Origin of the sequence: Phenylobacterium sp. (assembly GCF_035309685.1) — a bacterium.
Taxonomy (GTDB): Bacteria; Pseudomonadota; Alphaproteobacteria; order Caulobacterales; family Caulobacteraceae; genus Phenylobacterium.
The window spans coordinates 1-48621 of record NZ_DATGEX010000051.1 but is presented as its reverse complement, the minus strand read 5'-3'; the positions used below and the strand labels follow the sequence as shown (position 1 = coordinate 48621).

Genomic DNA, 48621 nt, shown 5'->3' with positions numbered 1-48621 from the left:
TGCCGCAGCGGGGCCACAGCCCGCCCTACACCGACGGCGGCGGCATCGTGCTGGCGGTCCTGGGGCCCCTGGCGCGTTCGGCCGCGGACCTCGACCTGGCGCTGGACGTTCTGGCCGGGCCCGACGAGATCGAGGGCGTGGGCTACAGGCTCGCCTTGCCGCCGCCGCGCCACCAGACCCTGGCGGACCACCGGATCCTGCTGATCGACAGCCATCCGATGGCGCAGGCCGATGACGAGCTGCGCGCCGGCCTGGAAGGGCTCGCGGGCCGCCTGGAGGCCTTGGGCGCCAAGGTGGCGCGCTCAAGCGAGCTCCTGCCCGATCAAGCAGAGACCCAGGGCAATTACATGGCTCTGCTGCAGGCGGCGATGGCGCGGGGCAACCCCAGCGCGCCATCGATCACCGCGGCGGAGTGGATGAACCTGCTCGACGTGCAGGTGGCGTTCCGCCGCCGGCTGAAGACCCTGTTCGAAAGCTTCGACCTGGTGCTGACCTTCGTCCACGGGACGGCCGCCTTCCCCCATGACGACAATCCCGAGATGGGCGCGCGGACGATCGAGCTGAACGGCGAGCCTACGCCCTATTTCGCCCAGCTGGCCTGGATCGGCCTGGCGACGTTCGGCAATCTGCCGGCCACGGTGGCGCCCTTGGGTCAGACCCGGGCGGGCTTGCCGTTCGGCGTGCAGATCGTCGGGCCCTACCTGGAAGACCGCACCACAATTGGCTTCGCGCGCCTGCTGGAGCGGGAATTTGGCGGCTTCCGGCCGCCGCCCGGCTTTTGAGCACGACCTGGGGTAAGCAACCTTATCTGTCTGAATCCGTTAGGGTTGCATGCCCAGGATCATCATCAGCTGCCCGACCACCGGCGCGGACGTCCCCACCGGTCACCGCACCCAGGATTTCGATCTGGCCGCCGTCGTCGAGCCGCGCTCGTTTCGCTGCCCGGTCTGCCGCGAGGTCCATGCCTGGCGCGGCGCCGAGGCCCGCATCGAGGGCGGCCCGGCCCGCCTGGGCTTCGACGAGGCCGTCGCGCCCCACTAAGCCGGCGCCTTAGTCCCTGAGCGACTGCGCCAGGATTTCCAGCGTCAGCCGCGCCGCGGCCTTGGTGTCGTCAGGCTCCCCGCGCTCGAAGGTGACGATGCCGGCCTCGAACAGCTGATCGATTTCCTGCGCGGTCAGCAGACCCTTGCGCTTGAGTGTCGACAGCGTGCCGACGATGATGGCGTGCAGGGCCGCCAGCATGCCGGCCCGCTCCGCATCGGCCAAGATCGGGGTCTCCATGGGTCGCGTCCCTGTTGCAACAATCTGTCAGCTTCAGTTCATCCGCCGCCGATTGAATGTCCAGCGGCGGGTCCAAATCCCGCGTCATGCGTTGGAGGCGGCATGAACCGCACAGCCCTCATCATTCCCGCCCTCGCCCTGGCCGCCGCATCCTATGCCGCGACCGCCACCCACGCCGCCGAGCCGGACAAGGCCAAGACCGGCCAGGCCAACGTCGAAGCCACGTTCGGCAACACGGTCCTGTCGGTCTATCCCGACGGCCGCGCCCAGAAGATATGGCTGACGCCGGACCATAGCTGGACGGGGCTAAGCCGCCGCGGCAATCCGCTGGCCGGCACCTGGAGCGTTAAAGGCGAAAAGGTCTGCCTGAAACAGTCCAAGCCGCCGACCCTGCCGATCAGCGTCTGCCAGCCCTTCCCGGAAGATCCCGCCAAGGGGCTGGAGGCCAAGGACCTCACCGGCACGCCGATCCACCTGAAGCTGGTGAAGGGCCACGTCACCAAGGTCGAGGGTTAGGGACCGCTGACGGCCGGGGCGGCGTTGGCCGCCTGCTGCGTCTCGGCCGGGCGCCCCGCCACCGCCCAGTAGCTTTCCACCGCGCGCGCCACGCCGGCCATCAGCCGATGCCGTGCTGACGGCGGCTGGCTGGTCTGGCGGACCATCACGGCCACCGCGTAACTATGTCCATCTGGGGCGGTCATCAGGCCCACGTCATTGATGCCCACCGAGGCGCCGCGCCAGTCGGGGCCGGTGCCGGTCTTGTGGGCCAGGCTCCAACCTGGGGCCATGCCGGCGCGCAGGCGCAGCTGGCCGGTGCGCGCCTCGCCCATCAGGTCCAGCATGAAGTCGGTGGACGCGCGGCTGAGCAGCTCGCCGCGCTTCAGTTCGGCGAGCGCGGTGACGATGCCGAGCGGCGTCGCCCCATCCGGCGGATTGGCCAGGTAGTTGGCCAGGGCCTGATCGCGCACGTCGTCGGGCAGGCGCTCGCGGGCCTGTTTGAAGATCCAGGTGCGGCCGTATTCCGGCTTCCACTCCAGGCCCGCGGTCTTGGTCTGGACGTCGCGCTCGGTGCCCCCGACCGCCAGGCCCGCCAGATGCTTGTCGGCGATGTTCTGGGTCACGACGCCCGCGCCGCCGACCTCGCGGATCAGCCGGTCGTTGGCGGAATTGTCGCTCTCGATCAGCGCGTGGCGCAGCAGGTCGGCGAGCGTGATCGGAAAGCCGTTGGGGCCCCGGATGCGCGAGGCCAGGGGCTGGTAGAAGACGCTGCGGTCGTCATCGTGCAGCACCACGGTCTGGTCCAGCGACAGGCGCCGCTCGTCCACCGCCTGCATGACCGCCAGCGCCACCCAGAGCTTCGAGACGCTCTGCTGTGGGAAGGTTTCCTCGCCCAGCACCTGCGCCGTCCAGCCGGAGGTGACGTCGGCGACCGCGATGCCCACCGGTTCACGGTAGCCCGCGGCGATCCGTTCCAGAGTGGCCTGCAGCTCAGGCGGCGCGGGCGGGGCGTCGCGGCGGGCAAGCGGCGCGGCAGGGCCCTTGGTGTAGGCGATCTTCTGCGGCGCCAGGCGGCTCGCGCCCAGCCATCCCGCCGCCGCGCCCGCGGCCAGCAGCACCGCGGCGGCGCCGATCAGCAGCCTGGAACGCATCGGGCCACGCCGCGACCCTTGGGAAATCACACCAGTCATTGGGCCTACCCAGTAGCGCGCCCAGCTAAGAACGCCACTTTAGAAATCCGCCCGCCGGTCCTACATGGGGCGAATGAACGCGATCGCCAATCAAAAGACGCCCGTCACCGTGCTCACCGGCTACCTGGGCGCGGGCAAGACGACCCTGCTCAACCGCATACTCTCCGAGGATCACGGCAAGAAATACGCCGTCATCGTCAACGAGTTCGGAGAGGTCGGCATCGACAACGACCTGATCGTCGGCGCCGACGAAGAGGTCTTCGAGATGAACAACGGCTGCGTCTGCTGCACGGTGCGCGGCGACCTGATCCGCGTGGTGTCCGGCTTGATGAAGCGCAAAGGCGGCTTCGACGCGATCATCGTCGAGACCACCGGCCTGGCCGATCCCGGGCCGGTCGCCCAGACCTTCTTCGTGGACGACGACGTGCGGGCCAAGACGCAGCTCGACAGCGTCACCACCGTGGTCGACGCCAAGCACCTGCTGCTGCGGCTGGCGGATTCGAAGGAGGCGGCCGAGCAGGTGGCTTTCGCCGACCAGATCATCCTCAACAAGACCGACTTGGTCACCGAGGCCGAGCTGGCCGAGGTGGAGCGCGCGATTCGGCGGCTCAATCCGCTGGCCCCGATTCATCGGGCCCAGCGGTCCAACGTGCCGCTTGAGCTGGTGCTGGGACGCGGCTCCTTCGACTTGGCGCGGATCGAGCAGATCGAGCCCGACTTCCTGAACCCTGCCCACGGCGAGGCGGGGCACGTTCACGACGAACACTGCGACCACGACCATCATGATGACCACGGGCACGACCATCACGGCCACGATCATGGTCATGGGGGCCACGATATCGAGGCCAGCGGCATTCGTGGGATTTCGCTGACGGCGCACAAGCCGCTGAACGCCAACCGCGTCACGGCCTGGCTGAACGAGGTGCTGCAGGCCCAGGGCCCCGACATCCTGCGCGCCAAGGGCATCCTCGACGTGGCCGGCGAGGACCGGCGCCTGGTGTTCCAGGCGGTGCACATGATCCTGGAGGGTGACTTCCAGGGCCCGTGGCGCGATGGCGCGGACCGCTATTCGCGGCTGGTGTTCATCGGCCGCAACCTCGACGAAGCCAAGCTCCGCGAAGGGTTTGAGGCGACGATCGCCTAGCTAGGGATCGGCCTTAAGCGGCCATCGGGGCGCTCGCGACGTTGTGGCGGAGGATTTCCATCGCCACCACTTCCGGCTTCACGAGCCCGCAGCGGGCGGCTTCACGGCCTCCACGCCATTCGAGCACCAGCTGGTCGCCCTCCATCCGGTAACGGCCCCGGTGCGTCTTGTGGCCGACGGCCACCTGCACGGAATTCCACATCGTCTTCGCGCCTCGCGCTGTTATAGCGGCCGTTCTGGCCCCACCTAGACCTCCATGGTTAAGCCCAACGGGGTTACGGGCCGATTAATCGTGAACAGCGGGGTAGGCTTAACGTCGCCCGAGATATCCCCGCCACTCAGATTTCCTCGTTGATCAGGGCGACCTGGTAGAAGCCGTTGCCCTGCAGGGTGTTCATCACCGACATGAAGGCGCCGTAGCGGACGTGCTTGTCGGCGCGGATGTAGACGCGCTGCTGCGTGGGCGGCTGAGTCGGGTCCTGCGCCGTGAGGATCTTGCTGAGGTCGCCCGGCAGGGTGGCCAAGCGGCTCGCCGTCTCGCCGATGAAGACGCCGCCGTCGGCCTGCAGGTTGATTACCACCGGCGGCTTCGGGTGCTCATTCTCGGTGGGTTTCTTGGCCGGCGGCAGGTCGAGCTTGATGGCGGCGGTCGCGGGCGGCAGGGCGACCATGAAGATGATCAAGAGCACCAGCATGACGTCCACGAAGGGCGTGACGTTGATGTCGCTGTTCTGACCCAACTCGAAGCGCCCGCCGCCACTGCCGCCAAGCTTCGCGCCCATCTCCGTCTCCTCGAGTGCCCCGGCCCGCAGCCGCGTCCTGAAGGAAACGCTTGAATATTACATTCGTAAAGTCAGAAAATTACATTCGTCAAAATATGAGGCGCGAAAAAGCCCGCCGAGTCGCCCCGGCGGGCCCAATTTCTTCGCGAAGGATCCGACCGATCAGATCTCTTCGTTGATCAGGGCGACCTGATAGAAACCGTTGCCCTGCAGGGTGTTCATCACCGACATGAAGTCGGCGTAGCGCACCTGCTTGTCGGCGCGGATGTAGACGCGCTGCTGGGTGGGCGGAAGGGTCGGATCGTCCGCCGACAGCACCTTGGAGAGGTCCGCGGGCAGGGTGGGCAGGCTGGTCGGGCGCTCGCCGATGAACACGCCGCCGCCGGCCTGGATGTTGATCAGCACCGGTTCCTTCACCTTGGTCCCGGGCGGCGGCGGAATCGCCGGCGGCAGGTCGAGCTTGATCGCCGCCGTGGCCGGCGGGATCGCCACCATGAAGATGATGAGGAGCACGAGCATCACGTCCACGAACGGGGTGACGTTGATGTCGCTGTTCTGACCGAGGTCGAAGCGACCGCCGCCGCCACCGCCAAGCTTGGCGCCCATACGAAAATCCTTCCCTGAGGCGGTATGTCCGCCCTGTCCTTTACGAGTCCGCCGACCATTGGCAAGCCGCCGCGCCGTTGTAAAGCCCGAAGCCGCGATCTAGTTGGAGCCATGCAGTACGCCTTCGACGCCTACGTAACGGCGGTCTCGTTCGACAAGGCCGGCCGGGCGGTCTTCGCGCTCGGCGACGGCACGGTGCGCTTCGAGGGCGCGGACGCTGTCACGGCGCACGATGGGGCGGTCCTGGCCGCCTGCGCGCACCCCTCCGGCGAGGGGCTGATCACCGGGGGCGACGACGGCCGCTTGGTGTGGTCGCGGGGGTCAGGCGCCACAGAAATCGCCAACCTGCCCGGAAAATGGATCGATGCGGTGGCGGCCAGCGCCGCCTCCGGCCTGATCGCCTTCGCTTCCGGCCGCGAGGTCCAGGTGCGCGACACAGCCGACGCGGCGTTTTCGCGCAGCTTCGCGCATGAGAAGTCGGTGGCCGACCTGGCCTTCGAGCCGAAGGGCCGGCGCCTCGCCGCCGCCACCTACGGCGGGGTCTGGCTGTGGTACGCCCGCATCGAGGGCCAGAAGCCCGCCAAGCTCGCCTGGGCCGGCAGCCACGTGGCCTGCGCCTGGAGTCCGGACGGCAAGTTCCTGCTCAGCGCCATGCAGGAGAACCAGCTGCACGGCTGGCGCGTGGCCGACGAGAAGAACATGCGGATGGGCGGCTATCCGGCCAAGCCCAGGAGCCTGGCGTTCCTGAACAAGGGCAGCCTGCTCGCCACCTCCGGCGCCAATGGCGTGGTGGTCTGGCCCTTCGCGGGCGCCACAGGCCCGATGGGCAAGCAGGCCGCCGAGGTGGGCTACGACGAGGCCGCCATGGTGGTGGCCGTGGCTGGAACGCCGGCGCTGAACTGGGTGGCCGCCGGGCTCGACGACGGCCGCGTCTGGGCCTGCGACCTGGCCGGCCAGAAGATCACGCCGCTGAAGGCCGAGAAGGGCAGCCCGGTCACCGCGCTCGCCATCACCCCGGACGCACGGTGCGTGGCCTGGGGTTGCGAGGACGGCGCGGCCGGCGTGGCCGAGATCGAGCGCTAGCTATTTCTTGGCGGGCGGCGGGGCTTGGCCGATATCGGTCAGCAGGGCGGTGAACTTCTGCACATCGAGGTATTTCGCCATCCCTTGGATCTGGCCGGAGACGGCCGGGTCCTGCATCAGGCCGCCCATCGCTACCTGACCGAGGACGGTGAAGGACCCCTGGATGGCCCCCATGCCGTCGTTGCGGATCGCGTCCACCGTCTGCGAGCGACAATCCTGCGTCAGCAGGCGCTGCACCACGACGGCGATCTGCCTGTCGGCGTCGTCGCGCTGGGCCGGCGTGACGTTGGCCATCGCCTTGACCGACGGATGGGCGCTGATCGCCATGAACAGCCACGTCATGAGGCTGTCGCGGTCGCCGGGCGTGGTGGACTTCACCAGGCACTTGCCGAGGTCGTCGGTGGAGGGCCCGGCCCTGGCGACGCCGGAAAGGCCCAGGGCCAGAACCAATCCCATCGCCACCGCAGCCCGACGCATGACGTCCCCCTCATTTGCAACCGTTGGGGGAGGCTAACAGGGCCGCAGCGCGCGGCAAGCGGCTCCGCTCGCTTGGACTAGTGGCTGTTGGCGATGATCGAGGCGATCAGGCCGGTAGCGACGGCGGCCAGCACGTAGTTGCCGTCCACTTCGCGCCACTCATAGCCGCGCGGCGGCGCGCGCAGGTGGTTCTGACGATAGTCGATGCGCTGGCCGCGCGACCAGTCTTCCTGGGCGAGGCGGTGGCCCTTCTTCCAGTCGTCGTGACGGACGTAGGCGCTGTGGCCTTGACCCTGGTCATGACCCTGGTTGTGGCCGCGGCCTTGGTCCTGGCCGCCGCGGTCGTGGTTGTCGCCGGGCTGACCCATGGCGGCGCCGGCCGAGCCGGTGAGCGCGATCAGGGCCGCCGCGGCGGCGATCAGGGTGCGTTTCATTTTCGTGGAATCCTTCGGGCGGGAGAGGCGCACAGATTTGCGCCCTGTGTCCCGCGGCCGTTGGGTGAACGCGTTCAGCCCAGTTTCGTTGCGGCGCTGCTTCCTTAGGCGAGTTTGATCTCGCGCAGGCGCTCCAGGAGGTAGTCGTTGGCCGTGATCGGGGTCGGGTAGCGGTCGGGATGGGTCGCGTCGACGCAGTTCGGCAGGGTCTTGATCAGATAGTCCGAGTTGAAGTGCAGGAAGAACGGCGTCGAATAGCGGGCGAAGCCGCGGCGCTCCGGGGCCGGATTGACCACCCGGTGGGTCGTGGACGGCAGCTTGTGGTTGGTCAGCCGCTGCAGCATGTCGCCGATGTTGCAGACCAGCGCGCCCGGCGGCGGATTGACCGCCAGCCACTGGCCGTCGCGGTCCAAGACCTCGAGGCCGGCCTCTTCGGCCCCGAGCAGCAGCGTGATGACGTTGATGTCCTCGTGCGCCGCGGCGCGGATGTTCGGCCCATCGGCCGGCACTGGCGGATAGTGCAGCAGGCGCAGGATCGAATTGCCGAAGTCGACGGTGGGATCGAAGAAGTGGCGATCCAGGCCCAGGTAGGTGGCGATCGCCTCCAGCAACTTCAGCCCCATGGCGTCGAGCGCGCCAAAGAGCCAGCCCACCTTTTCGTGGAAGTCGGCGACATCGGCGTCCGGCCAGACATTGTCGGCCATGTGGTCGCGGTAGGGGTGGCCGGCCGGCAGGTCGCGTCCCACGTGCCAGAATTCCTTGAGGTCGTAGTTCACCTCGCCCTTGGCGGTCTCGACGCCGAACGGAGTGTAGCCGCGCTGGCCGCCGCCCCCCGCGCCTGGCGGCAGCTTGTATTTCAGCTTGTCGGCCTCGGGCAGGGCGAAGAACCGCTTGCCGGCTTCGACCGCGGCGTCGATGCGCGCCTGCGGGATGCCGTGGTCGGAGATCACCGCGAAGCCGAAACGGGCGAAGGACCCGCCCAGGGTGTCGGAGAACTTGGAAAACTCGCGGTCGAAGCCTTCGAAGGAGACCGGCGCGATGCGGGGCGGGAGAGTGTGGGCTTGGCTCATTTTCCGATCTCTACACCCGCTCCTTGTCCGCCTCCAGACGCTTGCGGTCCTCGCGCGGCGGTCCGTCCTTCTCGTTTTCCTCCTCCTCGCCGACCCGCGCCATCTCAGCCTGGATCAGCCGTTCGAAGGTCTCTCGGGAGGCGCGGACGGCGCTGACATACTGCTCCTCGCCCTGGCCGTAGCTCGCCTGCTGCTGACGGAACAGCTGGTTGTCCTGCTCGCGGAACACGATCGCGGCCTTGAGCGCGCGCCGGTCGGTGAAGCCCAAGCCTTCCAAGGCGTGGCGGCCGAAGTTGAGCGCGCTTTCGTAGGTCTCGCGTTCGGCCCAGTCGGCGCCGCGGGCCAGGAGTTCGAAGGCGTGCGGGCGGTCGAATGCGCGCGCGGCGACGTAAAGCTGAGGGAACGCCTGCTTCGCCGCCTCGGTGATCTCGAGAGCCTTGTCGCGGTCGTCGATGGCGATCAGCAGGACCTTGGCCTTCTCGGCGCCGGCTGTGCGCAGGAGGTCGATGCGGCTGGCGTCGCCGTAGTGCACGCGCCACCCGAAGCGGCGGATGGCGTCGATCGCCTCGACGGAGGAGTCGAGCAGCACGACCTTGAACTTGTTGGCGATCAGCAGGCGAGCGGCGATCTGGCCGAACCGGCCGAAGCCCGCGACGATCACGTCCGGATCGCCCTCGTCGAAGGGCAGGCGCTCGGGTTCGGCGCGCTTGTCCGGGCGGCTGAGGACCAGCCGGTCATAGGCCGCGGTGACCAGCGGGGTGGCGGCCATCGAGACCGCGACGACCGCGGTCAGCAGATGGGCGAGCTGGGCGTTCATCACCTGCGCGCCGAGCACGAAGCCAAACAGCACGAAGGCGAACTCACCGCCCTGGGCCAGGGCCACGGCGGTGGTAAGCGCCGTGCGGTGCGAGTGCCGGAAGAGGCGGCCTGCGCCATACATGGCGAGCGTCTTCAGCACCATCAGGCCCGCGACCAGACCCGCCACGGCGAGCGGGTGAGCGGCGACCAGGCCAAGATCGAGCCCCGCGCCCACGGTGATGAAAAACAGGCCGAGCAGCAGGCCGCGGAACGGCTCGATGTCGGTCTCCAGCTCGCGCCGGAACTCGCTCTCGGCCAGCACCACGCCGGCCAGGAAGGCGCCGAGCGCGGGGGAGAGGCCCACCAGCTCCATCAGGGCCGCGACCGCGATCACCAGCAGCAGGGCCGAGGCGGTGAAAATCTCCCGCAGGCGCGCCGAGGCGATGAAGCGGAACAGCGGCCGCGTGAGGTAGCGGCCGCCGACCACCACCACGGCCACCGCGGCCATCTGGGCCAGGGGCTGGGCCCAGGCCGGGAACCCTGAGAGCAGGTTCTCCGCCCGGCTGGCGGCGGGCGCGATGGCGCCCATGGGCGCCAGCAGCGGCAGGAGCGCGAACAGCGGGATGACGGCCAGGTCCTGGAACAGCAGCACGCCAAACGAGGCCTCGCCCACCGGTCCCTGGCGCAGGCCCTTCTCCTCCAGGCTCTGCAGGACGATGGCGGTGGAGGACATCGCCAGGATCAGGCCGACGGCGGCGCCCACCCGCCAGTCGAGCCCGAAGGCCAGCGACGCGCCGGCCAGCAGGGCGGCAGTCCCCAGAAGCTGCGCCAGGCCCAGGCCGAAGATCGCGGTGCGCATCTTCCAGAGCAGCGCCGGGCGCACTTCCAGCCCGATCAGGAACAGCAGGATCACCACCCCGAACTCGGCGAATTTCTGCACCTCGGCGGGCCGGCCCACGAGGTTCAGCAGGAAGGGGCCGATCAACACGCCGGCGAGCAGGTAGCCCAGCACCGAGCCCAGCCCCAGCCGCTTGGCGATCGGCACCGAGACCACGCCGGCGGCCAGATAGACCAGCACTTGGGTCAGCAGGGCGTGGGCGTTCATGCCGCCAGTGGACGGCGCCGGGGCGCGGCTTGCACGCGATTTTTCTGAGGTCCGCAGTTCTCAATTGCTGCATTGCGGCGTAACAGGTGGGCCATGGCCAGCAAGACAACAGACGGCGCCCGCGAGGCGCTCAGCGGCGTGCTCTTCGACGGCATGACCATCATGGCGGGAGGCTTCGGCCTCTGCGGCATCCCCGAGAACCTGATCGCCGCGATCCGCGACGCCGGCGTCAAGGACCTGACGGTGGTCTCCAACAACTGCGGCGTGGACGACTTCGGCCTCGGCATCCTTTTGGCCGGTGGCCAGATCCGCAAGATGATCTCCAGCTACGTCGGCGAGAACAAGCTGTTCGCCGAGCTCTACCTCTCCGGCAAGCTGGAGCTGGAGTTCAACCCGCAGGGCACGCTGGCCGAGCGCATCCGGGCCGGCGGCGCGGGCATCCCCGCCTTCTTCACCAAGACCGGCGTCGGCACCCTCGTCGCCGAGGGCAAGGAAGTCCGCGAGTTCGATGGCGAGACGTATGTGATGGAGCGCGGCCTCACCGCGGACCTCTCAATCGTCAAGGCCTGGAAGGGCGACCACGAAGGCAACCTCGTCTACCGGATGACCGCGCGGAACTTCAATCCGATGATGGCCACGGCCGGCAAGGTGACCCTTGCCGAGGTGGAGCAGCTGGTCCCGACCGGCGCGCTCGACAAGGACAAGATCCACACGCCGGGCATCTACGTCGACCGCATCTTCCAGGGCGCGACCTTCGAGAAGCGCATCGAGCAGCGCACCATCCGCGCCACGGAGACCGCCTGATGCCTCTTGAACTCAAGCAAGGGTGGACCCGCGACCAGATGGCGGCCCGCGCCGCTATGGAGCTGCGCGACGGCTTCTATGTGAACCTGGGCATCGGCATCCCGACCCTGGTGGCCAACTACATCCCGCCCGGCGTCTCGGTGACCCTGCAGAGCGAGAACGGCATGCTGGGCATGGGGCCGTTCCCCACCGAGAACGAGGTCGACGCCGATCTGATCAACGCCGGCAAGCAGACCATCACCGAGCTGGCGATGAGCAGCTATTTCTCCAGCGCCGACAGCTTCGCCATGATCCGTGGCGGCCATATCGACCTGTCGGTCCTGGGCGCCATGCAGGTGGCTGAGAACGGCGACCTGGCGAACTGGATGGTGCCCGGCAAGATGGTCAAGGGCATGGGCGGCGCCATGGACCTGGTGGCCGGCGTCAAGCGCGTGGTGGTGGTCATGGAGCACACCGAGAAGTCCGGCGCGCCCAAGCTGGTCAAGGCCTGCACGCTGCCGCTCACCGGCCAGGGCGTCGTCGACCTGGTGATCACCGAGCTGGGCGTCTTCGACGTCAGCCGGGGCAAGTCGCCGCTGACGCTTACCGAACTGGCGCCGGGCGTGACCGTGGACGAGGTGAAGGCCAAAACCGAGGCGGCGTTCGCGGTGAAGGTCTAGAACGCACCCTGTAACCATCCGGCGCGGGATGGCGTATACTGAAGCGACCGACACGCTTCACCCAAGGGTATCCCGACCCCATGAAACTCCGTCTTTTCGCCGCCGCCGCCCTCCTCATCGCCGTCGCCGCGCCCGTCGCCCAGGCCGCTTCGCCGGCCAATGCGCTGCCTGTGCCGAAGATCGACGTCTCCACCGCCGAGGCGGGTAAGACGGAGACCGCCGTGCTCGCCGGCGGCTGCTTCTGGGGCGTCCAGGGCGTGTTCGAGCACGTGAAGGGCGTGAAGAAGGTCTACTCCGGCTATGCCGGCGGTCCCGGCTCGCTGGCGCACTACGAACTGGTCAGCACAGGTACGACCGGCCATGCGGAGTCCGTGAAGATCATCTTCGATCCGGCCGAGATCAGCTATGGCGAGATCCTGCGCATCTTCTTCACGGTCGCCACCGACCCGACCCAGGTCAATATGCAGTTCCCGGACGAGGGGCCGCAGTACCGAGGCGAGATCTTCTATTCGACCCCCGACCAGCAGCGGGTGGCTGAGGCCTACATCAAGCAGCTGAACGACGCCCACGTGTATCGCAAGCCCATCGCCACCCGGGTCGACCCGCTGAAGGGCTTCTTCAACGCCGAGGATCACCACCAGGACTACCTCGTCCGGCACCCCGAAAATCCCTACATCCCCGCCTACGACATCCCCAAGGTCGTCGCGCTGCGTCAGGTGTTCCCCGACCGCTACGTCGCTCAGCCGACGCTGGTGTTCCCGACGGAACAGGAGGCGAAGGCCGCCCGGCCTGCGAAAGCCGCCAAGACGTCCTGATCAGGGCCTTTCCGGCGCGGGCGGCGGCGCGGGCGGAATGACGATCTCGGCGCGCGTCGCCTTGACGTTGTCCCCCGGCTTCCATTCCGGGCTGGGGTAGCCGGTCTTCGGGTCGCGGGGCTTCGGCGTAAAGCCGGTCCCGAGGAACAGGTCGAGCCGCCGCTGGTGTTTGCGGTCGAGGAAGATGTCGTCGATCTGCGGGTCCTCGACGTTGGTGAAGTCCGCGGCCATTTCGGTGTTAAACCAGCTCTCGTAGGCGACGTTGAGCACCCGGCCGCCGCGGGCGGCCGTCAACGGCGCGCTGGCCTCCGCCTGGTTGCCCGCCGTCGTGCCGCGCAACCAGATGGTCAGCGGCGCGGCCGTCGGCTCACGGAAGTAGTCGCGGCCATAGTAGGCGAGCGCATAGTAGAGAAAGCGGTTGTTGACCGCGATGGCCGTGAGGCCGCCGAGTTCCTCAGCCCGCGCGCGGCGCACCACCACCTGGGCCGTCTGGTCCCAGCCGCGGGCCCGCTTGAGGGCATTGGAGCCGCCGAGATTGTCGATCAGCCGGGGCGAGATCACCGCCGCCAGGAACGCCGCCGCCATGGCCGCCTGCATGCCGATGGCGGCGATCATGAGCTTGCGGGTCCGCCAGCGGATCAGCCAGGCCGCCACCAGGATCGCGCCCGGCAGATAGCTCGCGCCCGACCAGTTGGCGTTGGCGCGGCTGACGAAGGCCTGCACCGCGACGATGGCGATCGGCGGCAGGGTGAAGCAGAGCAGCAGGACGTCGGGCGCTTCCAGGCGCCGGCGCCACGCCAGGAGGCCCGCGCCGACGACAAGGACCGCGAACGGAATCGGTCCGAACACGGCGAACTGCTCGCCGAGGAATCGGCCCAGTTCGGCCAGGTTGAAGAGCTTGCGTCCGGCCCAGTGGGCGTCGGCGGCGGTGTGCTGCAGGGTGGCGAATCCGTGGGCGGCGTTCCAGGCGAGGTTGGGCGCCAGCACGAGCGCGAAGACCCCGAGCGCCAGGGCCGCCGGGGCCGCCGTCCAGCCGCGCCGCGCGGCCGGCGAGAGCGCCAGATGCAGGCCGATGCCGATCAGGGCGTAGACCGCCGCGTACTTGCTGAGGAACGCCAGGCCCAGCGCCGCCCCGAGGGTGGCGGCGAGCAGCAGGCGCGCCCGTCCTGCGGCCTCCTGCAGGGCTGTATAGGCGCTCAAGGTCAGGCCGATGAAGAACAGCAGCGGCGCGTCGGTCGCCACCACCGTGGCGGAGAGCTGGATCGCCGGCGCCAGCGCATAGAGGGCCGTGGCGACAAGCGCGACCTTGGGGCCATAGAGCCGGCGGCCGATGGCGAAGACCACGAAGGCGGCGCCCGCCTGGAACAGCGCGGCCGGCAGCCGCACCCAGGGCTCGGCGTCGCCGCCGAAGGCCGTTGAGGCCCAGATCGCCCAGGCGATCACCGGCGGTTTGGAATAATATCCAAACGCCAAGGCGCGCGACCAAAGCCAGTACTGGGCCTCGTCCGGATAGAGTTCCAGCGGTGTACGGAACAGCGCGATCATCCGGATCATGGTGAGTCCGGCCACAAGCCATAGGGCCATGCGGGTCTGCGCCTCACCATCCCTTGCGTCAGCGGCGTCAGACATCCGTAGGCCTACCATTTCCGTCGAACTTCGTTGCCGCCCGGCGCCCCAGGGAGGGCGCCGGCGCCACACCTTGTGGCTTCCATGCGCGACCTGATGTCACCGTAGCAAAAGCGTCACCATCGGATGCCATTTGCACGCTATACGGCTAAATCAAGACAGCGGAGTCGCCTGGGGTGGCGGCTTCGGGGTGCTCTAAGAGGGGATATCATGAAGCTGAAACTGAACCGCGCTCTCTGCGCGACCACCGCCTTGGCCTCTGGCCTGCTGATGGCCTCCGGCGCGTTTGCGCAGTCGACGGCGACCCAGGTCCAGGAACTGGTCGTCACCGGGGCCCGCGGCCAACCGAGCGTCGCGGGTGTGATCACCCAGGTGCAGGAAGCCAAGGACGAATCGATCGTCAACCACGAGTTCTTCGAGCACCAGCAGTCGGGCCAGAACTTCGCCCAGCTGATCAACCTGCTGCCGGGCGTGAACTACACCTCGGAAGACGGCACCGGTAACCTGTCAGGCGACCTGCGCATCCACGCCTTCGACGGCGCCCATATCGGCGTCACCATCGACGGCGTGCCGGTGAACGACACCGGCAACTACGCGGTGTTCCCCGGCGAATACCTGACCCCGGAAATCACCGACCACATCACCGTCAACATGGGCGCGACCTCGGTCGACAGCCCGACGGCCTCGGCGGTCGGCGGCACGGTCGACCTGGTCTCCAAGATCCCGACCAAGGACCGCGAATTCATCGGCGCGGCGACGGTCGGCGGCGAGAACTGGACCCGCTACTACGGCGAGATCGAAAGCGGCGAGATCGGCCCCTGGGGCACCCGCATGTACCTGTCGGGCAACTACGACCACTCCGACAAGTGGGTCGGCATCGGCCCGGAAATGAAGGAAGGCTTCGACGCGCGCATCTATCAGCCGCTGAAGGGCTCCGACTTCGTCAGCCTCGCGGCCAGCTATGTGCTCGAGCACGACTACTTCTACGACGGCTCGTCGCTCGCCCAGTTCGCCCAGCCGGGCCTCAGCAAGTCCACGCTGGACTTCAACACCGCCTGGTCCGTGCCCACGGCGGTCGCCGGCAAGGCCGACACCCCGCTCGCCAGCTGCGGCACGCTGATCAACGGCGGCTGCCTGAACGGCTTCCAGCAGGGCAGCGGCGGGGCCAATGGTCTGGACGGCAACTTCTGGGCCCTGCACCCCAACCCGGTGATCTTCGGCACCATCCGCGGCCAGTCGAAGTTCTCGATCACCGACAAGCTGACCTTCACCTTCGACCCGGGCTTCTTCTACACGCTCGCCAACGGCGGCGGCGTCCAGGCCATCTCGGAAACCGACCCGCGCCTGAAGGGCAACAAGGCCGGATCGCCCGGCGTAGACCTGAACGGCGACGGCGACTTCCTCGACACGGTCGACCTCTACAGCCCGAACAACACCAACACCCACCGCTGGGTGATCCTGAGCTCGCTCCTTTACGACATGGACGAGCACAACCACTTCTCGGTCGGCTACACGCTCGACTACGGCATGCACCGCCAGACCCAGGAGTTCGGCTTCATCAATCCGGTGAACGGCCTGCCCGGCTCGGTGTTCGGCGGCAACGGCATGGACGGCTCGACCCCGGTCGCCACGGCCGACGGCAGCACCTTGCGCGGCCGCGACCGCCACTCGATCGCCCAGCTGAATCAGGTCGACCTGAACTACATCGGCAAGTTCATGGACGATAAGCTGCACGTGAACGTCGGCGTCCGCGCCCCGTTCTTCAAGCGCGAGCTTGAGCAGTTCTGCTACACCTTCAACGGCACCAGCGCCTATTGCGACACCATCGATCCCGCTCAGGTCCTCGCGGCCTTGAACGCCGACAACGCGACTGGGAACGCCAAGCAGCTCCTGTCGAATCTGCTGTTCGGCCGGAACGGCGCGATCAACTTCGATCCGACCACGAAGCAACTCGCCTTCCGCCTGCCGTTCAACCAGACGTTCAACTTCAACAAGGTGCTGCCGAACGCGGGCGTGACCTACCGGTTCACCGACAGCCAGATGGTCTACGCGACCTATGCGGAGGGCTTCTCGGCGCCGAAGACCGACGACCTCTACTCGTCGTCGCCGGCGCTCGTGCAGCCGGAAACTTCGGAAAGCGTCGCGGCCGGCTACCGCTACCAGACCTCCGTGGTCACCGCGGCCGCCAACGCCTTCGGCGTGCAGTACAAGAACCGGATCGTCCAGTCCTTCGACCCCGCCGACCCGACGATCTCCATCGACCGCAACATCGGCACGGTGGACATCTACGGCGTCGATCTGGAAATCGGCGCGACGCCGTTCGAGCATTTCTCGGTCTACGCCAGCGCCGAGTTCATCAAGAGCGACGTGAAGAGCAACGAAGTCGTCGCCTCGTCCGGCGGCGTCGGCATCGCCCTGCCGACCTCCGGCAAGGAACTGGTGCTCACCCCGGACCGCACCTTCACGGCCAACGCCCGCTATGACTTCGGCTGGATCGATGTGGGCGCCAACGTGAAGTACACCTCCAGCCGTTGGCTCGACGACATCAACACCGTCGCCCTGCCGGACATCACGATCGTCAACGCCGACGCCCGCTTGCCGGTGACCTGGTGGGGCGCGCAGAACACCTACCTGCAGTTCAACGTGTCCAACCTGACCAACGCGCGCGAGCCCTACAAGCTGACGGCGTCGGTTCCGAACGCCACCTCCGTGGTGCTGACGCCGACCTTCACCAAGACGCCGGTGCCCTTCTTCCCGACCTACAACTCGCCGCGTCTCTATTCGGTAACGCTGCACCTGCAGTTCTAAGTCGAGAGGCTACGGCCTTGGGTTCGAGGGGGCGGTCCGGCGACGGGCCGCCCCTTTCGTTTGGGCGGGCCTTGACGGGCGGTTGGGCGCGGACCATCTGCGCGCGTCGCCTTGAGTTTGGATCGCCATGACGCTCACCGTTCCCGCAGAATGGAGCCCGCACCGGGCCATGTGGCTGGGCTTTCCCAGCCATGCGGAGCTGTGGGAGGACGACTTGGCCGAAGCCCAGGCGGAGGTCGCCGCGCTCGCCCGCGCGTTGGCCGGTCCCGGGGCTGAGCAGGTGAAGCTGATGACCGGCTCGCCGGAGGGCGAAGCCGACGCTCAGCGTCAGCTGGGCGGCGTCGCCGGGATCGAGATCGTGCCGGGCGCCTTTGGCGATATCTGGCTGCGCGACACCGGCCCGATCTTCACCAAAGGCCCGGACGGCCCGCGCGCCCAGGCCTTCCGCTTCAACGGCTGGGGCGGCAAGTACGAGCTGGAGCACGACGACACCGTCGCCGCCCAGATCGCTCAGGCCGCCGGCGTTCCCCTGGTCGCCCACGACTTCATCCTGGAGGGTGGCGCGGTCGACCACGACGGCGAAGGCACGATCCTGACCACCGGCCAGTGCGTGCTGCACGTCAACCGCAACGCCGGCTGGGGCGACGCGAGGGCGGAGGCGGCGTTCGCTGCGGCGTTTGGCGCGACCAAGACGATCTGGCTGGGCGACGGACTGCTGAACGACCACACCGACGGCCACGTGGACAACCTCGCGCGCTTCGTGGCCCCGGGCGTCGTGGTCTGTCCCGTCGCCTTCGGGCGCAACGACCCCAACGCCAAGGCCTTCGACGACGCCGCCCGGCGCCTGGGTGAGGCCACCGACGCGGCGGGCCGCAAGCTGAAGGTGGTGCGGATCCCTTCGCCGGGCTGGATCGACGCTGCGGACGGCAAGACCGCCGCCCCGGCGAGCCACATGAATTTCCTGATCGCCAACGGGGCGGTGATCGTGCCCATCTACGCCGCTGAGGCAGGGGCCTTCGCGGTCCAGGCGCTGGAGCACCTGTTCCCGGGCCGCCAGGTGATCGGCCTGCCGTCGCGCGCGATCCTCACCGGCGGCGGTTCGTTCCACTGCATCACCCAGCAGGAGCCCGCCTGATGGCCCGTATGATCAAAGTGGCCGCGCTCCAGGCGAGCTTCGGCCTCGATCTCGACGCCAACGTCGCCCGTACCGCCGAGCTGATCCGCGAGGCCGCCGGCCGGGGCGCCCAGGTGATCCTGCCGCCGGAGCTGTTCCAGGGCCCCTACTTCTGCGTCGCCCAGGAGGAGCGCTGGTTCAGCCAGGCCCACCCCTGGCGCGAGCATCCCTGCGTCACCGCCCTGGCGCCCCTGGCGGCCGAGCTGGGTGTCGTCCTGCCGATCTCGATCTTCGAGCGCGAGGGGCCGCACTATTTCAACAGCCTGGTGATGGCCGACGCCGACGGCTCGCTGAAGGGCGTCTACCGCAAGAGCCATATCCCGGACGGCCCGGGCTATATGGAGAAGTACTATTTCCGGCCCGGCGACACCGGCTTCAAGGTCTGGGATACGCGCTTCGGGCGGCTGGGCGTCGGCATCTGCTGGGACCAATGGTACCCCGAGGCCGCCCGCGCCATGGCGCTGATGGGCGCCGAGGTGCTGCTCTATCCCACCGCCATCGGCTCGGAGCCGCACGATCCCACCCTCGACACGGCGGCCCCGTGGCGGCGCGCCATGCAGGGCCACGCGGTCTCCAACGTGATCCCGGTGGTCGGCGCGAACCGCACCGGCTTCGAGCCCTGGGAGAACTATCCGAACGGCGGCCAGCTGTTCTATGGCTCCAGCTTCATCGCCGACCACCGCGGCGACCTCGTCCAGGCCTTCGGGCGCGAGGACGAGGGCGCGCTGGTCGCGCAGTTCGACCTCGATTTCCTGGCCACCCACCGCGCCGCCTGGGGCTTCTTTCGCGACCGCCGGCCCGACCTCTATGGCGCGCTGACCCAGGGCCGGCCAGCTTGATCGAAACCGGCCGCCTCATGCTGCGGCCGCTCGACGACCGCGACCGCGACGCCGTCTTCGCCATCAACGGCGATCCGCGGGTGGGCGACTGGCTGGCCGGCGCCCAGGACCGCGCGCAGAGCGACGCCTTCGTCGACCGGGTCATGGCGCACCAGGCCGAGCACGGCTTCAGTTTCTGGGGCGTGGCGCCGAAGGCCAGCGGCGCCGTCGTCGGCCTCACAGGCCTGATCGTCATGGGCGACGACCTGCCGCCCGGCCCCTGTGTCGAGGTCGGCTGGCGCTTCGCGCCCGACGCCTGGGGCCAGGGCTACGCCTCGGAGGCGGCCCGCGCCGCCCTCGACTGGGGCTTCGCGAACCGCGATCTGGCGGAGATCATCGCCATCACGGCGACCACCAACCTGGCCTCCCAGGCGGTGATGCGCCGAGTCGGCATGGCGCCCGACCCGGCCCGCGATTTCGACCATCCGAAGCTGGCGGCGGACCATCCGCTCCGCCGCCACGTCCTATTCTCGGCGAGGCGGCCCTAGCTGCGAAGCACGGTGAGGCCGTTCTTGATCACCGTGGCGCCCCGCGCCGCGACCCGGGCCTCGAACGAGATCTCTTTCCCGTCCCTCCAAAGGTCGACGGTGATGGTGTCGCCGGGGAAGACCGGGGCGGAGAACCGCGCCTGGTGGCTGAGGATCTGGTCGGGATCGTAGCCGGTGATCGCCTGCAGCACGGCGCGGCAGGTGATGCCGTAGGTGCACAGGCCATGCAGGATCGGCCGCGGGAAGCCCGAGCGCTTGGCGCTCTCCGGATCGGAGTGCAGCGGGTTGCGGTCGCCGTTCAGCCGGTAGATCAGCGCCTGGTCCTCGCGGGTCTCGATATCGACCGAGAGGTCGGCCTTGCGAGACGGGATCGCGTGCGGCTCGGGCTGGCCCTCCGAGGGGCCGCCGAAGCCGCCGTCGCCGCGCGCGAAGGTCGAGCCGGTCAGGGTGGCGACCTTCTCGCCGGCCTCATCGGTCCAGACGGTCTCGTTGACGATCACCGCGCCCTTGTCCTTGCCCTTGTCATAGGCGCCGATCGTGCGGCCCTGGGCGGTGAAGGTCCCCGAGGTCGGCAACGGCTTGTGCAGCTCCACCTTCTGCTCGCCGTGCACCACCATCAGGAAGTTGATGACGCTGGCCCGATGGCCCGGCTTCTGCTCGACCTGATCGGCGCCCCGGGCCGGCCGGCCGCCCGCCGAGGCCAGCACCGTCGCCGCTGTCGGGATCACCTTCAGGTTCTTCTCATAGGTGAAGGCGAGCTCGGTCTCGTTCATCGGATCGCGGCTCATGCCGACGCCCAGCGCATAGAGCATCACGTCCTTGTCGCCGTAGGTGAAGGTGCGCGGCGCGGTCTTCTGGTCGAGGATGTCCGGGTAAAAGATGGGCACGACTATTCCTCCGAATTCCTATGGGCTGGCTCTCACGGCCATGAACTATGCCTGCGATCAAAGCCTCTCGTTCCGGGCGGCGCAAGCGGCGAGCGCCCGCATTTTCCAGCCCCGTTTGCGAGCCGGGGCCTGATCGGCTAGAAGGCGCGACTTCCCGCGCGGGGGCGCACTCGCCCCTCGCGGTTCTCCTCGTTTCTCGAAGGCGCTTCATGACGACCACCGGCCAGCCCGCCATCACCGGCAACGTGCTCTTCTATTCGCAACCCGAGCCGCTCTCGCCCGAGATGCACGGCAAGATCGGCGTCAAGAACATGGACGGGCCGTTCGGCTTCGCGAAGGCCGGCCACGCCGTGCCGCTGACGGTCGGCGAGTTCCCCTCGGCCGTGGCCACCGGCCCGATCATCTTCATGGGCGAGGAAAAGCTGCCGATCCTGGTGATGGGCCTGAACGCCGGCGACAACATGTTCCTGCGCCCGGATGGGCTGTTCGAGGCGGGCGTCTACGTCCCGGCCTACATCCGCCGCTACCCGTTCATCTTCGCCAACGATGACGCCGCCAAGCAGATGGTGCTGTGCATCGACCGCGCCGCCGAGTTCGTGGTCGACAAGGGCTTCGACCAGCCCTTCTTCGAGGCCGACGGCCAGCCCAGCGCCTACACCAAGAACTGCATCGAGTTCTGCAACAACTTCGAGTTCGAGCGGCAGAAGACCCAGAGCTTCATCCAGATCCTCAACGACCTGGACCTGTTCGAATCCAAGACCGCCACCTTCACGCCGGTCGACGCCAACAACCAGCCCGGCGAGCCGCAGAAGATCGCGGAATACTTCGGCGTCTCCGAGGAGAAACTGAACAAGCTGCCGGTCGAGAAGTACATCGAACTGCGCGACAACGGCGCGCTGCCGCAGATCCACGCCCACCTGATCTCGCTGCTCGGCTGGGACCGGCTGGTGGCGCTGGCCCTGGTGAAGCAGTTCGAGGCCCAGAACGGCCGCAAGCCCTAAGGCTTACCGCGCAAAGACGCTCCGCGTCAGGCAGGAGAAGACCAGCCGCCCGGCCTCGTCCAGGAGGTCGTGCTGGGCGATCACAATGCCCTTGCCTTCGCCGACGGGGTCCTTGGCCATGATGGTCATGCGCCCGCGCAACAGCTCGCCCGCCGGCGGGTTGCGCACCCAGCGCAGCGCGTCGACCCCCAAGCGCTTGGTCTGCGGCCAGTCGGTATGGGCGACCGCGTCGAGCTTGGCCCAGATGGCGTAGACCATCGCGTCCGGCGCGCCGCGGTCGGCCGTCCAGCCCGGGGTGAACGCGGCGACGAAGGCGGTGAGCGCGTCCGGATCCACGGCCGCCGCGCCCAGCGTGACCACCTGGCCGATGGCGATGTCGTCGAAGGATGCGGGCACGCGTAACCTCAGGACTCGGAAGAGCGAAGAGGACGATGATGGGGGTGGCCGCGCGCCCAAGTCGAGCCTTGCTTTGCGCGCAGGCTCAAGCCGGGCCATATAGCCCGCGGTTGACGGTGCGTAAGAGGCGAAGATGCGGTTCCTGGCAGGCCTGTTCCTGGCGCTGATGATGGCGATGCCGGCCGCGGCGCAGCCGCCCGCGCAAAGCACGCCGGGCCCCGCGAAACATGTCGCCGTCGAGCTGGTGGCCGAGCGCCAGGGAATCGCGCCCGGCGAGACCATCCACATCGCGCTGCGCCAACAGATCCAGAAGCACTGGCACACCTATTGGCGCAACTCCGGCGACTCAGGCGAGCCGACCCAGATCAAATGGACCCTGCCGGACGGCTGGCAGGCCGGCGGCTTTATCTGGCCCGCGCCGGTCCGCATCCCGGTCGGACCCCTGATGAACTACGGCTACGAGGACGAGGTCCTGTTGCCCATGACCCTGACGGCGCCGGCGGGCGCCAAGGCGGGCGACAAGGTCACCCTGAAGGCGGCGGTCTCGCTCTTGGTCTGCGCCGACGTTTGCGTGCCGGAGGACGATGCGCTGACGCTCACCCTGCCGGTCACCGGGGCCACGGCCTCGGAGGACCCCAAGTGGGGCGATCAGGTGGAAGCCGCCGTCGCCGCCGCGCCCAAGCCCGCGGCGCTCAACGCCGTCTTCCAGCCGAAAGGTCCCAACGTCGCGCTGGCGGTCACCGGGGCGGTGCTGAAGGGCGCCGACATGGCTGGCGCCTATTTCTTCCCGTTCGAGTCCACCGTCATCGACCACGCAAAGCCGCAGGCGATCGAGCGCGGCCCCGACGGCCTGACGCTGACGCTGGCCCCCGGCTACGCCTTCCAGGGCGGCAAGGCCCCGGCGGCGCTCGCTGGCGTGCTGGCGGTGGGCGGCAACGCCTATGAGGTTTCCGCCGCGCCGGGCACCCCGCCGCCCGGCGCCGCCGGCCTCGGCCCGCCGCCGCTGAAGGCTCAGGGCGGCGACACCCTGGGCCTCGCGGCCGCGGCCCTGTTCGCCTTCCTGGGCGGGCTGATCCTCAACCTGATGCCCTGCGTGTTCCCGATCCTGGCCATGAAGGCCGCCTCGCTGGCCGGCCACGGCGGCGGCGAGCAGGCCGAGGCGCGCCGCCAGGGCTTGGCCTTCGGGGCGGGCTCGGTCCTGACCTTCCTGGCGCTGGCCGCCGGGCTCATCGCGCTCAAGGCGGCCGGCTCGGCGGTCGGCTGGGGCTTCCAGCTGCAGTCGCCGCCGGTGGTCGCGGTGCTGTGCCTCCTGATGCTGGCCGTCGCGCTCAACCTCTCCGGCCTCTTCGAGGTCGGGACCTCGCTGCAGGGCGCGGGCTCGGGCCTCGCCAGCCGCGGCGGCAGCCTGGGCGCGTTCTTCACCGGCGCGCTCGCCGTCGTCGTGGCCGCGCCCTGCACCGCGCCCTTCATGGGCCCAGCGCTCGGCTGGGCGCTGACCCAGCCCGCGGTCGCGGCGCTCAGCGTCTTCCTGGCGCTCGGCCTTGGCTTCGCAGCCCCCTTCGTCCTGGTGGCCTATGCGCCGGGCCTGCTCTCGCGCCTGCCCAGGCCGGGCCCTTGGATGGAGCTGTTCCGCAAGGCCCTGGCCTTCCCGATGTATGGCGCGGCGGCCTGGCTCGCGTGGGTGCTGGCCCAGCAGGCGGGGCCGGAAGACCTCGCCAAGCTGTTCGCGGCGGGCGTGGCGGTGGGCCTCGCCGCCTGGCTCGCCGGCCTGGCGCAGCGCCGCGCGGTCCTGGGCGGCAAGCCGGTCGCCTCGGCCGCCGCCGCGGCTCTGCTGGGCGTCCTCGCGGTGGCCGCGGTCGTCTGGCCGCAGGACAAGGCCGCCGAGCTGCAGACAGAGCCCTACAGCCCCGCGCGCCTGGCCGAGCTTCGCGCGCAGGGCCATCCGGTGTTCGTCAACTATACCGCCGCCTGGTGCGTCTCCTGTCAGGTCAACGACAAGGTGGCGATCTCCACCCACCAGGTGGCCCAGGCGTTCGCGCGCCATAAGGTCGCCTATTTGAAGGCCGATTGGACGAAGCGCGACGGCGACATCGCCGCCGAACTGGCCGCGCACGGCCGGGCCGGCGTGCCGCTTTATCTGGTCTATGGAACCCAGGGCGGCGACGGCGTTATCCTGCCGTCCATCCTGACGCCGGATATTGTGGTCAAGGCGGTGGAGGCCGCTGACAAGAGTTAGAATGGGCAAGAGTTAGAAGAAAGGAGCCTGCCGATGACGATTTCCCGCACGCTTCTCAGTTTGGCGTTTTCGCTCGGCGTGACCGCGCCCGCGCTCGCCGCGCCGCAACTCGGCCAGCCCGCCCCTGCCTTCAAGGCCATGGACGACCAGGGTCACGTGCGCTCGCTCGCCGACTTCGCCGGCAAGACGGTGGTGCTGGAGTGGACCAACTCCGGCTGCCCCTACGTCGGCAAGCACTATGGCTCCGGAACCATGCAGGCCCTGCAGAAGAAGGAGACGGCCGACGGCGTCGTCTGGCTGACCATCTCCTCCTCGGCGCCCGACATGCAGGGCTATTTCACCGCCAAGACCGCCAAGGCCTGGGCCGCCAAGCAGCATTGGGCCGGCACCGACATCCTGCTCGACAGCGCCGGCAAGATCGGCCGCGCCTACGAGGCCAAGAACACGCCGCACATGTTCGTCATCGATAAGGCCGGGAAGATCGCCTACATGGGCGGCATCGACGACCGGCCCTATTCGGACCCAGAGAGCCTGAAAGGCGCCAAGCCCTATGTCGCCCTGGCGCTCGCCGACCTGAAGGCCGGACGCCCGGTGGCCACGCCCGTCTCGCAACCCTATGGCTGCAGCGTGAAGTACAACTCCGCCGAATAGGCCCGCCCAAGGAGCCGTCTTGTCCGACCTGACCGCCGCCTGGGGGCGCCTGAAGGACGCCGCCGCCAAGGCGGACAGCCGCCGTATCGTGGACCTGTTCGACGCCGAGCCCGATCGGCTGGGCCGCCTGACCGTCGCGGCCGCGGGCCTGGAGCTGGAGCTTTCCAAACAGCCCTGGTCGCTCGCCGATCTCGACGTCTGCCTCGACCTCGCGCGCGCGGCGGATGTCGAGGCGGCGCGGACCCGGTTCTTCGCCGGTGAGCCGGTCAACAGCTCCGAGCACCGCGCGGCCCTGCACATGGCCTTGCGCGCGCCGAAGGGCTCCGACTTCAAGGCCGATGGCGAACCCGTCAGCGCGGCGGTCGACGCCATGCGCGAGCGCATGGCCGCCTTTGCGAACGCGATCCGTTCCGGCGCGCACAAGGGCGCGACCGGCAAGCCGTTCCGCAAACTGGTGCACATCGGCATCGGCGGCTCCGACTTCGGCCCGCGGCTGGTCTGGGAGGCGCTGCGCCCGCTCGACCCGCAGATCGAGGTCCGCTTCGTCGCCAATGTCGATCCCGCCGACCTCGCCTTCGCCCTGCACGGCCTCGACCCGGCCGAGACGATGGTGGTGGTGGTCTCCAAGACCTTCACCACGCAAGAGACCATGACCAACGCCAAGGCGGCCCGCGACTGGCTGCGCGCGGCGCTTGGCAAGGCCGCCGACGGCCACCTGGTCGCGGTCTCCGCGGCCCTGAAGGAGACGGCGGCCTTCGGCGTGCCAGACGACCAGGTCTTCGGCTTCGGCGACTGGGTGGGCGGCCGCTACTCGGTCTGGTCGCCGGTTGGCCTGTCCTGCGTGATCGGCCTGGGGCCGGAGGTCTTCGAACGCCTGCTGGCCGGCGCGGCGGCCATGGACGCCCATTTCCAGACTGCGCCGCTAGCGGCCAATGCGCCGACGCTGCTGGCGCTGGCCCACGTCTTCAACCGCAACGGCCTGGGGCGGCCCGTCCGCGCCGTCGTGCCCTACGCCCAGCGCCTTCGCCTCCTGCCCAACTTCCTGCAGCAGCTGGAGATGGAATCGAACGGCAAGCAGGTGACCAAGGCCGGCCAGCCCGCGCCGCACCACACGGCCCAGGCGGTGTTCGGCGACGCCGGCACCAATGTGCAGCACGCGTTCTTCCAGCTCATGCACCAGGGAACCGACATCATCCCCACCGACTTCATCGCCGTCCGCGAGGCCTCCGAGGGCGATCCGGCGGCGCAGACGATCCTTATCTCCAACGTCATCGCCCAGGCCGAGGCCCTGATGGTCGGGAAGTCCGAGGCCCGGGTCCGCGAAGAGCTGTCCGCCAAGGGCGTCTCCGAGGACGAGCTGAAGACGCTCGCGCCGCAGCGCACTTTCCCGGGCGACCGCCCCTCGGCCTTCATCCTCCTCGACCGCCTGGACCCGGAACGCCTCGGAGCTCTGCTCGCCCTCTACGAGCACAAGACCTTCGTCGAGGGCGTGCTCTGGGAGATCAACAGCTTTGACCAGTGGGGCGTCGAGCTCGGCAAGAGCCTGGCGGCCAAGGTGCTGGGTGAGCTGCAAGGCGGCCCGTCCGGCGCCCACGATCCGTCGACGGCGCGGCTGATCGGCAAGCTGAAAGGCTGACTCGCTTTCTTCACGCTTCCCCGCTATTAGCCCGCTCCCATGAGCGGTTTCGCGCATCATCACGGCCATCACCATCCGACCCTGGCGGGTTCGGTTCGGGAACGCTTGGCCTAAAGCGACCCTCTCCGAAGCCCCGCCGATGCGGACGGGGCCTCCTTCACTTCAGCCTCGTCCGTCGCTTCCTCTTCACCAGGACACGACCATGGACGACCTCCCTTCCCAAGAAGCTTCCTTGAGCCGAGACGCCGCAGACGCTAAGCGCGGGACCATGACCGACACCATGCGTCCCGAAGCCCGCAGCCCCCGCGGCTTCATCGACCGCCGCGCCCGCGACCTCGCCGCCGAGCGGAAGATCCTGGCCGCGGTGTCGGAGGTCTATGAGCGCTACGGTTTCGAGGCGCTGGACACCGGCGCCTTCGAGTTCGCCGATGCGCTGGGCAAGTTCCTGCCAGACGCCGACCGTCCCAACGAGGGCGTCTTCGCGCTGCAGGACGATGACGAACAATGGATGGCGCTCAGGTACGACCTGACCGCGCCCTTGGCCCGCTTCGCCGCCCAGAACTGGGAGACCCTGCCCAAGCCCTTCCGCCGCTACGCCTTCGGCCCGGTCTGGCGCAACGAGAAGCCGGGGCCCGGCCGCTACCGCGAGTTCGTGCAGTGCGACGCCGACACCGTGGGCTCGGCGCGGCCGGAAGCCGACGCCGAGATCATCGCCATGGCGGTCGCCGGCCTCGAGGCCGCGGGCCTGCCGGCCGGCTCGGCGCTGGTGAAAATCAACAACCGCAAACTGCTCAACGGCCTGATGACCGCCGCCGGCGTCGCCAGCGAGGCGCAGAAGCTCACGGTGCTGCGCGCCGTCGACAAGCTGGATCGCCTGGGCCCCGACGGCGTGCGCCTGCTGCTGGGCGAGGGGCGCAAGGACGAGAGCGGCGACTTCACCAAGGGCGCCGGCCTGAGCGCCGCCGCCGCCGAGCGGGTGATTGCCTTCACCGCCGCCGGGGCCGGCGACCGCACGGGCACCCTGGCGAAACTCGCCGACGTGGTCGGTGGCTCGGCCGAGGGCGACGAGGGCCTCGCCGAACTGGCGGCCATCGACGCGGCGCTGAGCAGCATGGGCGTGGGCGCCGACCGGGCGGCCTTCGATCCGTCGGTGGTGCGCGGGCTCGAGTACTATACCGGTGCGGTGTTCGAGGCGGAGCTGCTTCTTCAGACCACGGACGAAAAGGGCCAGCCCATGCGGTTCGGCTCGATCGGCGGCGGCGGGCGCTATGACGACCTGGTGGCGCGCTTCACCGGCGAGCGGACGCCGGCCACCGGCTTCTCCTTCGGCGTGACGCGGCTGGCGGCGGCCTTGAAGGCGGCGGGCCGCGACCTAGCCGCCGACGCGCGCGGGCCGGTGGTGGTGCTGGTGCTCGAGTCTGAGCGGATGGCCGACTACATGGCCGTGGCCGGGGAACTCCGCGCGGCCGGGATCGCGGCGGAAGTCTACCTCGGAACCTCCGGCATGCGGCCGCAGATGAAGTATGCGGACCGTCGCCTCTCACCCGCCGCGGTGATCATCGGGGGCGACGAGTTCGCCGCCGGGACCGTGACGCTGAAGGACCTCGACCTCGGCCGCGAATTGGCGTCCGGCGTCAGCGACAACGCCGCCTGGCGCGCCGAGCGGCCCGGCCAGATGACCGTTCCGCGTGCGGAGCTTGTCGCCGCCGTGCGCCGGATCGTGGATCCGCAGCCGTGAGGGTCGAACCGCCGGTTCCGGCCACGGCCCTGGCGGCCATTCGCGAGGCGCTGGCCGGCGCGGGCGCCCAGCCCGTCGACGCGCCGATCCTGCAGCCGCTCAACCTGCTGCTCGACCTGGCCGGCGAGGCGATGCGCGCGCGCCTCTTCGTGGTCCAGGCCGAAGGTGGGGCGGAAGCCTGCCTGCGTCCCGACTTCACCGCCGCGGTGGCGCGCCAGCACATCGACAGCGGGGCGACGGCCGGGCGCTATGTCTACGAGGGCCCGGCGTTCCGCTCCGAGCCGGAAGGTCAGCGGCCGGAGGAATTCGTCCAGCTCGGCGTTGAACTGTTCGCGCCCGCCGGCCCCGCGACGGTCGAGGCCGACGCCGAGATCGCCAGCCTCGCCTGGAGGGCGGCGCTGGCCGGGGGCCGCAAGGACCTGACGCTGTGGCTGGGCGACGTCGGCCTGTTCGCGGCCTTCATCGAGAGCCTGAAGCTGCCCGACGCCTTGTCGGCGCGGCTGAAGCGCGTGGCCGGCCGCCCGCGCCTGCTCTGGGCGGAGCTTGGCCGGGCCGGTGAAGCCGCGGCGCCCGCGGCCGGTGGCGGCCAGCTCGCCGCCATGCTCTCGGGCCTCTCCGAACCCCAGGCCGCCGCCATGCTGGAGGAGGTCTGGGCGCTGGCCGGGGTCGAACCGGTGGGCGGACGGGGACCCGGCGAGATCGCCGCGCGCCTGGTGCGCCGCGCCGAGGCCGCCCGCGCGCCGGCCCTCACCAAGCCGCAGGCCGAGGCGATCGAAGCCTTCATGGCGATTTCGCAGGCGCCGGCGGCGGCCCTGTTGCAGGTCCGCGCGCTGGCCGGCAAGGGCGCGGGCATCGACGCCGCCCTGGCGGATTGGGACGCGCGGCTTGCGAAGCTCGCCGACATCCCGGCTGAGCGCCTACGCTTCACGCCGGCCCTGGGCCACGCCTTCGACTACTACGACGGCATCACCCTGGAGGTGCGCTCGGACGCGCTGGGCGCCGACCGGCCCGTGGCCTCGGGCGGCCGTTACGACAGCCTGCTCGCCCGCCTGGGCGGAACGGCCGACGCCCGCGCGGTCGGCTGTGTCGTTCGGCCCTGGCGCGCCTACGCGGGAGGCGAGGCATGAGCGAACCCCTCATCCTCGCCATCCCCTCCAAGGGCCGGCTGAAGGAACAGGTCGAGGCATGGCTGGCCGATTGCGGTCTGCCGCTGGCGGTGAGCGGCGGCGCGCGCGGCTACCTGGCGAATCTCAAGGGCCTGCCGGGCGTGCAGGTGCGCCTGCTGTCGGCCTCCGACATCGCCGACGCCCTGAGCGCGGGCGAGGCGCACCTGGGCGTCACCGGCGAGGATCTGCTGCGCGAACGCGGCGACCTGGAGAGCCGGGTGCTGCTGCTCCGGCCCTTAAGCTTCGGCCGCGCCGACCTGGTGGCCGCCGTTCCGAAGAGCTGGCTCGACGTCGACACCATGGCCGACCTGGAGGAGGTGGCGCACGACTTCCTGGCCCGCACCGGGCGGCGCATGCGGGTGGCGACCAAGTACCTGGCCCAGACCCGCGCCTTCTTCGCCCGCCACGGGGTGGTCGACTACCGGATCACCGAATCGGGCGGGGCGACCGAGGGCGCGCCCGCCTCGGGCGCAGCCGAGCTGATCGTCGACATCACCACCACCGGCGCGACCCTGGCCGCCAACGGGCTGAAAATCCTCACGGACGGCCTCATCCTGAAGAGCCAGGCCCAACTCGCCGCCAGCCTGAAGGCCGCCTGGAGCGCCGAGCAGCTGGCGAGCGCGGAGCGCCTGCTGCGCGCCGTCGAGGCCCGCGCCGCGGCGCTGACCAGCTCGACCCTGATCTGGCCGGCCACCGGCGAGCCGGCCGAGGCGAAGGCGGTGAAGACGCTCACCGCTGCGGGCGCGACGCCGCGCCCGCATGGCCTGATGATCGAAAGCTCGCGCGCCGCGGAGGCCGCCGCGGCGCTGACAGCCGCCGGGCTCGGTCCCGTCACGGTCTCGCAGCCGGACTTCGTCTTCGAGGTCGACTGCCCGCCGTTTATCGCGTTGAAGCACCGCGTTATTTGACGGACTCGTCAAAACGAGACCGAAATTGCCCGGGCTCGCGAAAAACTGATCGCTTCATGCGCGCTTGTGGCCTGCACAACGTTGACTCGGGTGAAAAATTGCCATCTCTTCACCCCCGCGAGAGACATGAAGGCGCAAGACCTTCCGATCTCCGGCGTTTCGGGGAGGAAACGCCCGCTCTTTTAGAGCGACTGCTCAAAATAAGGCCCGCTGCAACTATCCCCTGCAGCGGGCCAAATTTTTGCGCGGAACTGTTTTTGACGAGAGAGCCAAAAGTATCCCTCCCCCGGAACGGGGAGGGGAGACTCACCAGATCCTGACCCGATCCCCCGGCGCGAGGTACATGGCGTCGCCCGGCTTCAGGCCGAAGGCGGCGTAGAAAGCGTCGACGTTGCGCATGGGCACGTCCACCCGCGCCCGCTCCGGCGAATGCGGATCGCTGACCAGTTGTTGGCGGAGCGCGTCGTCGCGGGTCTTGGCGCGCCACACCTGCGCCCAGCCCAGAAACACCCGCTGGTCGCCGGTCAAACCGTCGATGATCGGCGCCGGCGCTCCGTGCAAAGACGTGTGGTAGGCGTCCAGCGCCAGCAGCAGGCCGCCCAGGTCGGCGATGTTCTCGCCCATGGTCAGGTCGCCGTTGATCTTGGCGCCCGGCAGCACCTCGAAGGCCGAGTACTGCTTGCCGAGCTTCACCGTCTCCGCCTGGAACTTGGCTGCATCCTCCGCCGTCCACCAGTCGGTCAGCCGCCCGGTCCCATCGTAGTGCCGCCCCTGGTCGTCGAAGCCGTGGGTGGTCTCGTGGCCGATCACCCCGCCGATCGCGCCGTAGTTCACCGCCATGTCGCCGTCCGGATCGAAGAACGGCGGGGCCAGGATCGCGGCCGGGAAGACGATCTCGTTGCCGGTCGGGTTGTAGTAGGCGTTGATGGTCGAGGGCGTCATGCCCCACTCAGAGCGGTCCACCGGCCCGCCGAGGCGGCCTACCCGGAAGTCCCAGTCGAAGGTCGAGGCGCGGTTGACGTTGCCGTAGAGGTCGTCGGCCTTGATCGTTAAGGCCGAATAGTCGCGCCACTTGTCCGGATAGCCGATCTTGACGGTGAACTGGGAGAGCTTCTCCAGCGCCTTGGCCTTGGTGGGCGCGGTCATCCAGTCGAGGCGCTCGATGCGCCCCTTCATGGCGGTGCGGATGTCGCCCACCAGGCCCAGCATCTTGGCCTTGCTCTCCGGCGGGAAGTAGGCGGCGACATAGACCTTGCCCAGCGCCTCGCCGATCTGGGTGTCGACCAGCTGCACGCCGCGCTTCCAGCGCGGGCGTTGCGCCGGCTGACCGGCCAGCGCCTTGCCGCGGAAATCGAAGCGGGCGTCGATGAAGGGCTGCGACAGGTAGGGCGCGGCCTGGTCGGCCAGGGTGAACGCCTGCCAGGCCTTCAGCGTCGCGATCGGGGTCTTGGCGAAGACCGCCGCGATCTTCGGGAACGCCGTGTTCTCCTGGGCGACGACGCGGGTCGCCTTGGAAAGGCCCGCGCCGTCCATGAAGGCCGGCCAGTCGAAGCCTGGCGCCAGTTCGCCGAGCTTGGCCGTCTCGTAGGCGTTGTACATCTTGTTGTCGTCGCGCTGTTCCGCCCGCGTCCAGGAGGCCTGAGCGATCTGCGTCTCCATCTCGACGATGGCCTTGGCGCTGGCGGCCGGGTTGGGCCACTTGGCCAGCGTCAGGAGCCTCGCGACATAGGCCTCGTAGGCGGCCTTCTGCTTCGCGAAGCTCTTTTCCAGATAGTAGTCGCGGTCGGGCAGGCCCAGGCCCGCCTGGTTCAGATAGACCGCGTAGTGGTCGGGGTCCTTGCCGTCGACCTGCACCGAGGCGGCGAACACCGAGCCGCCGAACACCTTCTGGGCGTGGCCCATGCCGCGGGCGACATCGGCCTTGGTCTTCTCGGCCTTGATGGCGGCGAGGTCCGCGGCCATCGGCTTGGCGCCCAGCGCGTTGACGGCCGCCTCGTCCATGAAGCTGCGGTAGAGCGCGCCGACCTTGGCCTGTTCGCCGGTCGCCCCGGAGGAAGCAGACGTGTCGGCGGCGGTCTTTTCGAGCAGGGCGTGCAGGCGCGCCTGCGACAGGTCGTTCAGCGCATCGAAGGACCCGAAGCTCGCCCGGTCGCTGGGGATCGTCAGGCTCTTCTCGTAAGCCCCGTTGGCGTACTGGAAGAAGTCCTGGCCGGGCGACGTGCTGGTGTCGCGGCCGGCGAGGTCGAAGCCCCAGGCGCCCATCCGGACGGCCTTGGAGAGGTCCGGTTGCGGCCCGCGCGGCGTCGCCGCGGCCAGAGCCGGTTTCGCGGCCGGTTTCTTCGCCGGATGCTTCTTCGCCGGCGCCTTGGCCACAGGCGGCTGGGCGGGTTCGGTTTCCGCGAGCGCGGGGCCGACGGCGAGGAGGGCGGCCGCCGCGGCGGCCGCGAGCCAGAAAGTCTTCATTCCAGTTAGGGCTCTCGATAGGTTGACCTGCTGCGACCATGCCCCGGCGAAGAGGTTGCCGGGTGTTACATTTTGGTCAGGAATGTGCGGCCTGCGTTCCGCAGGTCTAAGTCGGCGGCAGGCCAGAGGTCACGGCGAAGCTCACCTTCAGCCTGGCGCCGCTGGCGAAGCTGAGGGTGGCCGGAACCTGGTCGCCCGCCTTCAGGGTCCGCTTCACGCCGATGAACATCAGGTGGTAGGCGCCGGGGCCGAAGGTGACCTGGCCGCCGGGCGGCGCCGAGACCATCTGCACGGGCTTCATCGACATGACGCCGCCGGCCATGGCGCTTTCGTGCATCTCCACGCTGGCCGCGACCGGGCTTTCGACCTTTTCCAGGACATCGACGCGCCGGCCGCGGTTGGCCAGCACCATGTAGCCGATCGCGTTGGTCCCCTCGACGGCCGGCCGGCTCCACGGCCGCAGCACCTGGACGCCCGCCGGGCCCGCCTGCGCGGCGGCGAGCGCGGCGGCGGCGCCGACCAGCGACAGGGCGAACAGCAGCGGCTTCATCGGTCAGATCTCCGGGCAGCCCTGCTTAGGCCCATCGCGCGAATTCTCAAGCGACGCCGTGAGTCGCGCGGGACGCCCCACATTTACTGTCGAGCACCTGACACACCCTGCGGCCTCAACGGCGCCGGTACGGCGCCCGAATTTGGTCCGTGTCCGGCCCTGTGGTGGGAACCAAGCGGCGCCGTCCACGTTGCAAGGTGAGCGCGATTGGGGCGCGGGTCAGTACAGGGGGCGCAAGTCGCAGCGCGAGCGAGGTTCCGAAAGCGGTTGGCCCAGGTCAAAACGGCTTTTCGGCGGATCGGTGCGCCACCTGCGGCAAAGAAGGGGATTTACAAGTCATTCCAAGGATTTCGATCCGGCCGCGCGGCCCCATAGTCGGGCCGCCAGTGGGCGAATCGAACTTCAGGCCAAGTAACACGCCCACCGGTCTGGGCGTCGGGCGCGACGGATTTTCTGTGAAGAAATGGATCGACTTACGAGACCATGTTGATCCGCACGGCGATAGTCGTATAGCGTCCGGCAAAGGTTCGCGGGTCTAAGAGATTGAGGTTCGAGTGTGGCTTCGGTGACACTTACGCAATCTGTGGGCCTTGATATAAGAAAAGCTGGGTCGAAAGGCCGCAGCGCTAGGGCAACTGAGAGGGCTCTGATTATGAAGTTCAAACTCCTGGCAGGGGCCGCGCTGGCGGCGGTGTTCGCCGCGTCGGGCGCCTCTGCGCAAGTCGGCTGGTATGGCGCCGTCGATCTCGGCTACCACATGCCGATGGCGATGAAGCTGGATTCCAGCAACCTGGCCGCCAACCAGAACAAGTACATCTGGAATTTCCAGCAGGACAAGGATTACACCGCCTTCGCCCGGCTCGGCTACCAAGTGACCGATCACTGGCGCGTTGAAGCGGAAGTCGGATATCGCCCGGGTGATCTCACCTCGGTCCGCGGCGGCACCAATCAGGCGGTCATCGGCCTCTGCTCGCCAGACGTGCTGCGCACCGCCGCTTCGCCGTCCTGCGGCGCGCCCGGCGGCAAGATCGAATCCTGGTCCCTGCTGGGCAATGTCATTTATGACATCGGTCCGGACTGGGTCATCGATCCGTTCATCGGCGCCGGCATCGGCGTGGACCACCTGAACCTGACCACCAACGGTCAGTTCTCCAACATCACCGGCACCGTCACCGCGCCGAACGGCGCGAACCCGGCGATCCAGAACCTGGTGATCGACGACAGCCAGACGGTCTTCGCCTATCAGCTTCTGGCTGGCGCGACCTGGAAGGCGACCGATCACCTGAAGGTCGACGTGACCTGGCGCTACCTCGGCACCTCGCCGGCGACCTACAGCTCGGCCGGCACCGGCGCGCTGCAGCCCGGCAACTTCGAAGGCCGCTACAAGGACAACTCGGTGACGCTGGGCCTGCGGTATTCGTTCGCCGCCCCGCCGCCGCCGCCGCCTCCCCCGCCGCCGCCGCCGCCCCCGCCGCCGCCGCCTCCCCCGCCGCCTCCCCCGCCGCCGCCGCCGCCTCCGCCGCCGCCGCCGCACTACGAGGCCAAGCAGTTTATCGTCTACTTCCCGTTCGATCAGTACATCCTGACGCCGGAAGCCCAGTCGGTGGTGCAGGAAGCGGCCAACTACTCCTCGGCCGGTCATGCGACCAAGGTGACTGTGGTCGGCTACACCGACACCTCCGGTTCGGCGGCCTACAACATCCGCCTGTCGGAACGCCGTGCGAAGGCCGTGGCCGACGCGCTGGTCGGAATGGGCGTCGCCCAGACCGCCCTGTCGGTCGACTGGAAGGGCAAGACCAACCTTGCCGTCCAGACCGCCGATGGCGTGAAGGAACCGCTGAACCGCCGTTCGACGGTCGACATCAGCTTCTGATCTCGGCCACCGAGCGATCGGTGAAACGTTTGGAGCCCGGCCGAAAGGCCGGGCTCCTTTCGTTTGCATCCTCGGCCAGCGCCAGCGCGCAGCTTTCCAGCCCCTGACGCGTTTCCGCCGGACGGAAGCGGCTGATCCCGCGCGTCAGGCCGCTTACGCGGTAAGCCCTTCACAGTGTCGTGAGCGGGGGTGCGTCAATGACCGCCAAGCCCTTGATCTGCCGAGAGGCAAGGGTGCTCGTTAACCTTTGGTTTACGAAAAAACTTGGGCGCCAAACCGCCGCCCTCATTGACGAGTCATTAGGACGGGTGCCCCATATGTAGGTTGTTCGGGCGTGTCGCCACACAACATGTAGGGGCAAGGGACCTAGGCCAGGGGTGGCGGGTTCCATAGGGGCATAGGGTCAGGGACGATGAGTGAAGCGGCGAAAGTTGGGATTGCCGAGTCTATTGAACGGGTTGTCGACGAGCCTTCGCGCCCGCAGCTGACGCTGGTCAGGAAGGTCGAGGTCGACCGGTCGCGCGACGCCTTGTTGACCGACTTCGGCAAGACCACGCTGGAAGACCGCTATCTCCTGGCCGGCGAGAGCTATCAGGACATGTTCGCGCGAGTCGCCACGGCCTACGCTGATGATGCCGACCATGCGCAACGGATTTACGACTACATCTCGAAGCTGTGGTTCATGCCGTCGACGCCGGTGTTGTCGAACGGCGGCGCGAATCGCGGCCTGCCGATCTCCTGCTTCCTGAACGCCGTGCCGGACAGCCTGGAAGGCATCCAGGGCGTCTGGAACGAGAACGTGCACCTGGCCTCCAACGGCGGTGGCATCGGCACCTATTGGGGCGGCGTGCGCTCCATCGGCGAGAAGGTGAAGGGCGCGGGCCAGACCAGCGGCATCATCCCCTTCATCCGCGTGATGGACTCGCTGACGCTGGCGATCAGCCAGGGCTCGCTGCGCCGCGGCTCGGCCGCCGTCTACCTCGACATCCACCATCCGGAGATCGAGGAGTTCCTGGAAATCCGCAAACCCTCGGGCGACTTCAACCGCAAGTCCCTGAACCTGCACCACGGCATCTCGATCACCGACGAGTTCATGGAGGCCGTGCGCGACGGCGCCATGTTCGGCCTGCGCTCGCCCAAGACCAAGGACGTGGTCAAGGAGGTCGACGCCCGCACGCTGTGGCAGAAGATCCTCGAGATCCGCCTGCAGACCGGCGAGCCCTACCTGATCTTCGCCGACACCGTGAACCGCTCCATGCCGCAGCATCAGCGGGAGCTGGGCCTGTCGGTGCGCCAATCCAACCTCTGCTCCGAGATCGTGCTGCACACCGGCAAGGATCACCTGGGCAAGGAGCGCACCGCCGTCTGCTGCCTCTCCAGCGTCAACGCCGAGACCTTCCTGGAATGGCGCGACCACCCGACCTTCATCGAGGACGTCATGCGCTTCCTCGATAATGTGCTGGAGGACTTCATCCAGCGCGCCCCGCCGGAGATGGCCAACGCCGTCTACGCCGCGGTGCGCGAGCGGTCGGTGGGCCTGGGCCTGATGGGCTTCCACACCTTCCTGCAGCAGCAGAACGTGCCGTTCGAGAGCGCGCTCGCCAAGAGCTGGAACATGCGCCTGTTCAAGACGCTGCGCCGCCAGTGCGACGCCGCCTCGCGCACGCTGGCCGCCGAGCGCGGGCCGTGCCCGGACGCCGAAGAGCGCGGCATCATGGAGCGCTTCTCGCACAAGCTCGCCATCGCGCCGACCGCCTCGATCTCGATCATCTGCGGCGGCACGTCCGCCGGCATCGAGCCGATCCCGGCCAATATCTACAGCCACAAGACGCTCAGCGGCACCTTCGCGGTGAAGAGCCCCTATCTTGAGAAGCTCCTCGAGGAGAAGGGCCAAAACACCTCGGCGGTCTGGGACGGCATCCTCGAGAACGAGGGCTCGGTGCAGCACCTGGATTTCCTCAGCCAGGATGAGAAGGACGTCTACAAGACCGCCTTCGAGATCGACCAGCGCTGGGTCGTCGAGCTCGCCGCCGACCGCACGCCGGAAATCTGCCAGTCCCAGTCGATCAACATCTTCCTGCCGGGTGACGTCGATAAGTGGGACCTGCACATGCTCCACTGGCAGGCGTGGGAGCGGGGGTGCAAGTCGCTCTACTATCTGCGCTCCAAGTCGGTGCAGCGGGCGGCGCACGCCGGGGGCGAGACCCACGCGGCGGTGGACATGTCGGGCGCGGCCAAGACCGACTACGAGGAATGCCTCGCCTGCCAGTAGGCGACGATTGCCCAGGATAACATCGGTGTGGCGGCAAGCCGGCGTAAAAACGGCATTGCCCGCTATTGAGGCGATGAACGCTTCGCGGCGTCCCTGGAACCAAGGGGAGCGCGGGGTTTCGGCACAGTTTATGCATGTGGCGAAAATGACTCGCGAAAGCGTCGGCGCATGCCTACGCTGTCATTGGGGAACCGCTGATCGGTTTGCGACTTTGGCTATGCAGAACACATAGCGACGGACCGCAGACTAGACGGCGGGCTGGGGAGAAGAGACGATGCGGCCGCTGGCTATTCTAGCCACCGTCCTGACCTGCGCCGCGGCGACCGCCGCGAGTGCGCAACCGCTGACTTTGACGCTTCCCGCTTCCAGCGACATTCTGACCAGCGCGGCGCATGCCGACGAGGCGACGGCGCTCGCCATCCTGAACGGCGCGGCCTTCGCGCCCAAGACCGCCTCCGACGGCGTCGACCCGGTCGGCCAGTTGCTGGACCGTGAGACCTATCAGCCGGGGGCCGGCCTGATGCGCTGGATGACCGGCGAGACCCAACTCACCCCGGCCGGCGCCGGCGGCCCGGTCGATTCGCTCAGGGTCAGCGTCGGCGGGGCCCTTCGGACGCCGGGCGGCCTGCCGCTCAACCTCAGCCACGCCCAGTACGACCCCGACGCCTACGACGTGACCATCACCCGCGCCTGGCCGGCGGCGTTCGCGCTGCGGACCGGCCCCTTCGGGGTCGACCTGACGCCGCACGCCGGCCTGGGCATGACCAGCTACGGGACCTCCGCCGAGGCTGGCGCGACGCTGCGCGTGATGCGGTCCGACGCCGCCATGGCCGAGCAGCTGCGGGCCATGGGCGTGCAGGACGGCGGGGCCTTCGGCGACCGCGGCCGCTGGTATCTGTTCGCCGCGGCGAGCGGGCGGGCGGTCGGCATGAACATGCTGCACGGCGACCAGGGCTGGAACCGCGCCGGCTGGTCCACCGACCAGACCTCGACGCTGACCGGCGACGCCCAGGTGGGCGTGGGCTGGCGCAAGGGCGATATGCAGACCTCGTTCGGCTACATCCACCGCGAGGTGAAGGGCCAGAACATGCTGTTCGGCGTCGACCCCAAGGCCGACTCGGTGGTGGCCTTCTCCCTCTCCATCCGCCCGCACTAGCGGCGAGGTGGCGGGCACCTTCGGCGCGAACCACGAAATACACGAAATACACGAAAGCGGCCGTGCCCCCGCGAGCGAAGCTCGCTGTCCTGTCCAGCGCGAGGGTCGATATTGGCCTTCGGCCTTTCGGGCCGCCGGATCGCTTTCGTGTATTTCGTGTATTTCGTGGTTCAAATCTTTCCCGAGCAGGCGCCGCGGGACATATCCACCGGCCATCACAACCTCGTGGATAAACGCAACATGCGGCGTCGCGCCGCTTGCCGACCACTATATCTTGCGTCACCTTAACCCTGCAGAAACCATACACGCACAGGCGCGACGATGAACAAGCCGACCTCCAACGTCCGCACGCTCCCGGGTCTCCTCACCCCGTCCGCCGCCTACAAGCCGTTCCGCTATCCCTGGGCCTACGAGTTCTGGAAGAAGCAGCAGCAGGTCCACTGGATGCCCGAGGAGGTGCCGCTGGGCGAGGACTGCAAGGACTGGGCGACCAAGCTCAACGACCGCGAGCGCAACCTGCTGACCCAGATCTTCCGCTTCTTTACCCAGTCGGACGTCGAGGTGAACGACAACTACATGGAGCGCTACGCCCGCGTCTTCAAACCGACCGAAGTGAAGATGATGCTGGCCGCCTTCTCCAACATGGAGACCATCCACATCGCCGCCTACGCGCTCCTCCTGGAGACGATCGGCATGCCGGACGCCGAGTTCACGGCCTTCCTCGACTACCAGGCCATGCGCGACAAGCACGACTACATGCAGCAGTTCGGGGTCGAGACGAACGCCGACATCGCCCGCACCATCGCCATGTTCGGCGGCTTCACCGAGGGGCTGCAGCTGTTCGCGTCCTTCGCGATGCTGATGAACTTCCCGCGCAACAATAAGATGAAGGGCATGGGCCAGATCGTGTCGTGGTCGGTGCGGGATGAAAGCCTGCACTGCGAGGGCATGATCAAGGTCTACCACGCCTTCAACGCCGAAACGGGCGCGGTCACCAAGTCGGTCGCCGCCGACATCGTCGACTGCTGCAAGACGGTCGTGGGCCTGGAGGACAAGTTCATCGACCTGGCCTTCGAGGCCGGCGAGGTCCAGGGCATGACCCCCGACGACATCAAGGCCTACATCCGCTTTGTCGCCGACTGGCGCCTGCGCCAGCTGCGCCTGCCGGAGATCTACGGCGGGCGGCGGGAAAACCCCCTCCCCTGGCTGCAGAGCCTGCTGTCCGGCGTCGAGCACGCCAACTTCTTCGAGGCCCGCTCCACCGAATACTCCAAGGCCGCCACCCGCGGCGCCTGGCACGGCGAGGCCGGCGTCTGGGCGGAGTTCGACCGTGTCCTCGCCAAGCGCAAGGAGCAGGAGGAGGCGCTCTAGGCCTCTCCTCCCGACCCCCGACGCAGACAAAGAGAGAGGCGGTCGCGGCGGAGCGCGGACGTCCCGTCCGCGTCGTTGGCGAGCGAGACGTCCGCCCTCCTTCCCAACCGACGAGGTCAAATAGCGCACGGCCCAGCTTGGGCTGAATAATGTCCTGATAATGTCAGTATGGCAGAAGGTCGCGCTGTCCGAACGAAAATATGCCCTATATGCGTTGACACCCGCCTAAATCGGTGCGCCATTAAGGCGGCACATACCGTGTGAAAATCCAGGGGCATGACCATGAAATCCGTACTCTTCGCAGGCGCCGTCGCGCTTGCGGCTCTCGCCGGGGTGAGCGCCCACGCGACGACCAAGATCTTCACCTACTCGGATCTCGGCTCGACCGTCGCGACCGGCTCGTTCACCTACGCGAACGGCGACACCGGCGTTCTCGGCTACGGCGACCTGACCGCCTTCACCGTGACCGTGTCGGGCGTGACCTACAACCTGGCTCAGGTGGCCACGCTGACCGACTACGTGTATTTCGGCTACGACACCGCCGGAAACGACTTCGTCACCAATCCCAATACCTGCGGCTTCGCCGGCTGCGGCTTTCAGTCGTCGCTGAGCGCGATCAACAGCAGCGGCACCTTCGGGTATTTCTTCAATCCCGTGCCGGGCGGCTACCTGGAATACTCGACAGGCAGGGGTGGATCCATCGATAAGATCACCATCTCGGGCGCGGGCACGCCCGAGCCGGCCACATGGGCCCTCATGCTCATGGGCTTCGGCGGTCTCGGCGCCAGCCTGCGCGCGCGCCGCACCCGGGCCGTCGCGAACGCCGCCTGAGTTTCGCTCGTCTCTGAACCGGGCGCCGCCTTCCCGGCGGCGCCCGGCTTTCCTGCCCTCTCCGCCATCGGGCTCGCGGGTCAGCGGACCGCGCAGGGCCCTACGCGGCGTAGAGCGGCGAGGTCGCCTTCAGGAAGCGCAGCAGGTGGCGCATGGTGACCACCGTCTCGCCGCGCTCGTCGCGCGCGGTCGCATCCCACCACAGGTACTCGGTCTTGGGGCTGTCGCCGACGCCGACCACGCGCCCCTCCACCTCGTAGGGTCGGTCCAGGAACACCGGGCCGCGGTGGAAGGCGATCTCGAAGGCGCCGAACATCGCCAGCGTGTCGCCGAGGTGCGGGGAGATGCGGTCGTGGTGATGACCGCCGCCGTCGCCGACAAGCAGGCGGAACATCATCGCCGAGACGGCGTTGAGCGAGGCGATCGGCGCCCCCCAGGGCGAGGGGCCGACATACCAGTCCATCACCTCGTTGAGCGCCCCGGTCTTCAGGAGCTGGTCCTGGAACGCCTGCTGCGCCGTCAGCGCCTTCTTGCCGAGGAGCTGGCCTGGCTTCACGCCCTTGAGCAGGCGCAGGGACGCCTCGTCGCAGGTCTTCAGGTCCCGCGTGGCGAGCTCCGAGCGGGAATGGTCGCCGAGCGACGCCGTGCCCTGGCAGACGACGATCGCCGGATCGTCGGGGCGCCGGGCGTGGATGCGCGTCTGCGCGCCCGCCGGCGACGGCCGCTCCACCACCGCCTGCACGGTCTCGCCGGAGACCACCACATTGAGGAAGTAGAGCGACAGCGCCCCGCGCTCGAACCACTCGCGCCCATAGGCCTCGACCAGCAGGGGCGCGAAAAGGTCGAGGTGGTTGTTGCCCCCCACCGCCGCGCCGCGGAAGCCGAGCTTCTTGGCGGCCTCCGGATCGTGAATGCTGGAGTCGGACTGGTTGAGCGCGGTGCGGACCTTGCCCACCAAAGGAGCGGCCAGAGTGGCGGCGTCGGACATGATGGTGGTCTCCCGAGGTTGCTCGCGCGACTTCACCACCGCCCCGCCGCCGACGCAAGCGCCGCCGGCCCGACGTCGCGCCGAGGTAGTCGCTCGCGCCGAATCCTTCCTCGACCTGGTCCAACACCCGCGTCAGGATCATCGACCACAATCGAGAGCGGGGGCGAGATGACGACGCGCGCCGACACCCTCGATCGCCGCGCAGTCAAGATCGCCCAGCAGGTGGATGGGATCGATCATCTGCCCATCGACCTCGACCCACCCCATGTGGTTGCCGCCGGCGGACCAGCCCAGCAGTCGCTGGATCTGCTCAGGGTAGCTGGCGACCTGCGCGGACGTCAGCGACAGGTACATGTTCTCTTCCTGCCGGACGTTCGAAGCATCGAACGCCATGCCCGGGGTGGCTCGGTGCTCGGCCTGCGTGCTGTTCGCGCCGCCCGCATGAAAGGTCGAGCCGAGGAAGATCAGAGCGGACCCGGCCTTCATGACGGTCGCGATCGCCTCAGACGGATCGGGCTTGCGCTCGTCGTCCCAGAGGTGGCTGCCCGGAATGACGAGGGTCGCGCCGTTCTCGGCGGTGAAATCCGAGACCGCGCAAATGACCTGCACCCGGCGCCGAGCTGGAGCGTCGGGGACGGGCGATCGGTGGCTACGATGTCATGATCGCGGGACACGCCCGCAGCCGCGGGCCGATCGTGGTGACGGGCGCCCTCGGCGAGTTCAGCCGGGTCGACGGCCTGCGCAGCGAGGATTGGCTCGCGTAACCGGCGCGGCCCAGTGCGACGGGTCATCTTCAAAACAGATCACAATTGCCACTATCATATATTGGACCAATGGATGGTTCAGCCCTAGGTTTGGGACAGGACAGGCCGTCCTATGTCGAGCGAGCAATTCCTCGCTTATATACAGGAGGATCTCATGATCACTGAAGACTACGTCAGAAAGATTTTCAAGGCGCTCGAGCAAGGTGATGGCGCCGGCTTTTTCCAGCATGTAGACGACAAGGTCGACTGGATCGTTGAAGGCACGCATCCGCTGGCCGGTCACTATAGGTCGAAATCCGATTTCCTGGCCGGGACCTTCGCGAAGCTCGCCAAGGTTCTGCCCAATGGGGCTCAACTCGTCGTCGAGCATCTGCTCGTGAAGGATGACCAAGCTGTCGTGGAGCTTCATTCCTTGGCCACGGCGAAGAACGGGATGAGGTTCGACAACCGGTACTGCTGGGTCGTCCATTTCCGCGGCGGCGCCATCGACCGAGTGAGGGCCTATCTCGATTCGGCGATGGTCACGCGTCTCTTCGAAGAAAACCCGATCTAGCTATCCACCCTCGGAGTCTCGGCCGATCGTTGCGGGTGGGTATACAGCAAATCTTGTGATTTCAAGGTGCAGGAGCGAACCGATGTCAACGTCTCATATCCAGACACTTCGCACAATGCTTCGAGACGAGAAGGGCGTTATAGTGCCAGGCGCGCCGAACGCGCTCGCCGCTCGGATCATCGCTGATCTGGGCTTCAAGGCGGTCTATCTGACCGGCGCCGGTCTCACCAATATGCACCTCGGCTTGCCGGACCTTGGGTTCATGGATCTGAGCCAGGTGGCCGATCACGTGATGGCGATCCGGTGCGTGATCGACCTGCCGCTGATCGTCGATATCGACACCGGTTTCGGCAACGCCGTCAACGTCACCCACACGGTTCGGCTCCTTGAGCAGGCCGGCGCCAGCGCCATCCAGATCGAGGATCAGCGTGCGCCGAAACGGTGCGGTCATTTCGACGGCAAGGACTTGATCTCGCTGCAAGAAATGGTGGGCAAGGTGCAGGCGGCGGTCGACACGCGACGGCAGGATCTGGTGGTCATCGCTCGAACCGACGCCTGCGCCGTCGAAGGCTTCGAGGCGGCCATCGAACGGGCCGGTCGCTACATCGAGGCTGGCGCGGACGTCACATTCGTCGAGGCTCCAGAGAGCCTCGATGACCTCGAGGCGGTCCCCCGTCGCCTGAAGGCGCCTCAACTGGTCAACATGGTGCTCGGCGGCAAGACGCCCATCGTCGACACGAAAGCGGCGGCCGAGATGGGGTTCAGCCTGGTGCTCTACGCCAACGCCGCCCTGCAAGGCGCCGTGCAAGGCATGCAGTCGACGCTGTCGGCGCTAAAGGAAAAGGGCGTCCTCGATGAGAGCGCCGTCACGTCCTTTGCGGAGCGACAGAGGCTGGTGGACAAGCCGGCCTTCGACCTCATGGGGGCCCGCTACGCGGCGCACTGAGCAAACCTTGTCAGGTTTGCTTATATTAAACATTCTCAGCAGCATTGATTTCGCTTTGAGAAAGCAAAATCAATCGTGGCTTTTGCCACGCAAGGCTGCTTAGGAAACGGCGCGCGCGATGAAGTTGCGCACCACGGGCGACGTCTCTCCTCGCCGGCAGGCGAGCGCAAGTTGTGCTGTCGGCGACTGGTCGGCGATCTGCCGGTAGGCGACGCCTGTCACCCGCACTTGCATCATCGACGCCGGGACGATCGATACGCCCAGCTCCGCGGCCACCAGAGTGATGATCGATCCAATTTGCGGCGCCAGCTGGCCGATGGCCGGCTCGAAGCCCGCGTTTCGACAGGCTTCGACAATTGTGTCGTAGAGCGTTGGTCCGATTTCCCGCGGGAACAGCAGAAACGGTTCGTCTTTCAATATCGCCAGATCGATCTCTTCGCATGCAGCGGCAGGATGCCGTTCGGGGAGGGCGACCACCATCGGCTCCTCCGACAGGCGGCGGAGCTGCAGCTCTTCGCTGCCGGGTGTGCCTGGCCGCAGGAACACGGCATCGAGCGTTTCCTCGCGCAAGCCGGTAACGAGCCGGGTCGTATTGGCCTCCTCGAGCGTGAGGTAGATGTCGGGATAGGCGCGTCGGAAGGCGCGGATCGCCGACGGCACGACAACATTGAACGCCGCCGACGCGGTGAAGCCGACACGCAACGATCCCGTCTCGCCACGCGCCGCGCGCCGCGCCGCCATGGTCGCTCGCTCGGCGATCAACGGCATCTCCTTCACACCGGCCATGAACGCCTTGCCGGCCTCGGTAAGCTCCGCGCCGTGGGCGAGACGATGGAACAGCTGGGCGCCGACCTCACCTTCCAGATCCTTGATCTGCTGGCTGAGCGGCGGCTGCCCAATGCCAACCTTGGCCGCCGCCCTGGTGAAATGCCGCTCCTCGGCGACAGCCAGAAAATATCGGATGTGGCGTAGCTCCACGATCATCTCCCAAACAGATCATATCCACCTGTATCATATATTGGACCAATGGAGTGCGCGGGTCTAGCTCTTGGGGCGAAGGAGATCGCCGATGTCCGATGCAAACCTTGCTCCCTGCCGAAGCTGGCTCTTCACGCCGGCAACCCGTCCGGACCGGTTCGCCAAAGCCGCGGCAGTCGGCGCCGACGTTTCGATTCTCGACCTCGAAGATTCGGTCGCGCCAGGCGACAAGAATCGGTCGCGAAACACCGCGCTCGACTTCCTGAAGGCGCGCAAGTCGGACGGCGTGCAGTACGCCCTGCGGGTGAACGGACTCGATACGCACGCAGGCCTTCGCGACCTCAATGCGATGCTCGAAACGGGTGCGACGCCTGACTACCTCGTGTTGCCGAAGACCGACAGCGCCGGCCATCTGCAGATTCTCGATCGCCTGCTGGCGTCGGCGTCAAAGTCGACGAAGCTCGTCGGCATCGTCGAGAGCGCACGGGGGCTCGCAGGCGTCGAGGCGATCGCTTCGGCGACACCACGGCTCGCGGGCCTCATGCTGGGCGCCGCCGACATGGCCGCTGACCTCGGCGCGGCGACCACGTGGGAACCACTGGCCTGGGCGCGCGCCCGGCTCGTTGCGGCCTGCGCCCTGGCCGGCGTGATGGCGATCGACGCCCCTTATTTCGACGTCCACGACACAAATGGCCTGCAGCAGGAGATGGCGCGTGCGGTCGCCTTCGGCTTCGGGGCCAAGGCCGCCATCCATCCCGGCCAGGTCGCCGCGATCAACGCCGCGCTGACGCCCACCCAGGAAGCCGTAGAGCGAGCACGCGCCATCCTGGCCGAGAACGCCAAGGGCGTGGGCACGGTCGGCGGCCAGATGATCGACGAAGCCGTCGCGCGCAAAGCGCGCCGCACGCTCGCCGCTGCCGGGATCCCGGTCTAGCGCCGGCCCGAACCACAGACAATCCAGCCTCAGAAGGAGACACTTCAATGGAAACCATCGTCCCTGCCTACAAAGCCGTCGGCGAGCGGCGCTATCGCGAAACCAACGGGCTCTACTGGGAGGACTTCGAGCCCGGCGACGTGTTCGAGCACCGGCCCGGCCGCACAGTCCTCGATGTCGACAATACTTGGTTCACGTTGCTGACGTTGAACATCCAGCAAGTCCATTTCGACGCGGCCTATGCCGCCAGGACGGAGTGGAAGAAGCCGCTCGTCGACTCGACCTTCACGCTGGCCCTGCTCACCGGCATGAGCGTGCGCACCGTCAGCGCCAAGGTCGTCGCCAATCTCGGCTGGGACAAGGTCAAGGCCACCCATCCCGTCTTCGCCGGCGATACGCTCTATGCCGAGAGCACCGTCCTTTCCAAGCGCGAGTCCAAGAGCCGCCCCACTCAGGGGATCGTCACCGTCTCCACCCGCGGCGTCAACCAGGACGGCGCCGAAGTGATGAGCTTCGAGCGCACCATGCTTGTCCATCGCCGCGGCCACTCGCCCGAAGAAGCCGCCAACTACTGATCGCTTTGCGCAAGGAGATACGACGATGGACGCGATCGCGCTCTATCAATCCAAGCTGACGACGCCCGAGCAGGCTGTCGCAACGATACCGTCGGGCAGCCGTCTGTCCATGGGCATGTTTGCCACCGAACCGCCCGCGCTTTTGAAGGCGCTCGCTGATCGCGCCGCTGCTCGTGCGCTCGAAGATCTCAGGATCTACTATTACGAGTCTACCCGGATCGCTGGCGATACGGTCCTGCGCTATGAGCTCAACGACCGCATCCTTCCCTATTGCATGTTCATAGCCGGCGTTGAACGCGCCCTGATCAAGCGCGGCGTGGAGGATGGCGGCCGCAAGGTGGTCTCCTACGTGCCCTCGAACTTCCATCAGGCCGTCCGGCTGCTGACGGAGGAGATCGGCATCGACACCTTCGTCTGCACCGTCTCGCCGATGGACCGCCACGGCTATATGAGCTTCGGAACCGGCAACGACTATTCGACAAAGGTGGCGCGCTCCGCCAAGCGCCTGCTGGTCGAAGTCAACGAATACATGCCGCGGGTCTATGGCGAAGGTGCGCAGCTGCATGTCTCGGAAGTCGACGCGATCGTCGAGAACCACGCGCCGCTGCTTGAACTGCCGGCGCCTGGAGCCGCTCCAGAGGACCATGCCATTGGCGCCATCATCGCCGACATGGTTCCGGACGGGGCCTGCCTGCAGATGGGCGTTGGCGCCTTGCCCAACCTCGTCTGTGCGGCGCTGAAAGACCGCAACGATCTCGGCATCCACACCGAGGCCCTGAATCCGGGGCTCGTCGAGCTCGTCCGCGCCGGCGTGGTGACCAACAAGCGGAAGGCGCTCGACCGCGGCAAGACAGTCTTCACTTTCGCCATGGGGCAGAAGGCCACGTACGACTTCCTCGACGACAATCCGGGGGTCGAGAGCCGGCCGGTGGACTACGTCAACGACCCCAGGATCATAGCGCAGAACGACAATGTCGTGTCGATCAACGCCACGCTCCAGATCGACCTGACCGGCGCCTGCAATTCCGAGCACATGCTCGGCCATCAATACAGCGCCTCAGGCGGACAGCTCGACTTCGTACGCGGCGCGTTCGCTTCGAAAGGCGGCAGATCGATCATCGCCGCTCGTTCAACGGCCGCGAAAGGCACGGTCTCGCGTATCGTTCCCAGGCTCGACGGGCCGGTGACGACCCCGCGGATCGACACGCAGTATGTCGTCACCGAGTTCGGCGCCGCGAACCTCAAAGGTCTCTCGTCGACGGAGCGCGCGAGGGCGCTCATCGCCCTCGCTCATCCTGGGTTCCGCGATGAGCTCACCGAGGCCGCGAAGCAACAACATCTGATTTGAGCTCTTGGGCCGCGTCCAGGCCCGGTCAAGCATGCAAGGAGCCAGACCATGACAACCGTCGCAGAGCAGTTCGCCGAAACCCTGGCGGCGTCAGGCGTCAAACGGATCTATGGCATCGTGGGCGACAGTCTGAACGGCCTGACCGACGCCATCCGCCGTCAGGGCAAAATCGAATGGATTCATGTGCGGCATGAAGAAGTCGCCGCTTTCGCGGCCGGCGCCGAAGCGCACCTCACGGGCAGCCTCGCCGTTTGCGCCGGAAGCTGCGGACCGGGCAATCTGCATCTCATCAATGGCTTGTTCGATTGCCATCGCTCGCGCGTGCCGGTGCTGGCGATCGCCGCCCATATTCCCTCCGCCGAGATCGGCTCGGGCTATTTCCAGGAGACCCATCCGGAGACCCTGTTCCGGGAATGCAGCCACTACTGTGAATTGGTTTCCAGCGCGCGCCAGATGCCCCGCACGCTCGAGATTGCGATCCGCGAGGCGGTGGCCAGGCGCGGCGTCTCCGTGGTGGTGATCCCGGGCGATGTCGCCCTCCGGACGGCCGGACCGGCCCGCTTGCCGAAACGCGAGGCGCTGATGCCGCAGCCTGCCGTGACAGCGCCGTCACAAGGCGCCCTCGACGATCTCGCTTCACTGCTCAACGCTGCGGAACGGGTGACGGTCCTGTGCGGCTC

At 67.9% G+C, this 48621-nt stretch carries 46 protein-coding genes and 1 pseudogene; 30 read left to right on the top strand and 17 right to left on the bottom strand.

What is annotated here, in order from left to right; translation table 11 throughout:
- Positions 1-782 (top strand): amidase family protein (locus VKQ35_RS16395; RefSeq protein ID WP_324363536.1); only part of this gene is annotated, 782 nt, incomplete at its 5' end.
- Between the two features lie 49 nt (positions 783-831).
- Positions 832-1041: a hypothetical protein gene (locus VKQ35_RS16390; protein ID WP_324363534.1), complete on the top strand. Its 210-nt coding sequence runs from the start codon at positions 832-834 to the stop codon at positions 1039-1041.
- A 9-nt stretch (positions 1042-1050) separates the two neighbouring features.
- On the opposite strand, the gene VKQ35_RS16385 is transcribed toward VKQ35_RS16390, so the two are convergent.
- Positions 1051-1281, bottom strand: a complete 231-nt coding sequence (locus VKQ35_RS16385) for a hypothetical protein (protein ID WP_324363533.1) — start codon at positions 1279-1281, stop codon at positions 1051-1053.
- Between the two features lie 102 nt (positions 1282-1383).
- On the opposite strand from VKQ35_RS16385, the gene VKQ35_RS16380 reads away from it, so the two are divergent.
- A complete protein-coding gene (locus VKQ35_RS16380) occupies positions 1384-1797 on the top strand; it encodes a hypothetical protein (RefSeq protein WP_324363531.1) in 414 nt (137 codons plus the stop codon).
- Here the strand turns inward: VKQ35_RS16380 and VKQ35_RS16375 are convergent.
- A complete protein-coding gene (locus tag VKQ35_RS16375; protein WP_324363529.1) occupies positions 1794-2930 on the bottom strand; it encodes a serine hydrolase in 1137 nt (378 codons plus the stop codon). The two genes, VKQ35_RS16380 and VKQ35_RS16375, sit on opposite strands and share 4 nt — an antisense overlap.
- A gap of 112 nt (positions 2931-3042) precedes the next feature.
- On the opposite strand from VKQ35_RS16375, the gene VKQ35_RS16370 reads away from it, so the two are divergent.
- Positions 3043-4113, top strand: a complete 1071-nt coding sequence (locus VKQ35_RS16370; protein WP_324363527.1) for a GTP-binding protein — start codon at positions 3043-3045, stop codon at positions 4111-4113.
- 13 nt (positions 4114-4126) lie between these two features.
- On the opposite strand, the gene VKQ35_RS16365 is transcribed toward VKQ35_RS16370, so the two are convergent.
- From VKQ35_RS16365 to VKQ35_RS16355, 3 genes are all read right to left on the bottom strand, one after another.
- Positions 4127-4315: a hypothetical protein gene (locus VKQ35_RS16365; RefSeq protein ID WP_324363525.1), complete on the bottom strand. Its 189-nt coding sequence runs from the start codon at positions 4313-4315 to the stop codon at positions 4127-4129.
- 136 nt (positions 4316-4451) lie between these two features.
- The gene (locus tag VKQ35_RS16360) at positions 4452-4895 is read right to left on the bottom strand and encodes a biopolymer transporter ExbD (protein WP_324363523.1); all 444 of its coding nucleotides are present in this window, start codon (positions 4893-4895) and stop codon (positions 4452-4454) included.
- A 162-nt stretch (positions 4896-5057) separates the two neighbouring features.
- Positions 5058-5501 carry a biopolymer transporter ExbD gene (locus VKQ35_RS16355; protein WP_324363521.1) on the bottom strand — a complete coding sequence of 148 codons (444 nt, stop codon included), beginning with the start codon at positions 5499-5501 and terminating at the stop codon, positions 5058-5060.
- A gap of 111 nt (positions 5502-5612) precedes the next feature.
- On the opposite strand from VKQ35_RS16355, the gene VKQ35_RS16350 reads away from it, so the two are divergent.
- Positions 5613-6584, top strand: a complete 972-nt coding sequence (locus VKQ35_RS16350) for a WD40 repeat domain-containing protein (RefSeq protein ID WP_324363519.1) — start codon at positions 5613-5615, stop codon at positions 6582-6584.
- Here VKQ35_RS16350 and VKQ35_RS16345 read toward each other — a convergent pair whose 3' ends face one another.
- The 4 genes from VKQ35_RS16345 to VKQ35_RS16330 form a co-directional block, all read right to left on the bottom strand.
- Complete coding sequence (locus tag VKQ35_RS16345) at positions 6585-7061, bottom strand: hypothetical protein (RefSeq protein ID WP_324363516.1); 477 nt, start codon at positions 7059-7061, stop codon at positions 6585-6587.
- Positions 7062-7138: 77 nt separating this feature from the next.
- Complete coding sequence (locus tag VKQ35_RS16340; protein ID WP_324363515.1) at positions 7139-7495, bottom strand: RcnB family protein; 357 nt, start codon at positions 7493-7495, stop codon at positions 7139-7141.
- Between the two features lie 104 nt (positions 7496-7599).
- Positions 7600-8565, bottom strand: coding sequence for an isopenicillin N synthase family dioxygenase (locus tag VKQ35_RS16335; protein ID WP_324363513.1), 966 nt, complete (start codon positions 8563-8565; stop codon positions 7600-7602).
- Positions 8566-8575: 10 nt separating this feature from the next.
- Positions 8576-10468, bottom strand: a complete 1893-nt coding sequence (locus tag VKQ35_RS16330) for a monovalent cation:proton antiporter-2 (CPA2) family protein (protein WP_324363511.1) — start codon at positions 10466-10468, stop codon at positions 8576-8578.
- Between the two features lie 93 nt (positions 10469-10561).
- Here VKQ35_RS16330 and VKQ35_RS16325 point away from each other — a divergent pair, with 93 nt between their 5' ends.
- The 3 genes from VKQ35_RS16325 to msrA all read left to right on the top strand — a co-directional run bounded on the left by VKQ35_RS16325 (position 10562) and on the right by msrA (position 12746).
- Positions 10562-11272, top strand: coding sequence for a CoA transferase subunit A (locus tag VKQ35_RS16325; protein ID WP_324363509.1), 711 nt, complete (start codon positions 10562-10564; stop codon positions 11270-11272).
- Positions 11272-11931 (top strand): CoA transferase subunit B, encoded by a 660-nt coding sequence (locus VKQ35_RS16320; RefSeq protein ID WP_324363508.1) that lies wholly within the window; start codon positions 11272-11274, stop codon positions 11929-11931. Before VKQ35_RS16325 ends, VKQ35_RS16320 begins: the two co-directional genes overlap by 1 nt.
- Positions 11932-12011: 80 nt before the next feature.
- Positions 12012-12746: a peptide-methionine (S)-S-oxide reductase MsrA gene (gene msrA, locus VKQ35_RS16315; protein WP_324363506.1), complete on the top strand. Its 735-nt coding sequence runs from the start codon at positions 12012-12014 to the stop codon at positions 12744-12746.
- Here msrA and VKQ35_RS16310 read toward each other — a convergent pair whose 3' ends face one another.
- Entirely contained in the window at positions 12747-14330 is a 1584-nt protein-coding gene (locus VKQ35_RS16310) for an ArnT family glycosyltransferase (RefSeq protein WP_324363504.1), read from the bottom strand.
- 252 nt (positions 14331-14582) lie between these two features.
- On the opposite strand from VKQ35_RS16310, the gene VKQ35_RS16305 reads away from it, so the two are divergent.
- From VKQ35_RS16305 to VKQ35_RS16290, 4 genes are all read left to right on the top strand, one after another.
- Entirely contained in the window at positions 14583-17180 is a 2598-nt protein-coding gene (locus tag VKQ35_RS16305) for a TonB-dependent receptor (RefSeq protein ID WP_324363502.1), read from the top strand.
- Positions 17181-17307: 127 nt separating this feature from the next.
- Positions 17308-18315, top strand: a complete 1008-nt coding sequence (locus VKQ35_RS16300) for an agmatine deiminase family protein (protein ID WP_324363500.1) — start codon at positions 17308-17310, stop codon at positions 18313-18315.
- On the top strand, positions 18315-19193 hold the full coding sequence (aguB, locus tag VKQ35_RS16295; RefSeq protein ID WP_324363498.1) for an N-carbamoylputrescine amidase: 879 nt from the start codon (positions 18315-18317) through the stop codon (positions 19191-19193). The genes VKQ35_RS16300 and aguB overlap by 1 nt, the downstream gene beginning before the upstream one ends.
- Complete coding sequence (locus VKQ35_RS16290) at positions 19190-19720, top strand: GNAT family N-acetyltransferase (protein WP_324363496.1); 531 nt, start codon at positions 19190-19192, stop codon at positions 19718-19720. The genes aguB and VKQ35_RS16290 overlap by 4 nt, the downstream gene beginning before the upstream one ends.
- Here the strand turns inward: VKQ35_RS16290 and VKQ35_RS16285 are convergent.
- The gene (locus VKQ35_RS16285) at positions 19717-20607 is read right to left on the bottom strand and encodes a MaoC/PaaZ C-terminal domain-containing protein (RefSeq protein ID WP_324363494.1); all 891 of its coding nucleotides are present in this window, start codon (positions 20605-20607) and stop codon (positions 19717-19719) included. The two genes, VKQ35_RS16290 and VKQ35_RS16285, sit on opposite strands and share 4 nt — an antisense overlap.
- 209 nt (positions 20608-20816) lie before the next feature.
- Here VKQ35_RS16285 and VKQ35_RS16280 point away from each other — a divergent pair, with 209 nt between their 5' ends.
- Positions 20817-21608, top strand: a complete 792-nt coding sequence (locus tag VKQ35_RS16280; protein ID WP_324363492.1) for a SapC family protein — start codon at positions 20817-20819, stop codon at positions 21606-21608.
- 3 nt (positions 21609-21611) lie between these two features.
- Here the strand turns inward: VKQ35_RS16280 and VKQ35_RS16275 are convergent, their stop codons facing one another.
- Positions 21612-22004, bottom strand: a complete 393-nt coding sequence (locus VKQ35_RS16275) for an acyl dehydratase (protein ID WP_324363490.1) — start codon at positions 22002-22004, stop codon at positions 21612-21614.
- A 133-nt stretch (positions 22005-22137) separates the two neighbouring features.
- On the opposite strand from VKQ35_RS16275, the gene VKQ35_RS16270 reads away from it, so the two are divergent.
- The 6 genes from VKQ35_RS16270 (at position 22138) to hisG (ending at position 30339) form a co-directional block, all read left to right on the top strand.
- A complete protein-coding gene (locus tag VKQ35_RS16270; protein ID WP_324363488.1) occupies positions 22138-24240 on the top strand; it encodes a protein-disulfide reductase DsbD family protein in 2103 nt (700 codons plus the stop codon).
- Positions 24241-24273: 33 nt separating this feature from the next.
- Positions 24274-24891: a redoxin domain-containing protein gene (locus VKQ35_RS16265; protein ID WP_324363486.1), complete on the top strand. Its 618-nt coding sequence runs from the start codon at positions 24274-24276 to the stop codon at positions 24889-24891.
- Positions 24892-24910: 19 nt separating this feature from the next.
- Complete coding sequence (gene pgi / locus VKQ35_RS16260; protein WP_324363484.1) at positions 24911-26527, top strand: glucose-6-phosphate isomerase; 1617 nt, start codon at positions 24911-24913, stop codon at positions 26525-26527.
- A 268-nt stretch (positions 26528-26795) separates the two neighbouring features.
- Positions 26796-28265: a histidine--tRNA ligase gene (gene hisS, locus VKQ35_RS16255; RefSeq protein ID WP_324363482.1), complete on the top strand. Its 1470-nt coding sequence runs from the start codon at positions 26796-26798 to the stop codon at positions 28263-28265.
- Positions 28262-29392, top strand: coding sequence for an ATP phosphoribosyltransferase regulatory subunit (locus VKQ35_RS16250; RefSeq protein ID WP_324363480.1), 1131 nt, complete (start codon positions 28262-28264; stop codon positions 29390-29392). Before hisS ends, VKQ35_RS16250 begins: the two co-directional genes overlap by 4 nt.
- Positions 29389-30339 carry an ATP phosphoribosyltransferase gene (hisG, locus tag VKQ35_RS16245; protein ID WP_324363478.1) on the top strand — a complete coding sequence of 317 codons (951 nt, stop codon included), beginning with the start codon at positions 29389-29391 and terminating at the stop codon, positions 30337-30339. Before VKQ35_RS16250 ends, hisG begins: the two co-directional genes overlap by 4 nt.
- A gap of 306 nt (positions 30340-30645) precedes the next feature.
- On the opposite strand, the gene VKQ35_RS16240 is transcribed toward hisG, so the two are convergent.
- A complete protein-coding gene (locus tag VKQ35_RS16240) occupies positions 30646-32802 on the bottom strand; it encodes a M13 family metallopeptidase (protein WP_324363476.1) in 2157 nt (718 codons plus the stop codon).
- 106 nt (positions 32803-32908) lie between these two features.
- The gene (locus VKQ35_RS16235; RefSeq protein WP_324363474.1) at positions 32909-33352 is read right to left on the bottom strand and encodes a copper chaperone PCu(A)C; all 444 of its coding nucleotides are present in this window, start codon (positions 33350-33352) and stop codon (positions 32909-32911) included.
- Positions 33353-34004: 652 nt separating this feature from the next.
- On the opposite strand from VKQ35_RS16235, the gene VKQ35_RS16230 reads away from it, so the two are divergent.
- From VKQ35_RS16230 to VKQ35_RS22080, 5 genes and pseudogenes are all read left to right on the top strand, one after another.
- Complete coding sequence (locus VKQ35_RS16230) at positions 34005-35225, top strand: OmpA family protein (RefSeq protein ID WP_324363472.1); 1221 nt, start codon at positions 34005-34007, stop codon at positions 35223-35225.
- A gap of 412 nt (positions 35226-35637) precedes the next feature.
- Complete coding sequence (locus VKQ35_RS16225; RefSeq protein WP_324363470.1) at positions 35638-37497, top strand: ribonucleoside-diphosphate reductase subunit alpha; 1860 nt, start codon at positions 35638-35640, stop codon at positions 37495-37497.
- A 274-nt stretch (positions 37498-37771) separates the two neighbouring features.
- On the top strand, positions 37772-38653 hold the full coding sequence (locus VKQ35_RS16220; protein WP_324363468.1) for a lipid A-modifier LpxR family protein: 882 nt from the start codon (positions 37772-37774) through the stop codon (positions 38651-38653).
- 321 nt (positions 38654-38974) lie between these two features.
- Positions 38975-40024, top strand: a complete 1050-nt coding sequence (locus VKQ35_RS16215; protein WP_324363466.1) for a ribonucleotide-diphosphate reductase subunit beta — start codon at positions 38975-38977, stop codon at positions 40022-40024.
- A gap of 726 nt (positions 40025-40750) precedes the next feature.
- A pseudogene (locus tag VKQ35_RS22080) lies at positions 40751-40855 on the top strand (PEPxxWA-CTERM sorting domain-containing protein); the annotation flags it as partial.
- 100 nt (positions 40856-40955) lie between these two features.
- Here the strand turns inward: VKQ35_RS22080 and VKQ35_RS16205 are convergent.
- Together VKQ35_RS16205 and VKQ35_RS16200 are read right to left on the bottom strand one after the other, a co-directional pair.
- On the bottom strand, positions 40956-41843 hold the full coding sequence (locus VKQ35_RS16205) for a hypothetical protein (protein ID WP_324363462.1): 888 nt from the start codon (positions 41841-41843) through the stop codon (positions 40956-40958).
- 138 nt (positions 41844-41981) lie between these two features.
- Complete coding sequence (locus tag VKQ35_RS16200) at positions 41982-42452, bottom strand: phytanoyl-CoA dioxygenase family protein (RefSeq protein WP_324363460.1); 471 nt, start codon at positions 42450-42452, stop codon at positions 41982-41984.
- 309 nt (positions 42453-42761) lie between these two features.
- On the opposite strand from VKQ35_RS16200, the gene VKQ35_RS16195 reads away from it, so the two are divergent.
- Positions 42762-43160: a nuclear transport factor 2 family protein gene (locus tag VKQ35_RS16195; protein WP_324363458.1), complete on the top strand. Its 399-nt coding sequence runs from the start codon at positions 42762-42764 to the stop codon at positions 43158-43160.
- A gap of 82 nt (positions 43161-43242) precedes the next feature.
- Positions 43243-44106: an isocitrate lyase/PEP mutase family protein gene (locus tag VKQ35_RS16190; protein ID WP_324363456.1), complete on the top strand. Its 864-nt coding sequence runs from the start codon at positions 43243-43245 to the stop codon at positions 44104-44106.
- A 99-nt stretch (positions 44107-44205) separates the two neighbouring features.
- Here the strand turns inward: VKQ35_RS16190 and VKQ35_RS16185 are convergent, their stop codons facing one another.
- Complete coding sequence (locus VKQ35_RS16185; protein WP_324363454.1) at positions 44206-45084, bottom strand: LysR family transcriptional regulator; 879 nt, start codon at positions 45082-45084, stop codon at positions 44206-44208.
- A 91-nt stretch (positions 45085-45175) separates the two neighbouring features.
- On the opposite strand from VKQ35_RS16185, the gene ripC reads away from it, so the two are divergent.
- The 4 genes from ripC to VKQ35_RS16165 all read left to right on the top strand — a co-directional run.
- The gene (gene ripC / locus VKQ35_RS16180; protein WP_324363452.1) at positions 45176-46018 is read left to right on the top strand and encodes an itaconate degradation C-C-lyase RipC; all 843 of its coding nucleotides are present in this window, start codon (positions 45176-45178) and stop codon (positions 46016-46018) included.
- A gap of 47 nt (positions 46019-46065) precedes the next feature.
- Positions 46066-46593, top strand: coding sequence for a (R)-specific enoyl-CoA hydratase RipB/Ich (gene ripB / locus VKQ35_RS16175; RefSeq protein ID WP_324363450.1), 528 nt, complete (start codon positions 46066-46068; stop codon positions 46591-46593).
- 25 nt (positions 46594-46618) lie between these two features.
- Positions 46619-47941: an acetyl-CoA hydrolase/transferase family protein gene (locus VKQ35_RS16170; RefSeq protein ID WP_324363448.1), complete on the top strand. Its 1323-nt coding sequence runs from the start codon at positions 46619-46621 to the stop codon at positions 47939-47941.
- 48 nt (positions 47942-47989) lie between these two features.
- A partial coding sequence (locus tag VKQ35_RS16165) for a thiamine pyrophosphate-binding protein (RefSeq protein WP_324363446.1) occupies positions 47990-48621 on the top strand: 632 nt, incomplete at its 3' end.

Coding starts and splice junctions, on each gene's coding strand:
- VKQ35_RS16325 (WP_324363509.1), top strand. CDS start 10,562: ATGGCCAGCAAGACAACAGACGGCGCCCGCGAGGCGCTCAGCGGCGTG.
- VKQ35_RS16350 (WP_324363519.1), top strand. CDS start 5,613: ATGCAGTACGCCTTCGACGCCTACGTAACGGCGGTCTCGTTCGACAAG.
- VKQ35_RS16335 (WP_324363513.1), bottom strand. CDS start 8,565: ATGAGCCAAGCCCACACTCTCCCGCCCCGCATCGCGCCGGTCTCCTTC.
- VKQ35_RS16225 (WP_324363470.1), top strand. CDS start 35,638: ATGAGTGAAGCGGCGAAAGTTGGGATTGCCGAGTCTATTGAACGGGTT.
- aguB (WP_324363498.1), top strand. CDS start 18,315: ATGGCCCGTATGATCAAAGTGGCCGCGCTCCAGGCGAGCTTCGGCCTC.
- VKQ35_RS16370 (WP_324363527.1), top strand. CDS start 3,043: ATGAACGCGATCGCCAATCAAAAGACGCCCGTCACCGTGCTCACCGGC.
- VKQ35_RS16170 (WP_324363448.1), top strand. CDS start 46,619: ATGGACGCGATCGCGCTCTATCAATCCAAGCTGACGACGCCCGAGCAG.
- msrA (WP_324363506.1), top strand. CDS start 12,012: ATGAAACTCCGTCTTTTCGCCGCCGCCGCCCTCCTCATCGCCGTCGCC.
- hisG (WP_324363478.1), top strand. CDS start 29,389: ATGAGCGAACCCCTCATCCTCGCCATCCCCTCCAAGGGCCGGCTGAAG.
- VKQ35_RS16235 (WP_324363474.1), bottom strand. CDS start 33,352: ATGAAGCCGCTGCTGTTCGCCCTGTCGCTGGTCGGCGCCGCCGCCGCG.
- VKQ35_RS16390 (WP_324363534.1), top strand. CDS start 832: ATGCCCAGGATCATCATCAGCTGCCCGACCACCGGCGCGGACGTCCCC.
- VKQ35_RS16240 (WP_324363476.1), bottom strand. CDS start 32,802: ATGAAGACTTTCTGGCTCGCGGCCGCCGCGGCGGCCGCCCTCCTCGCC.
- VKQ35_RS16375 (WP_324363529.1), bottom strand. CDS start 2,930: ATGCGTTCCAGGCTGCTGATCGGCGCCGCCGCGGTGCTGCTGGCCGCG.
- VKQ35_RS16365 (WP_324363525.1), bottom strand. CDS start 4,315: ATGTGGAATTCCGTGCAGGTGGCCGTCGGCCACAAGACGCACCGGGGC.
- VKQ35_RS16215 (WP_324363466.1), top strand. CDS start 38,975: ATGAACAAGCCGACCTCCAACGTCCGCACGCTCCCGGGTCTCCTCACC.
- VKQ35_RS16385 (WP_324363533.1), bottom strand. CDS start 1,281: ATGGAGACCCCGATCTTGGCCGATGCGGAGCGGGCCGGCATGCTGGCG.
- ripB (WP_324363450.1), top strand. CDS start 46,066: ATGGAAACCATCGTCCCTGCCTACAAAGCCGTCGGCGAGCGGCGCTAT.
- VKQ35_RS16280 (WP_324363492.1), top strand. CDS start 20,817: ATGACGACCACCGGCCAGCCCGCCATCACCGGCAACGTGCTCTTCTAT.
- VKQ35_RS16355 (WP_324363521.1), bottom strand. CDS start 5,501: ATGGGCGCCAAGCTTGGCGGTGGCGGCGGCGGTCGCTTCGACCTCGGT.
- VKQ35_RS16195 (WP_324363458.1), top strand. CDS start 42,762: ATGATCACTGAAGACTACGTCAGAAAGATTTTCAAGGCGCTCGAGCAA.
- VKQ35_RS16330 (WP_324363511.1), bottom strand. CDS start 10,468: ATGAACGCCCACGCCCTGCTGACCCAAGTGCTGGTCTATCTGGCCGCC.
- VKQ35_RS16310 (WP_324363504.1), bottom strand. CDS start 14,330: ATGGCCCTATGGCTTGTGGCCGGACTCACCATGATCCGGATGATCGCG.
- VKQ35_RS16345 (WP_324363516.1), bottom strand. CDS start 7,061: ATGCGTCGGGCTGCGGTGGCGATGGGATTGGTTCTGGCCCTGGGCCTT.
- VKQ35_RS16220 (WP_324363468.1), top strand. CDS start 37,772: ATGCGGCCGCTGGCTATTCTAGCCACCGTCCTGACCTGCGCCGCGGCG.
- hisS (WP_324363482.1), top strand. CDS start 26,796: ATGACCGACACCATGCGTCCCGAAGCCCGCAGCCCCCGCGGCTTCATC.
- VKQ35_RS16265 (WP_324363486.1), top strand. CDS start 24,274: ATGACGATTTCCCGCACGCTTCTCAGTTTGGCGTTTTCGCTCGGCGTG.
- VKQ35_RS16305 (WP_324363502.1), top strand. CDS start 14,583: ATGAAGCTGAAACTGAACCGCGCTCTCTGCGCGACCACCGCCTTGGCC.
- VKQ35_RS16320 (WP_324363508.1), top strand. CDS start 11,272: ATGCCTCTTGAACTCAAGCAAGGGTGGACCCGCGACCAGATGGCGGCC.
- VKQ35_RS16360 (WP_324363523.1), bottom strand. CDS start 4,895: ATGGGCGCGAAGCTTGGCGGCAGTGGCGGCGGGCGCTTCGAGTTGGGT.
- VKQ35_RS16230 (WP_324363472.1), top strand. CDS start 34,005: ATGAAGTTCAAACTCCTGGCAGGGGCCGCGCTGGCGGCGGTGTTCGCC.
- VKQ35_RS16340 (WP_324363515.1), bottom strand. CDS start 7,495: ATGAAACGCACCCTGATCGCCGCCGCGGCGGCCCTGATCGCGCTCACC.
- VKQ35_RS16270 (WP_324363488.1), top strand. CDS start 22,138: ATGCGGTTCCTGGCAGGCCTGTTCCTGGCGCTGATGATGGCGATGCCG.
- VKQ35_RS16300 (WP_324363500.1), top strand. CDS start 17,308: ATGACGCTCACCGTTCCCGCAGAATGGAGCCCGCACCGGGCCATGTGG.
- ripC (WP_324363452.1), top strand. CDS start 45,176: ATGTCCGATGCAAACCTTGCTCCCTGCCGAAGCTGGCTCTTCACGCCG.
- VKQ35_RS16205 (WP_324363462.1), bottom strand. CDS start 41,843: ATGTCCGACGCCGCCACTCTGGCCGCTCCTTTGGTGGGCAAGGTCCGC.
- VKQ35_RS16380 (WP_324363531.1), top strand. CDS start 1,384: ATGAACCGCACAGCCCTCATCATTCCCGCCCTCGCCCTGGCCGCCGCA.
- VKQ35_RS16190 (WP_324363456.1), top strand. CDS start 43,243: ATGTCAACGTCTCATATCCAGACACTTCGCACAATGCTTCGAGACGAG.